The sequence below is a fragment of the Pseudomonas sp. PA15(2017) genome, assembly GCF_001945395.1.
Lineage (GTDB): Bacteria > Pseudomonadota > Gammaproteobacteria > Pseudomonadales > Pseudomonadaceae > Aquipseudomonas.
Genome location: NZ_MSXV01000044.1, coordinates 23,720 through 76,302, shown reverse-complemented (window position 1 = coordinate 76,302; position 52,583 = coordinate 23,720). Strand labels below are relative to the sequence as shown.

The window sequence follows — 52,583 nt, the reverse complement described above, 5'->3', positions numbered from 1 at the left end:
GCTCACCTGAAAGGTTGGTCGCGACCTTTCGAATCGTACAAAAGCAAACGCCCCGAACAATGTCGGGGCGTCTGATGGGATCACTACCTGCATCAGCGACTTTTCACACGCTCTGCGAGGCGTCCCTTTTGGTCTGGCGCTAACCGCTGCGCCTTACAGCTGCACCACGTCGAACTGCACACCGGTGGCCACGTCGGCATCGTAGTCCACGTCGCTGCGCTCGAAGCCGAACAGGTTGAGGAACTGCTTCTTGTAACCGGCATAGTCGGTCATTTCGAACAGGTTCTCGGAGGTCACCTGTGGCCACATGGCCTTGCAGGCGTCCTGTACGTCGTCGCGCAGTTCCCAGTCGTCCAGGCGCAGGCGGGCCTTTTCGTCGACTTCCGCCGGGGCACCGTCGGTGCGGTACAGGCGGTCGCGGAACATGCGGTCGAGCTGGTCCTGGGTGCCTTCGTGAACGCCCTTTTCCTGCATGATCTTGAAGACCATCGACAGGTACAGCGGCATCACCGGGATAGCCGAGCTTGCCTGAGTGACCACTGACTTGAGCACCGCCACGTTGGCACCGCCTTTGACTTCACAGGCCAGTTTCCGGTCCAGGCGCAGGGCGGTCTCGTCCAGATCCTGCTTGGCCTTGCCCAGCGCGCCGTGCCAGTAGATCGGCCAGGTGATTTCCGTGCCGATGTAGCTGAACGCCACGGTACGCACGCCTTCGGCCAGTACGTCGGCGCCGGCCAGGGCGTCGATCCACAGCTGCCAGTCCTGGCCGCCCATGACGGTCACGGTGTCGGCAATTTCCTGCTCGCTGGCCGGCTCGATGGACGCTTCGATGATCACGTCCTTGTTGGTATCGATGGCGGTCGACTTGTAGGGCTGGCCGATGGGCTTGAGCGCCGAGCGGATCACTTCACCGGTCTGCGGCAGCTTGCGCACCGGCGAGGCCAGGGAGTAGACGATCAGGTCGACCTTGCCGCCCATTTCGTTCTTGATCAGCTCGATGACCTTGGCACGGGCCTCATCGGAGAAGGCGTCGCCGTTGATCGACTTGCTGTACAGGCCATCGGCCTTGGCGAACTTGTCGAACGCTGCCGAGTTGTACCAGCCCGCGGTGCCGGCCTTGGTTTCGGTGCCCGGCTTCTCGAAGAACACGCCCAGGGTATCGGCACCAAAGCCGAACGCAGCAGTGATGCGCGCCGCCAGGCCGTAGCCACTGGAAGCACCAATCACCAGCACCTTTTTCGGACCGTCATTACGCACGCCCAGTTTGCGCGTCGCCTCGATCTGCTCGGCCACGTTGCGCTCGCAACCCAGCGGGTGGGTGGTGGTACAGATGAAGCCACGAACTTTAGGGTGAATAATCAACGCGTTTACCTCGTCATCGTTTTTTGGGCAGGCGACAGTTTACTGCCGATTTTGCGCCTGAGAAAAAGGCTAATTAGACCTATTGGTCGCTCCAAAAGCCAGCCAGGCCACATTTGCCAGGCAGTTGTTTTGTCGCAGGGGCTCGGCGACATCGCTATCTACACCTGCAAGAACCCTGGGTATCGCTTCGCTCAACCCAGGCTACAGGGGGCATGGCTTTGTTCCGTAGCCCGGCGTAGAGCGCAGCGAAACCCGGGAAAGTCGCCACTATCCAGATCCCCGGCACTGGCCTTCGCGGCGGCGATTCCTTACCATCGCAAGCCTTCCAACGCCAAGGCCGCACAGGCCGTATCGCGCCCGCCTCCTGCCGGGCGTCCGTCTTGCTCGATTCAGGTAACCCATGAAAATCGCCCGTCTGCGTGCCGATGTCCTGGCCGGTATCACGTCCTCGTTCGCGCTGGTGCCCGAGTGTATCGCCTTCGCCCTGGTGGCCCAGGTCAACCCGCTGATGGGCCTGTACGGTGCCTTCTTCATCTGCCTGATCACCGCGTTGTTCGGCGGCCGCCCGGGCATGATCTCCGGCGCGGCCGGCTCCATGGCGGTGGTGATCGTCGCGCTGGTGGTGCAGCACGGCGTCGAATACCTGTTGGCCACCGTACTGCTCGGCGGCCTGATCATGATGGCCTTCGGCTTGCTGAAGCTCGGCAAGCTGGTGCGCATGGTGCCGTATCCGGTAATGCTTGGTTTCGTCAACGGTCTGGCCATCGTCATCGCCACGGCGCAGTTGGAGCACTTCCAGCGCGATGGTCGCTGGATCGAAGGCAACGAGCTGTACCTGATGCTCGGTCTGGTGGCCCTGACCATGGCCATCGTCTACATCCTGCCGCGTCTGACCAAGGTCATCCCGCCGGCTCTCGCCGCGATCCTCACCGTTGGCCTGCTCACCTACTTCCTGCACCTGCCCACTCACACCCTGGGCGACATGGCGAAGATCGCCGGCAATCTGCCGGTGCCGGCGCTGCCGCAGATTCCCTGGACCCTGGAGACCCTGAAGATCATCCTGCCCTACGCGGTGCTGATGGCCATGGTCGGCCTGCTGGAAACCCTGCTGACCCTCAACCTCACCGACGAGATCACCGAGAGCCGCGGCCACCCGGACCGCGAATGCGTAGCCCTGGGCGCGGCCAACATCGCCTCGGGCATGTGCGGCGGCATGGGCGGTTGCGCGATGATCGGCCAGACCATGATCAACCTCAGCTCCGGCGGCCGCGGCCGGCTGTCCGGCATCGTCGCCGGGGTGATGATCCTGCTCTACGTCCTGTTCCTGTCACCGCTGATCGAGCTGATCCCGCTCGCCGCCCTGGTCGGCGTGATGTTCGTGGTCGCCCAGCAGACCTTCGCCTGGGCGTCGCTGCGGGTACTTGGCAAGGTGCCGCTCAACGACGTGCTGGTGATCATCGCGGTGACCATCATCACCGTGCTCACCGACCTCGCCGTGGCGGTGTCCTGCGGTATCGTCATCGCCGCGCTCAACTTCGCCTGGCAGCACGCCCGCGAACTGCACGCCGAAAGCCGCCAGGAGGCCGACGGCAGCAAGCTCTACCTGCCCCGCGGCACGCTGTTCTTCGCCTCCACCACGCAGTTTCTCAACCAGTTCGACACCGCCAACGACCCCGAGCAGGTTACCGTGGACTGCCGCTACCTGAGCTTCGTCGACTACTCGGCCATCGCCGCCCTGATGACCCTGCGCGAGCGCTACACCAAGGCCGGCAAGCACCTGCGCGTGGTGCACTTGTCCGAACGCTGCAAGCAGTTGCTCAAGCGCGCGGGGATGCAGCCGGTTTGACGATGCGTAGTTCGCCCGACGGAAGCCTGTAAGGCGCCGCTGAGAGACCGAAATCATTCGCTCGCTGCAGCACCTGAGCGAGCGGCCTCGCCGATCAACCAGTCGTGAAAGATCTCGCTGGCGCCGGACAGCGGGCGTGTTCGGTCATGCACCAGGTATTCGGCCAGGCCGGTATCGGCCCGCCAGTCGGTTACCGTCACCAACTCGCCTTTCTGCAGCGCTTCGGCCGCCATGAAATCCCAGGCCAGGCCAACCCCGGCGCCACGCTGGATGGCCGCAAAGGTCAGCGTCAACTGGTTGAAGGTGGGATCGGACTTCGGTGGCTGATAGGGCACACCGAAGTGAGCGAACCAATCCTGCCAATCCATGCAGTTCCACGACGAGTCGAGCTGGATCAACGGCATGGCGGCCAGATCCTCCAGGCCTTGCAGCGTTCGATCCACCACGCCGGGCCGTGCTACCGGGTAGATGATCTCGGGTATCAGCGGCTGCGCGGTGAGTGCCGGCCAACGGCCGTCTCCATAGAGAATCGCCATGTCGTGGTCGGCCACCATGAACGGCTGCATGTCGTTGCTGGCATGAATGTGCACGGTGATCTGCGGGTGCAGGGCATTGAAGCTCAACAGCCGCGGAAACAGCCAGAACTGGGAGACCGCGTGGGTAGCCAGCACGGTGACGGTATTGGGATGGCGAATCGCACTGAGGCGCTGGCCGACTGCCTGGATACGCTGCAAGACCGGCACCACCTCTTGCCGATACAACGCACCGGCAGCCGATAACTCCACACCACGGGCCAGACGACGGAACAACTCGACACCCAGTGCTCGCTCCAGCGCACGTACCTGTTTGCTGACCGCGCTCTGGGTCACGTGCAGTTCATCGGCTGCGCGAGTGAAGCTGCCGAGGCGAGCGACCGCTTCGAAAGCGATCAGGGTATCCAGGGGAGGCAGATCGCGAAACGGCGAAGACACGTGAACACTCGACAGGCATGCCAGAAAGAAATGGCAGTATGCGCCAATGTCGCGGCACAGCTCCAGGCGATACGATAGATTTAGCGCCCTATTCAGGAGGCTGGCCAGTGAGAACAGCAATAGTCCAGGCCGGCATGGCTGGCGCGATCTGGGGTGCGGTGATCGCCGTGCCGTCGTTGATTCCGGACGTACACCCGGTGGTGATCAGCTGCGTGCGCTTCATGCTTTATGGCGCCTTCGCCACGCTGCTCGCGCTGCCTTACGCCCGAGCGCTCCATGCCCGTGTGACCCGGCGCGATTGCCTGTTGTTGCTCGAGTTGGCCTTCACCGGCAACCTGGCCTACTTCATTCTGCTCAGCACCGCCGTTCAGTACGCGGGTGTGCCCATCGCCTCGTTGATCAACGGGCTGATTCCCGTGGCCATCATGCTGATGGGCCGGCGTCATAGCCAGGCCGGCCTGGCGACGATGCTCTGCGCGCTGGCGCTGATCCTGGCCGGGATACTGTGGATCAACCTGCCCGCGGTGCTGGAGGTCATCAACGGCGAGGCCAGCCCGGACAAACTGCTCGGCGCCCTTTGTGCGGCGCTGGGCGTGCTGTCCTGGTCATGGTTCGCCCTGCGCAACGCGCAGTTGCTCAAGAGCGGGCGCTACAGGCCGCGCGAGTGGTCCACCCTGCTCGGTATCTCAACCGGCCTGGTCGCGGTGTTGGCCAGCCTCGTGCTGGCGCTGCTGCAGCCGCAACTCCTGCCGCTGGACCTACCCGCCGAGCGCCTCTGGGCGTTCATCGCCGCGTCGCTGTTCCTGGCGATAGCCGGCTCGTGGATCGCCAACGCCCTGTGGAACGCGTCGGCCCAATACCTGCCGGTCGCTCTCAGCGGCCAGATGATCGTGTTTGAAACGCTCTGCGCCCTGTTCTACGGTTATCTGCTGGCTTGGGCCCTGCCCAGCGGCGCGCAAGCGCTGGGCATCGCGCTGATCCTGGGAGGCGTGTTCTGGATCATTCGGGCTGAGGGCCGTGGTGGCCCGCCAACACGCCAGGCAAGCGCAAGGACATGCGATAAGGGCTGAGCCTGCGACGGATAGTCAGCGCCTGCGCGAGGTCTGCCGCGGCTGCAACGCATCGAGCGCCGGGGCGTTGTCGCGGGCCCAGCCATAGATCATCTCGATAGGCTCGACCAACCGTTGGCCAAGCTCGGTCAGCGAGTAGTCGACCGTGGGCGGTACGCTGTCGTGCACCTGGCGGTCGATCAGACCGCTAGCTTCCAGTTCGCGCAGGGTTTGCACCAGCATTTTCTTGGAGATACCGGGCAGGCTGCGGTGCAGTACGCCGGTGCGCGCGGTGCCGCCGTGGCGGGCATGCAGGGTGTGCAGGATCATACTCGTCCACTTGGTGGCAAACAGTTCGAGTACGCGTCGCGGCGCGCAGTCTTCGCGCCATTGTTCATCGGGAGTGCCGGGTTGCATCGGGGTGGTTACCTTTTGGTGCCGTCTTGGTTTGAGTCTGCAGCGTCGCTATGGTGCCAATACTCGTTCTCGTGGAGGAATAGATTCATGGCACATCACGCACTGGTCGTTGGCGCCAGCGGTATCGTCGGCAGCGCCACATCGCGCCTGTTGGCCGAACAGGGCTGGCAGGTCAGCGGCCTGGCTCGCAACCCGAACACCGCCGAAAACGTCACCCCGCTCGCCGCCGACCTGCTCGACCCGGCCTCGCTGGCGAGCGCGCTCGAAGGACTCGAGCCGACTCATGTATTTCTGACCACCTGGGCACGACAGGCCACCGAGGCGGAAAACATCCGCGTCAATTCGGCGATGGTCCACAACCTGCTCGACGCCCTGAGCCCAGCCGGCAGCGTCAAGCATGTCGCCCTGGTCACCGGCCTCAAGCACTACCTCGGTCCGTTCGAGGCCTATGGCAAGGGCGTGCTGCCACAAACGCCGTTCCGTGAGGAGCAGGGCCGCCTGGACGTGGAGAATTTCTATTACGCCCAGGAAGACGAAGTGTTCGCTGCTGCCAAACGCGACGGCTTCACCTGGAGCGTGCATCGCCCGCACACCGTCACCGGCGTGGCGGTCGGCAATGCCATGAACATGGCGACCACCCTCGCCGTCTACGCCTCGATCTGCCGGGAAACCGGCCGCCCGTTCCGCTTCCCCGGCTCGGCCGTGCAATGGAACAGCCTCACCGACATGACCGATGCCCGCCAACTGGCCAAACAGTTGCACTGGGCCGCGACCACCCCGGCAGCGGCCAACCAGGCATTCAACATCGTCAATGGCGACGTGTTTCGCTGGCAGTGGATGTGGCAGCGCATCGCCGAGTGGTTCGGCCTCCAAGCCGCCCCCTTCGAGGGCGAGCCCGCACCGCTGGAAGAACAGATGGCCGGTGACGCCGCAGTCTGGCTGGAATTGGTTGCCAAGCACGAGCTGGCCGAAGCCGACATCACCCGCCTGATTTCTCCCTGGCACACCGACGCCGACCTGGGTCGGCCCATTGAAGTGGTCACCGACATGTCGAAAAGCCGCAAGCTGGGCTTTCTCGACTACCAGGCCACCGACGATGCCTTCTTCGCGGTCTTCGAGCAGTTGCGCGCGGCCAGGCTGATTCCCTGAGCGACAGGTCAGTACCATCCGGAAGCCCGCAACGGGCTTCCGGGCACCCAGGCGGCGCCCAGCCCAACCGCTCCCAGCAAGCCCCTCGCGCCGCTTCGGTAACCTGAACCAACCCGCCCCTTTCCGCCCTAAGCAGTACCGCTGCAGGGAAAGGGAACCGGGCTGGCGTGGCCAGCTGGCAGCGTAATCGGGTTTGGGAATTTGGGCGTATTGCCCTATCCTCGCGCCCCTTCGAATAAAGACGACCAAAGGAAGACGCCCGTGTCTGCGTTGCTCGATGCCTTCTCCGGCCTGCTCTGGACCTACCTTGCCATTCCCATGCTGCTGCTCAGCGGCATCTACCTGACCTACAAATGCCGCGGTGTACAGCTGCGGATGATTCCGGAAATGTTCCGGGTGATCCTCGAGCGCAACCATGGTGACAAGGAGGCGATTTCCTCCTTCAAGGCCTTCACCATTTCCGCGGCGTCGCGGGTCGGTACCGGCAACATCGCCGGGGTGGCCACGGCCATTGCCCTGGGCGGCCCGGGTGCGGTGTTCTGGATGTGGATGGTGGCGCTGGTCGGCGGCGCCACGTCGTTCGTGGAATCGACCCTGGGCCAGCTGTACAAGTCGGACAAGCAATATCGCTATCACGGCGGCCCGGCCTACTACATACAGCGCGCCCTGGGCTGGCGCTGGCTGGCGGTGGTGTTCGCGGTGATGATCAGCATCACCTATGGGTTGGTATTCAACTCGGTGCAGGCCAACTCCATCGTCGACGCCATGCAGACCTCCTTCGGCGGTGAAGGCGGCAGCCGCGCCCTGGCTTGGGGCGTAGGTATCGCGCTGACCGTACTGACCGGCCTGATCATCTTCGGCGGCGTACAGACCATCTCCAAAGTGTCAGTGACCGTGGTTCCGGTGATGGCAGTTATGTACCTGGGCATCGGCCTGGTGGTGATCATTCTCAATATCGGCGATGTGCCGGCGGTGTTCGCCGACATCTTCGCCCACGCCTTCGGCCTGCGTGAGATCGCCGGTGGCGGCATCGGTGCGGCGATCATGATGGGCGTGCGCCGCGGCCTGTTCTCCAACGAGGCCGGCATGGGCTCGGTGCCCAACGCCAGTGCCACGGCGTCGGTGTCGCACCCGGTCAAGCAGGGCCTGGTTCAGACCCTGGGTGTGTATTTCGACACCCTGGTCATCTGCACCATGACCGCGCTGATCATCCTGCTCGCCGACCCGGGCCATGCCTACGGCGACGCCGCCCTGGGTGCCAGCCTGACCCAATGGGCGCTGGCACAGCAGCTCGGCAGCTGGGCCATCCATTACCTGACCTTCGCCATCCTGCTGTTCGCCTTCACCTCGGTGATCGGCAACTACTATTACGGCGAGTCCAATATCCAGTACATCTTCGACAGCAAGCTGCTGCTCAACCTGTTCCGTTTGCTGGTGATGGCCTTCGTGCTGATCGGTTCGGTGGTCAAGGTGTCGGTGGTCTGGGCCATGGCCGACGTGTTCATGCCGCTGCTGGCACTGACCAACCTGGTCGCTATCCTGCCGCTGGCGGCGATTGCCGCGCGCCTGCTCAGCCACTACAACGCCCAACGACGCAAGGGCGTGGAGCCGGTGTTCCACCGTGACGACATGCCGGATCTGAAAAACATCGAGTGCTGGGATGGCAGCGACCACATCACCTGCGCAGAAACCTACGCCGAATCGTCCAGCAAGGCGCTGAAGAACTAGAGGCGAAGCACCCGCTTCAACGAACGCCGACCCAACCCAGGTCGGCGTTCTGCTACGCGGCGCCGCAAAAGAAGGCCACCTAGGCGGCCCGCACCGCCAACAGCCGCACACCCAGGCCGATGAACAACGCGCCAGTCAGGCGCTTGATCAGTGAAACCCAGGAGGCGCCACTGAGGCGCTTGCCGAAGCGAAAGGCGCTGTAGCCATACAGCACGTGCACGCTGACGACCACCATGGCGATGGTCAGGTACATGATGATGAACTGCCCCGTCACCGAACGATCCGCCTGCAGGAACTGCGGCAGGAAGGCGCACAGGAAGATCATCGACTTGGGATTGCTGATCGACACCAGAAATGCCTCGCCAGCGATCCGCCAACTCGCGACCGGGCTGGCCGCAGGCGCCACCCCGCCTGTGCTGGCGCCTGGCTGACGACCGAGCAACTGGCGAATCCCCAGGTAGATCAGGTAGCCGGCGCCGATGATTTTCAGGGCCAGAAACGCCGTGGGCATGGCAACCAGCAGCACGCCGACGCCCAGTGCAACTCCGGTGACGACCAGGAGTTGAGCACTCAGGTTGCCCAGCAAGGTAGCGCCCATGGCGGCCGGCCCGTGACGCAACGCGTTGCGCACCACCAACAGCACGTTCGGCCCCGGTGTCAGCGTGGTAGCCAGGTAAGCCAGGAAGAAGGTGAACCAGAGGTGCAGGGCCATGGTGGCGGCTCGGTGGGGAACGACGAGCCTGATGCTAGGGTCTGTTCCCGTTTCAGCGCAAGCCGCGTTGCCGCGAGAAATGGCCTGCGGTCAGGCGCAGGACGCAGGAATGGCTGTCCCCTTGCCAAGTCCTGCAACGACAGCGGCGGTCATTTTCCGCGCAACCCGGAGAGCCAGGCCGGTTTTTGCGCAATGCAGCGTTACGCGATGGCGCATTTGGCCCGGCAAACCTCGCATCTGTGTGCCCCATATGGATGTGGGAAATTGCCGCACGCCCGCCTGGCGCGAGCGCGGCCCTTGCCTCGCGCAAAAACTGGCTCTGGCGCGGCCTTGCGTGAAACGGGAACAGACCTTGGCCGTAACCGAATATTCCGGGCAGCGCCGAATTCAACCGAGGCGCCCTACGCCAGTTCCGAGCTGCTGGTGGCGAACGAGCAGCGGCTCAGCCACGGCAGCAGGTCACCGGCCTCTAGCGGCTGCGAAATGTAGAAGCCCTGGGCTTCCTGGCAACCCCAGTCGCGAATCACCCTAAGGGTGTGTTCGGCTTCGACGCCTTCGGCGACCACACGCTGGCCCAGTTCCCTGGCCAGGCTGATCAACGCACGCACGATGTTCCAGTCTCTCTTGCCCGGCTGCAGGTCATCCATGAACGAGCGGTCGAGCTTGACCGTATCGGCGGGGATGTCGCGCAGGTACGACCAGTTGCTGTAGCCGCTGCCGAAGTCGTCGATGGCGATCTCCACGCCCATGGCCTTGAGCCGCTCGATCTGGGTGATCACTACCGAGAAATCGCCAACCAGCGCACTTTCAGTGAACTCCACTTCCAGGCATGAGCCGTTCAGCTCGTTGCGTGCCAGCAGGCGGACGATCTCGTCGGTCAGGTGGTCGTTGTTCAGGTCTTCGGCCGAGACGTTGATCGCCACCTTGAGATCCACACCCTCACGGCGCCAAGCCTTGATCTGGCTGATCGCGCTGTTGACCACCCAGAAGCTCACGGCGTGGATCAGCGGCGTTCTCTCGGCCAGGGGAATGAATTCGGTGGGGCTGATCTCGCCCAGAGTCGGGTGCGTCCAGCGCAGCAGCGCCTCGACGGACAGGCAGACACCAGTGTGCAGGTCGACGCGCGGCTGATACACCAGGCGTAGCTGGTCGTCGGCGCGCACCGCATCGGCCAGGTCGTTGAGCAGGCGGTTGCTACGTTGCTGCGCCGCATCCATCTGTTCGTCGTAGTAAGCCCAGCCCTGGCCCGATAAGCGCGCCTCGTCGGCGGCGCAGACGATCAGGCGCATCCAGTCCTCGGGCACCGCACCGGGCTCCAGACGCAGCACGCCGATTCCGATCTGAGGCAACACGGGCAGTTCCTGGCAATGGATGGGCTTGCCGAACGCTTCGATCAGGGTGGCGAATACCGCCTTGGCCTGGTCCAGCTGATCGCCGGGCACGGCACAGGCGAAGCGCAGCGCACTGATCTTGTAAAGCTCCCAACTGGCCGGCAGCAGGCTGCGCAGGGTGTTCTTCACCGACAGCGTGAAGTCGGTCAGGAACTGGAAGCCCAGCGATTTGAGCATGTCATTGAGTTGCGCCGGCGATACCATCTCGATGGCCACCGCCAGTGGGCTGTCGCCCTTCTCGATGGCCTCGCTGATGTCTTCGTCCAGCTTGGCGTGGTTGTACAACCCGGTGGTACCGTCGATGAAGGCCGCGGTACGCATCTCCTCCAGGCGAGTGACGGCCAGGCGTCCGATCTGCTGCAGCATCGCCATGTCGGCGGCGGACATCGGCGGGCGCGGCTGGGTATCGATCACGCACAGGTTGCCGAGTACCAGCCCGCCTTCGAGCACCAGCGGCACGCCGGCGTAGTAACGAATGCCCGGCTCGCCGGTAACCAGCGGGTTGCAGCGAAAGCGTTCGTCCTGTTGGGCATCGCAGACCTCGACGCTTGCACCGATGGCCACGCTGTAGGCGCAGAAGGAGTCGGCACGCGGGGTTTCCTGCAGGTCGGTGCCTACCCGTGCGCGGAACCACTGGCGTTTGCGGTCGAGAACGGTGATCAGGCAGATGGGGGTGTTGAAGTACAGAGCAGCGATCTTCACCACCTCGTCGAGGAACGAGTCGCTATTGCCTTCAATGAGGCAAGGGTGGGTATCGATCAGGCGCTGGCGGTTGAGCTCATTCAACGGCAAGGGTGGGTAAGGAGCCTGCATCGTCTTTCTCTCGGTTCTAGCGTACGGAAGCGGGTGCCGGAATCCGACTCGCAGACCTTCCAGTGAATGATAACCAAATGACATCACCGCCCGTAGACGGTTGCGCAAATCTTCGCAACCTTCTGGCGGCGAGAAACCGACACGATGGCCGGCTTACGGATATCAGACATCAGTCAAGGTCTGGAGTGCAGTGAATGCGAAAACTGGCCACTCGATATGGATGTCCACGAGGTTCACGTGGCACGTTGCCGCTTGCGGTACGGCTGCGTAGTGGTGGCCGCTCTGTGGCACCACCGGCCAGGCTTATAGTCTGTCGGAAGTTGCCGCGCCTCGATGTAGCGCTGCAGGCGCTGGTCCGCAGCGGCGAGGTCGAGCGTATCCACCGTAGTTATTTGCGAGTGGCGCCCATCCAGCCTGGCAGGGCCACTGCCGAGCGCTGAAAATGCCGCGACAGGCGAAGCGACGCAGCGCGCAGGTCGTCGAGAACGCCGAATTATGGCGGAACACGATGCCGTTTCGGCCGCTCTTAGCTAGCAGACAAGATCGTCCTGCCTCGACTAGCGCGCCCGCCTTGATGATATGGATCAGTTGACCAAGTCAGTCCCCCACAAATCCGCTATCGAACCCCTGGCGTTTACCGCCAGTGGCGGGAAGATCGGTGAACTGCTGCATCGGCTCGACGAAAGCACCTCGCCGCTGGGTGCCCCTGCGCAATGGTCGACGGTGCTAAAAACCCTGATGAGCACGGTGCTGCCAGTAAAAGCGCAGATCGTGCTGTTCTGGGGGCCGCAATACGTCGCGCTGTATAACGACGCCTACGCCCCGAGCATTGGCAACAAGCATCCTCGCGCCCTGGGCCGCCCGGCGGTAGAAAACTGGTTCGAACTGTGGGACGACCTCGAACCACTCCTGAGCGGCGTGCGCGAAACTGGCGAAACCTTTGCCGCCAACGACCGGCCCTTCTACATCGAACGCCATGGCCACGGCGAAGCGGTGTACTTCGATGTGTCCTACTCGGCGGTACGCGAAGCGGACGGGTCGGTTGGTGGCGTGCTGTGCGTGGTCAACGAAACCACCCAGCGTGTGCAGTTCGAGCGCCGCCAGGCGTTTTTGCTGGAATTGGGCCAGGCGCTGCCGTCGATCAGCGAGCCGGATCAGGTCGAGGCCCTGGTGCTGCGCAGGCTGACCGAAGAACTGAATGCCTCGCAGGTATTCTTCGCCGAGAACCTCGATGGCGAGGCGGCGCTCAGCATCCACCAGAGCGTGGTGCCGCAGGCATCATGTGGGCAGCCGCTGCAGCCTTACAATGCCGCGCAGAACGACGTACTGCTGGCCGGCAGGCCGCTGATTCAGGAGGGCTCGGGCGCCATGCCTGCCGCTCTGCACATGCCGGTGGTGCGCCATGGTGTGCTGGATGCCGTGCTGGTGATCGAGCATGACAGCGGCCACGTATTCTCCGACTTCGAAGCCCACCTGGCCGAAGAAACCGCAAAACTGGCCTGGGCGTGGATCACCCACGCCCGCGCCGAAGTGGCCCTGCGCCTCAGCTCCACGCAATTGTCGGCGATGTTCGATCAGGCCGGTGCCGGTATTGCCGTATGCGATGCCGGCATGACCCTGGTGCGCGTCAACGATCACTACTGCGAAATTGTCGGCCGCAGCCGCGAGCAATTGCTCGGTCAGAGCCTGTACGAGCTGGCCGAGTCGGGTGAGAGCGCATCGGTCACCTCGCCTTGCGAATACAACCTGCGCCACGGTCGTCCGTTCGAGAACACCCGCTGCCACAGCCGCGCCGATGGCAGCGTGGTGTGGGTGCAGAATCACGTCTCACCGCTGCTCGACGAACAACAGCGTGTTGCCGGCACCATCTGCGTATGCGTCGACATCAGCGAACGGGTACGCGCCGAAGCCGAACTGCGCGAGCTGAACGAGTCCCTCGAAGATCGCGTCGCTACCATGGTGGCGCAGCGCGAAGCGGCCGTGGCGCAACTGCACGAAGCGCACAAGATGGAGATGGTCGGCCAACTCACCGGCGGCATCGCCCATGACTTCAACAACCTGCTGACGCCGATCATGGCTTCGCTGGAACTGATTCGCCGGCGCCTGCCGGACGAACGTTGCACCAAGCTGGCCGACGGCGCGCTGCAGGCCGCCGACCGCGCAAGAATCCTGGTGGGCAGGCTGCTGACCTTCGCCCGCCGGCAAACCCTCAAGCCGCAGCCCGTGGCCCTGTGTACGCTGATTCGCAATATGCGTGACCTGATCCAGCGCTCTCTCGGGCCGATGATCGAATTGCGCATCGATATTCCCGAGCGCATGCCCACGGTATTCATCGACCCTCACCAGTTGGAGCTTGCGGTGCTCAACCTGGCCGTCAACGCCCGTGATGCCATGGGCGAAAGTGGCCGACTGAGCATCGCTGCCGAACTTGACGAAATGCCTGGTGAGAACGCCGCCGGATTGAGCGGCGGTCAATACGCCCGCCTGGTGCTCGTCGATTCGGGCTGCGGCATGGATGAGCAAACCCTGCGGCGCTGCGCCGAACCCTTCTACTCGACCAAAGGCGTCGGCAAGGGCACTGGGCTGGGTCTGTCCATGGTGCAGGGGTTGCTGGTGCAATCAGGCGGTAGTTTCGCCATCGATTCGTCGCCTGGGAACGGCACACGGGTCAGCCTGTGGCTGCCAACCACCGATGCGCCGGTCGCCTGCGAACGGCCCGAACGCGATGAAGAAGTACCGCGTGCGTCACGGCCTACCCACATCCTGCTGGTCGATGACGAAACGCTGGTGCGTGATACCACCAGCCTGCAACTGCATGACCTGGGTTACCAAGTGACTGAAGTGGATTCGGCTGCCGCAGCCCTCACGCTGATCGACGAGGGCCTGCGCCCGGATGCGCTGGTCACCGATCACATCATGGAAAACAAGACCGGCGCCCAGCTCGCCCAGGAGCTGCGCCAGCGCATTCCCAAGCTGCCGGTGCTGATCATCACTGGTTATGCCAACCTGACGCCGACCCAGATCAGCAGTTTCGACGTACTGGCCAAACCTTTCCGCCGCCGGGATCTGGCTGATCGACTGGCGCAGCTACTGGAAACGGCCGGCTCAAACTAGGGTCCGTTCCCGTTTCACGCACGGCCGCGCCGGAGCCAGTTTTTGTGCGAGGCGAGGGCCGCGCCCGCTCCAGGCGGGCTTGCGGCATTTCCCACATCCATGTGGGGCACACAGATGCGAAGTTTGGCGGGCCAAATGAGCCATCGAGTAACGCCGCATCGCACAAAAACTGGCCCGGCCCTCCGGGTGGGGCCGCCTAGGTTGCGTGGGAAATGGCCTCCGCTGTCGTTGCAGGACTTGGCAAGGGAAAACGCGGACGGCTAGTCCATTCCCTGCGTCCTGCGCCTAACCGGAGGCCATTTCTCGCGGCAACGCGACTCGCGCTGAAACGGGAACAGACCCTAAGCCAGTGCACCTTTTTCAGGCGTGAATGGCGCTTCGCAGGGCACGGTCCTCACGGTTCGTCAAGTGCGTGGACTCTTGCAAGGTCACCTGCTGGCGCAGGCGCAGCACGAGCTGCGATATGGAACGAGAGCTGGACAGTTCGTTACGTTGAATGCCCTTGACGCCCAGCAATACCCGCTCGCCGCCAACGGCACGGATTTGCACGGTCAGTGTGTCATCGGCCTCGACAAGGCAACGGCAGTTGAGCGGCAGAAAGGCGGATTCAATGATCTGCCGTTGTTCGAGAATAGACATCATCACAGCTCACCTTCGGAGATTGAGTGGCAGATTGTTTGGGAAGCGTGCAATTGCACGGTTCAGATCGACAACAATCATGCATGGGTGATGCCAAAAAGTTTTCTCAATGAAAACAGCGGTGTTCAAAATAATCGTCATGCACGATGCACTAGACGCCGTTAAATACCCGGCATTTTGCACGACCCGCCACTACCAGCTGCGCTCCACGGTGCCGGCACTTCAATAGCAAATTGCGCCATTCGTCCTTTATTCGATTATTAACTTCGAACAAAAGCTACGCCGCTAATTCGTATTTCTTGTGGTTTGCTTCATTACCGAACAACAAGGAGACGACAATGGCTCATCGCAATCCTGGCAACTTTGCAAACGATCCAACCAAAGCGGCGGAGGCCGGCCGCAAGGGCGGCAAGAAAAGCGGTGGTAATTTCGCCAACGACCGCGAGAAAGCTGCAGAGGCAGGCCGCAAGGGCGGTCAGAACAGCCACGGCGGTGGCGGAAAAAAATCGTCTTGAGTGGTGTATGCCAGGCTTGCTAGCGGGCCTGGCATTTAGCAACCAGTTGATTAGCAGTGGATAGCAAGCCATCGCGCCTACGATTTATACAGAAGAGAACACTGCATAATCATCACCGTGGCGCATTTATTGTTCGCGAATATCCCCAACGCAGCTATCAGCCACTGTATACCGCCCACTATCGATTAGCCTGTACAGTCATCAAAGATGTACAGTTTTTAATAATAGACCGCATATCCAATCCTGTTAGAACCCGCTCATAATCTTCAAGCCCAGGTTCGTCAACTTTGACGGCTAAGTGGGGCAGGAGCGGCCGATCGTTCCCTTGGGGTCGACGGGTGATTATCTGTGGGAGCGGGTGAAGCAACGCTGTCCGCTTCTGCCTTGTCGTTGCCGCCCCTATCAACGACTGGGCGCTGCTGTTCCTGCGCACGACCGGCCGTCTCTCGCTGCTGCTCGTGCATGGCGTGCAACCTCCAGGCCGGGCTTGGATCGAGGATCCGCTCGGCCGACTGACCACGCTACGGGTACTGGCGGTGCTGCTGGTGTTCCTCGCCAGGAGTGGAGCCTGGGTGAAGGGCAATTCGCCCGGCTGCTGGCGGTCATCTTTACTGCGCCAATGATCGAAGGGCCCGGCAGGATCGCCCTACGCAAGCGGCTGCCGTGGCAACGAAGTGCTTCGCGCCAATCTCGACGGCCGAAGAGCGACTTTTGCGAACGGCCCCGGCACACCAAACAGCAAATTGACGAGCCAACGCCGCGATCGATTCGACACACGGCCGGCGCAGTGACTGAAATTCTTGGTGCAGCGTCTACAGTGCGATTATCAGGGTAGGAAAGTGACGGCTGAATCAGAAAAAACAGTCCGAACTTTTTGCCGTGCCAGCACCCTGTATGAACACTGCAAACGAGGCCTGGGAACACCATGATCAAGTCCGCCAAACACCGCGCCACCGTCATCTGCCACCAGCAGGGCAAAGTCCTGCTGGTGCGCAAGGCCGACGCGAAATGGACACTGCCCGGCGGCAAGATCGAAGCCCATGAGGGGCCGGCCGAGGCGGCGCTGCGCGAGCTGTGCGAAGAAACCGGGCTGGACAGCCAGGCGCTGGAGTTTCTGGCCCTGCACGAGTTCGACAGCCGTCCCCATCACGTCTTCCGCGTCACGGTGCCGGAAACCCTGGCCGCGCGCCCGCTGAACGAAATTGCCGATTGCCGCTGGTTCTCGACCGTCGATCTGAACAAGGCGATCAAGAAATCTGCGCGCAAGCTGCTCGAACTCTACTTTCCAGGTAACTCCGGCGAACCGGCCTGACCGCTTGCAACGCTGGGCTCAAGCCTGGCGGTCGCCCTCGATCATCTCGTGAATACGGTTGGCGATCGCCTGCATGGTGAAGGGCTTGGTCAACAGGCGCATACCCGGCTCCAGATGGCCGTTGCCGATCACCGAATTCTCCGCATAGCCGGTAATGAACAGCACCTTCAGCTCCGGGCGCTCCAGACGAGCCAGGTCGGCGAGCTGTCGGCCGTTCATTCCGCCGGGCAGGCCGACGTCGGTGACCAGTAGATCGATGCGCACATCCGACTGCAGAATCCGCAAGCCTGACGCTCCGTCACCGGCCTCCAGGGTGGTGTAACCCAAGCCCTCGAGCACCTCCATGACCAGCATGCGAATGGCCGGCTCGTCGTCGACGACCATCACCGTTTCGCGGCCGGCATTCTGCTCCTCGGCTTCCGGCTCGAGCGGTTCGGCGTCCGCCTCGTCACTGCCGTAGAGGCGCGGCAGGTACAGGCACATGGTGGTGCCCTGGCCCACCTCGGAATAGATACACACCTGGCCGCCGGACTGGCGTACGAAGCCGTAGACCATCGACAGCCCCAGGCCGGTACCCTCGCCTATCGGCTTGGTGGTGAAGAACGGCTCGAAGGCGTGCTCGATCACCTCCTCGCTCATACCGGTGCCCGTGTCCGTCACGCACAGCGACACGTACTGGCCCGGGGGCACGTTGCGACCGCGCGCCGCGTAGTCGTCGATCCACTTGTTGGCTGTCTCGATGGTCAACCGGCCGCCCTGGGGCATGGCATCGCGGGCGTTGAGGCACAGGTTGAGCAAGGCGTTTTCCAGCTGCGGGCCGTCGATGAAGCTCGACCACAGCCCCGCAGCCAGTACTACTTCGGTGGTGATATGCGGGCCGACGCTGCGGCGCACCAATTCTTCCATGCCGGTGACCAGGCGATTGACGTTGGTTGGCTTGGGGTCCAGGGTTTGCCGGCGCGAGAACGCCAACAGCCGGTGGGTCAATGATGCAGCACGCCGCGCTGCACTCTGCGCCGCACTGACATAACGGTCGAGATCGCCCAGGCGGCCTTGGCCGAGGCGCATCTGCAGCAGCTCCAGCGAACCGCTGATGCTGGTCAACAGGTTGTTGAAATCGTGGGCGATGCCGCCGGTCAGCTGGCCCACCGCCTCCATCTTCTGCGACTGGCGCAAGGCATCCTCGACCACTCGCAGGCGCTCCTGCTCCTGCAGGCGCTCGGTGATGTCGTAGACGAACTGGTAGGCGCCGATCTGCCGGCCTTCGGTATCGCTCAGGCGGCTGAAATGCATCTCGAAGTGGCGAATTCCCTGCTCGGTGTCGAGCGGCACCACCACCTCGAACTCTTCACCAGCCAGCGCCCGCTGCCACGGGCCGAGAACGGCTTCGAGGTGTTCTGGCTGATCCTTGAGGGCTTCCTGGAGGTTCTCGCCGATCTCCGGGCGGGCACCGAACACTCGTTCGTATTCGCGCATGCCCGAGCCATTGATGGCGATCCAGCGATAGTCGAAGCCCATGATGAAGATCAGTGCGTCGGCGCCGTCCACCACCCCGGCCAGTACGCGACGCGCCTCGTTGGCATCACGCACCCGGGCTTCCAGGGTTTCGTTGAGCTGGCGCAGCGACTCCTCGGCCTGCTTGCGCTGGGTGATGTCCTGGAACAGCACTGCCACCTGCTTGCGGCTGGCGGGGCCGACGCGAAAAGCGCTGATCTCCAGGTGCCGGCCGGTGGCGATCAGCTCCTGCTCGAAGCGAATCGGCTCACCGCTGTGCAGCACGTGGGCATAGCGTTCGACCCAGCTGTCGGCCTCCTCGCCCACCATCTCGCGCAGCTTCTGGCCGACCACGTTGCGGATACCGGCGTGTTCGGCATAGGCCGGGTTGGCTTCGATATGTACATAATCGCTGAGCGGCCCGTGGGGGCCGTCGAAGAACTCGATGACGCAGAAGCCTTCGTCCATGGTGTTGAACAGGAACTCGTAGCGCTCGCGTTCCTGGGCAAAGGCATGCTCGACGCGGCGCTGCTCGGCGATGTCGATTTCCTGAATGAACAGGCCTTCGACCCGCCCTTGGGCATCGAACTGCGGCTGGTAGCTGAAATCCAGTTGCTGCCCCGGCCGGCCCGGCACCTCGAAATTGCGCGCGCGTACCGCACGGCCGCGTCGGTAGGCCTCTTCGAGCAGGTCGATGAAGCGCCGCGCCATGCGTCCGCTAAGCACCTCACGGGCCGGGTGGCCGACCACGTCACCCAGGCCCAGCAAACGCTGGTAGGCCGGGTTGACGGATTCGAAGCGCAACTCGTCGCCGCGCAACACGGCCATCGCCGCTGGCGCCTGATCGAAGATCTGCTGGAAATGTTCTTCGCCAGCCGAGGCCGGGCTCGCGCCGCTGGCTGCCGCCAGACGAGCCTTGAGACCGGCATTCTCTGCCTCGAGCGCGTGCAACCGCTGCCGAAGCGCTTCGGCGTCATCAGATATCACGATAGAACCCAAGCCGGCAGAGATAAGGAGGCGGAGCGAGGCGCCATTGAAGCCTGTCCGGCGGTTTTTTTCTACCGCCCCGACCATTTATATTCACAGCCGGGCGCAGCGCTGCGTAGCTGGCAACGCGCGGGAGCCCGCGCGCCACTGTGCGACTCAGCGACGGCGTGTCACGCCAACTTGAAGCGGTTGACCTGAGCTTGCAGGTCGGCCCCAGGCGCGCCAGATCGACGCTGGCGGCCGAGGTCTCCTCGGTTGACTGCTGGGTTCGCCGTGCCAGGGCGCGAACCTCATCGGCCACCACGGCGAATCCGCGACCCGACTCACCAGCCCGCGCTGCCTCGATGGCCGCGTTGAGGGCCAGCAGGTCGGTCTGCTCGGCGGTGCCCTTGATCACGTCGAGCACGGTGCCGATATTGCCGCTGTCATGCTTGAGTGACTCGATGGCGTGGGCCGAATCCTCGATGGACACGGCCAGCTTCTCGATACGCGCCACCACCTGCTGAACCGTTTGCCGGCCTTCCTGGGTCTGCTCGTCGGCGTTGCGCGCATACTCGGCGGCCGATTCGGCTCAGCGGACAGGTCGCCATTGGCCACCTGCCTGGCCACAAGGCGACCGGCGCGTCGATCAGCGTGTGGAAAGCGAGACCCGCACCTTTTCCAGTAGCTCGTTCATCTTGAACGGCTTGGCAAGCAGCTCCATGCCGCTGCTCAGGAACACTTCGCGGTTGATGGCCTTTTCGGCGTAGCCGGTCATGAACAGGATCGACAGGTTTTGGCGCAGCGCGCGCGCTCGTTCGGCCAGTTCGCGGCCATTCATGCGCGGCAGGCCCACATCGGTGAGCAACAGGTCGATCTGCGCAGCGCTCTGCAGATGCACCAGTGCGGTTTCCACATCACCGGCCTGCGTGCAGCGATAGCCTGCCTCTTCCAGCACTTCGGCGACGAAGACGCGCACCGAGGGCACGTCCTCGACGATCAGCACATGCTCGCCGGCACCGCGGTAATTCGACTGCTCGGCGCTGCCCTGCTCCAGCAGCGGCTCGCTGCTGACCGGCAGCATGACGGTCACTTCCGTGCCGCGTCCTGGCGCGCTGCGGATGCCCGCATGCCCCCCGGACTGACGGGCGAACCCGTAGATGGTCGACAACCCCAGGCCGGTGCCCTGGCCCACCGGTTTGGTGGTGAAGAACGGGTCGAACACCTTGTCGATCAGCGCATGCTCGATGCCGGTGCCGTCGTCGCGCACCGACAGCGCGATATAGGCGCCATCGGCCAGGTTCGGATCACCGCAGGAATGGGCAGTGTAGGTCGTCACCCAGATGTGGCCGCCCTGGGGCAGCGCATCGCGGGCGTTGATCACCAGGTTGAGCACCGCGCTCTCCAGCTGGCTGGGGTCGACCAGAGCGATCGACGGCTTGCCGTTGAGCTCCAGGGTCAGGGAAACCTGCTCGCCGATGGTACGCACCAGCATTTCTTCCAGCGAGCGGATGCGTTCGTTGACGTCCACCGCACGGTTATCCAGGGGCTGCTTGCGGGCGAAGGCCAGCAGGCGATGGGTCAGCGCCGCGGCGCTCATCGCCGAGTTGAGGGCCGCGTCGGTGTACAGCTGCACGCGGTCCAGGCGATGCTCGGCCACTCGCTTCTGGATCAGCTCCAGGCTGGTGATGATGCCGGTGAGCATGTTGTTGAAATCATGGGCGATGCCGCCAGTGAGATTGCCCAGCGCCTCCATCTTCTGCATCTGCAGCAGCTGCGCTTCGGTGCGCGCACGCTCGGCCACCTCGTGGGCCAGTTGGCTGGTGGCATCGTCGAGCTGGGCCTTGTGCAGGCGCTCGCGGCGGCGGTGCTCGGTAACGTCCTCGACGAACACCAGGCTCAGGGCCGAATCCTTGTAGGGCGACACCTGCCACTCCGTCTCCCGCGGCTCGCCGCGCACCTGCATGGTCAGCGAACCGCGCCAGCGCTCACCTGCTGCCAGCCGCGCACGCAGTTCGTCGAGCATGCTCGCCTGGTCTTCGGCGAAGCACCGGGGCAGGCCCTCGTCGCCATCGATCAGTTGGGCGAAGGCGTGGTTGCATTCGTGCACTGCCAGGTCGGCATCCAGCACGGCGATGGGCGCGCTGACGTTGACGAATATCTCCCGAAAGCGCGCCTCGCTGGCGCGCAGGGCATCTTCGGTGACCCGCACGCGCAGCAGCGTACGCAGCGTGGCCAGCAGCACGTCCGGGTCGACCGGGTGCACCAGGTAGGCGTCGGCCCCCGCTTCGAGGCCAGTGACGATATCACCGGTCTGAATCGATGCGGCGGATACGTGAATTACCGGCAGCAGCGCGGTACGTGGCTCGGCACGCAACGTACGAACGATGTCGAAGCCGCTCATGTCCGGCAGATTGACGTCCAGAATCAGCGCATCGATCGGCTCGCTGCGAATCAGCGACAGGCCATCGTCACCGGTGCCGGCTTCGAGCACCTGGTACCCATGGCGCTCCAGGCGTCGGCGCAGGGCGTAGCGGGTGGCCGCGTTGTCGTCGACGATCAGCACGCGGCTATCAGTGTTCATCGGCTACCTCGGTGGTGATGGCCAGCGGGATGATCACCGAGAACACCGAACCGACACCCGGCTCGCTCTGCACGCCCACTTCGCCACCGAGCAGCGCCGCGAAGCGCTTGCACAGCGACAAGCCCAGGCCGGTGCCGCGCAGGCGTTTCTGCAGCGGCGAGTCGATCTGCGAGAAGTCCTCGAACAGAGCGTCGTGCAGTTCGGGGGCGATGCCGATACCGGTGTCGCTGACCGCGAAATGTATCCGATCACTGCCTTCCAGGCGCGCCGACACCCTTACTTCACCGCGGGCGGTGAACTTCAACGAGTTGGAGATGAAATTGCGCAGGATCTGCGCGAGTTTCTTGTCGTCGGTGTACAGCCTCGGCAGGCCGACCGGTTCTTCGAAGATCAGGTCCACCGCGCGGGCATCGACTATGGGTCGAAACATGCCGCGCAGCGCCGAGAACAGGTCGAGCATGTCGAACCAGGCCGGCGAGATGCTGATGCGCCCCGCCTCGATCTTGGCGAGGTCGAGCAGGTCGTCGACCATGTCGCTGAGTTCGCGCGCCGCCGTGCTGACGAAAGCGACCTGGCGATGCTGCTCGGGGCTCAGCGGGCCATCGAGCTCGTCGCTGAGCAAGCTGGTGATGCTCAGGATCGAGCCCAGCGGGGCGCGGAACTCATGGCTCATGTAGGACAGGAAACGGCTCTTGAGGTCCGATGCCTGGCGCAGCTCATCGGCCTGGTTGTCGAGCTCGGCGTACAGGGCCAGTACGCCCTGATTGGTTTCCTCGAGTTCTTCGCGCAGCGCGGCACTTTCGCTGCGCAACTGGGCGATCAGCGCGGCCTGCTCGGCGTGGCTGAGGTCTTCGGGTTCAGCCATGGACGGCCTCCAACGCGATGACCACGACCGTGACATCGTCACGGCCGCGGCAGAAATCCCGGTGCAGCACGGCGGCGATCACCGCCGGATGACGATAGGCCAGGCCCGGGTAATCGTTCAGGTTCCAGCGCGACTGCAGGCCATCGCTGTGCAGGATCAGCAGTTGCCCGGTCACTTGCTCGAAATCGAACGGCTGCGCCTTGCGGTACTGGCCGCCGACGACGCCGGGATGCGAGGCCAGGCCGCGGGACTTGCCGGCGCCGATCAGGCTGGCGGCGATGTTGCCGATGCCGACGAAGCGCAAATGGCCGCTGTCGGGCTGGGCCTGGGCGATGGCCACGGCGCCGCCGCGGGTGCCATGCATGACGCGGTGCAGGCCGTCGATCAACAGCAGCGGATCATTGAACGGTCCCTGGCAGAAGGCTTGCGTACAGACCTCGGCAGCCTGCTGCGCTTCTTCACCGTGGCCCAGCCCGTCGACCACCAGCGCGCTGATGCCCTGCTCGTTGATCGCCACATGCCAGCCGTCGCCACAGGCCGGGTCACCGTTGAGCGCATGCTGGCTGACACCGAACGGCAGGTCGGGCTTCTTGGCCGAACGTGGATAGACGCGCGCCAGCAACACGGCGCCACGAGCATCGGCGTAAGCGTCGAAGACCTCAGCCTGACGGCTGATCGCGCCGAGACCAATGCCCTGTGTGCCACCGGTGGAATAGCCGTCGGTCAGGCAGGCATCGAGGTCGAAGCCGGCGGCGCGATCCACGGCGACGATTTCCACCCCGGCGCCGTTGCCGCGCGGCAAAACGCGCAGGTGCAGCTCGCCACGACCGGCATGCTTGAGCAGGTTGCTGGCCAGCTCCGTGGCCACGAGCGCCACCCGCCCGGCATCGGAGGCGTCGAAGCCCTGCCCTTCGGCCAGCTTCTGCGCGGTGCGTCGGGCGTGGCCGACCTGGCTGTCGTCGTCGATGGGCAGCACCTGGGTGACGCTGCCGTTGATGCTCATGTCCATCGGGTGATCGTGATCCTGGTGCCTTTGCCTGGCTCGGTGTCCAGTTCGAATTCGTCGACCAGGCGCTTGGCGCCGGTCAGGCCGAGGCCCAGGCCGTTGCCCGAGGTCCAGCCATCGGTCATCGCCAGCTTGAGGTCAGGGATGCCCGGCCCCTCGTCGCGAAAGGTCAGGCGCAGGCCGACCCGCGTACTGTCATCGAGCACCTGCCAGTCCATGTCACCGCCGCCGCCATAGACCATGGTGTTGCGCGCCAACTCACTGACTGCGGTGACCAGCTTGGTCAGGTCGATCAGCCGCATGCCGCATTCGGTGGCCAGCTTGCGGGTGGTCTGGCGGGCCAGCACCACGTCCTGCTCGATGATGATCGGCTGGGTACCACTGCTGCGTACGATCATCGCCGCGCCACTCGCTCACGCAGTCGCTGCATGCCGCGCTCGACATCCAGCGCGGTGCTGACGCCCGGCAAGGTCATGCCCAGCTCCACCAGGGTGATGGCCACCGCCGGCTGCATGCCGACCAGCATGGTCTCGGCATCCATGATGCGCGACAGGCCGGAGATGGTGCCGATCATCCGGCCAATGAACGAGTCGACCATGTCCAGCGCGGAGATGTCGATCAACACGCCGCGGGCCGAGGTCTTGCTGATCAGTTCGGCGAGGTCGTCCTGCAGGGTCAGGGCCAGCTGGTCGTGCATGTCGACCTGGATGGTCACCAGCAGGAACTCACCCATTCGCAAAATCGGAATGCGCTCCATGGGCTCACACCGCTCTGTCGAGGCTGACGCCCTGGCGGCTCAGCGCCAGCTTCAGGGCATCGGCCAGGTTGGCCTTGGTCACCACGCCCTGCAGCTCGAGGCCCAAGTGCACGATGGTCTGGGCGATCTGTGGGCGGATGCCGCTGATGATGCAGTCGGCGCCCATCAAGCGAATGGCGGTCACGGTCTTGAGCAGGTGCTGGGCGACCAGGGTGTCGACGGTCGGCACGCCGGTGATGTCGATGATGGCGATTTCCGAACCGGTGTCGACGATGCGCTGCAACAGCGATTCCATCACCACCTGGGTGCGCTGAGAATCCAGGGTTCCGATCATCGGCAGTGCCAGGATGCCATCCCACAGTTTGACCACCGGGGTGGACAGCTCCAGCAGTTCTTCCTGTTGACGCTTGATCACCGCCTCGCGGGATTTCTGGAAGGTGCGGATGGTGTGCATGCCCAGATTGTCGAACAGCTCGGACACCTCCAGCAGTTGCTGGGCCTGCTCTTGCGGCTGGCCCTGGTAGTGGCGCTGCAGCAGGGCGAACAACGGGCCCTTGAGGGCGAAGATGAAATTGGCGGTCTGGTGCGAGTCGTGCCCTAGCAGCGCGCGGCTGGCCGATAGGCGCTCGAGGAACTGGCGAACCTTTTCCCAGGCCGGCGAGGCGATATTGGAGCCACTCTCGCCTTCCAGGGCAGCCAGGGTTAGTTGCAGAAACTCGGCGGTCTGCTGCTGCAGCTCCTGCTCCTTGAGATTGCGGGTCGAGCCGCTGGCCTCCAGGCCCTGGCTCCACTCAACCAGCAGTTGCGCCTGGTTGTTCTTGATTGCCTGGACGGTGCCGGTCTGCAGTGCTGCCATGAGCCAAAACTCCTAAACGGATACAGGCCGATTTTTTTGATCGGCGTGAGAAAGTGACAGTGAGGGGTGGCAATAGTTTGGAGCAGGTTTTGGGCGCGGATAGTACGGGTAAACAGGTGGCGTACAGAAGCGAAAAACGCGGTTAAAGTGACATCATCCGCAACGCCGCAGACCAGCGGTCTGAAGGTTCCTGCAAGCCCAGCCGAAAAACGCGCTCCGGGCCGCTCTACAGCGCAGTTTTCCTGGCTTACGTGCAACTTCGCGGACGGTCGGAAATGATGGCGCAGTAATCTGGAAGTGACCGTATACTGGCGCCACTCCAATGACATGGAACTAGACCCATGCGCCTCGACACGCTGACACTCAAGACCCGACTGATCATCGCAGTGGCCATCCCCTGCATCGCCCTAGTTCTGGTCGCGGTGACCAGCCTCAACAGCATGTCGAACATGCAGAAAGAGGCCAGCGCGCTCTACCTCAATACTTCCGCCCCGATGCGGGCGATGGCCGAAGCCGCCTCGCGCATCCCACGCATGCGCGTGGGCATCGACATGATGCTGCTGCAGGAAACCGCCCTGCGCGACGAACGCGGCGTCAAGACCCGGGTGCAGGAAGCACTCAACGAGGACATTCCCGGCATGCGCGAGGCCATGCGCAACGCCGTCGAGGCCCAGGTCAACCCCGAGCGCCGCGCCCAGGCGCAGCGTCTGCTCGACCAGTTCGAGAGCATGGTCAGCGGCGAACTGACGCCGATGCTGCAGGCCCTCGACGGCGGCGACATGGCCCGTGCCCAGCAGATTTACCGCGATCAGTACGCCAAGAGCTACGGCGTGATGCGTGGTGGCGCCAACGAGCTGCTCGACGCCCTGCTGAAGCAAGCCGAACAGCAGAACCAACGCAGCACCGACAACTATGAGCAGGGCCGTGTGCGTCAACTGGCGATCATCGTCCTGGGCCTGTTGGTATCGTTCGTCGCCTCCTGGCTGATCGTCACCAACCTGCGCCGCCGGGTGTCTACCCTGCAGAGCAGCCTGGGCCATGCTGCCGACAACCTGGCGCTCAACTCGCCCATCGCGCTCAGCGGCAGCGACGAGCTGAGCGACATCGCCCAGAGCTTCAATCGCTTTCTGGAACGGGTGCACGGCATCATGCAGCAACTGGCTGGCAACTCCCGCCAGCTCTCAGCCATGGCCCGCGACGTGGCCGAGCGTGCACGTCTGACCCAGAGCAACTGCGTGGCGCAGAGCGACCGCACCGTGCAGGTGGCCACCGCCATCCACGAGCTGGGCTCGACGGTCAACGAAATTGCCGGCAACGCCGAAAACGCCGCCCAGGTAGCCCGCGAGGCGACCGGCTACGCCAACAGCGGGCGCGAAGTGGTGGGCCAGGCAAACCGGCAGATCGACGCGCTCAGCGGCGAGCTGGAGCAGACCGCCAAGGTGGTCGGCGAGCTGGCTGGGCAGATCGAGGCGATCAGCGCGACCCTGGGTACCATCCGCAGCATTTCCGAGCAGACCAATCTGCTCGCCCTCAATGCCGCCATCGAAGCGGCCCGCGCTGGCGAGCAGGGCCGCGGCTTTGCCGTGGTAGCCGATGAGGTACGCACCCTGGCCAGCCGCTCGGGCGCCTCCACCGAAGAAATTCAGAAGGTCATCGATCGCCTGCAGACCGAGTCGCGCTCGGCGGTCGAAGCCATGGCCAAGGGTCGCCAGCAGAGTGAGCGAGTGGTCGAATACGCTGGCAAGGCCTCCGAAGCGCTGGAGCAGATCAACGGCCATATCGGCCAAATCAGCGACCAGAACATCCAGGTTGCCACCGCAACCGAGGAACAGTCCGCCGTTGTCGAGGAGATCAACCGCAACGTCGAGCAGATCAACCAGTTCACCCAGGAAACCACGCAGATCGCCGACCAGCTGAACGACGCCAGCAGCAACCTGCAAGACCTGTCGCGCCAGCTCGACGAGCTGGTCGGCAACTTCAAGCTCTAAGGGTCTGTTCAAAGTCTTTTGTGTGCATGAAGAGGCAACTACAAGGCAGAGGCTGCCGTTCGCCAATCCACTGTGGGAGCGGGCGGGGACGCCTAGTTCATGCGCGCGAAAAATCGCGGGCGTGGCCCGCTCCCATGGATAGTCACCAGTCCATCCTTCGGGAACGAAAGGCCGCCACCGCCGGCGCGATGCCCGCGGTGGCGCGTTTCTACCCCTTCGCTTCGTGCTCCGGCGCCAGCAGCCGCGCGCCCAGCACCACTGCCCCGCCCAGATAAGCCACGGCGCTCCACGCCGCCATCAGAATGCCGCCGAAGCGCTGGTCGTCGAGCTGTTCGAAGCCGAACGCTCCCAGGCATAACTCCGCGGGGTAGATCAGTTTCGGCGCCATGATCAGCACCACGCCGAGCATGGTCATGTGCACGAACGTCAGGAAAAAGCCGAACATGGCCGCAGCCAGGCCACGGCGCGAATCGCTGGCGAACCCAAACAGCCAGACGCCGAGCCCTACGGCCAGAAAGCTGACCTGCTGGGCGACGAAGGCCCCGACGTTGAGCGCCGCCGCCTCGTGCAGGGACGGTGCATGCCAGCCCCACACCACCGCCATTTCGGCGGCGAATACCAGAGAAATCGCCGCGCTGCTGTGGCGCAGCCGATCCACTCGCAGCCCGGCACGGGCCAAGCCGATGGCCAGCAGCGGCGCAGCCAGCGCGATCACCCCCAAGTGCAGCAGCATATGGGCGGAAAACGCCGTGCGACTCATCGCTGGCAACGGGCCCAACCAGCAGGCAGCCAGTACCACGAAGCCAAGAATGAGCGGCCAGTTGCGCCCCGCAGCGACCTCCCCGCGTCGCTCAACCATCGCCTGAGCGCCCCATGGCGTTGGCGATTTCCCGAACCGCATCGGCTGGCGCCATTTGCAGCGGAATCAGGCTGGCCAGCTCCCCGTTCGGGCTCATCAGGTAGACCGAGCCAGTGTGATCGAGCATGTAGGTGTCGCCCATCGGCACTTTGCGAAAATACACGCCATAGGCGTCCGCGACCTTGCGGACCTGCTCCGGGCTGCCGGTCAGGCCGACGATGCGGGGATCGAAAAAACGCGTGTAGGCGGCCAGCACTTCGGGCGTGTCGCGCTCAGGATCGAGGCTGATGAACAGCGGCTGGATGGCCGCGCTCCGCTCGCCAAGGCCATCGAGCACCCTGGCGACCTGCACCAGGGTGGTCGGGCAGATATCGGCGCAGCGCGTAAAGCCGAAGAACACCAATAGCCAGCGGCCTTCGAAGCGCTGCTGGGTAACGGCACGCCCCTGATGATCATGCAGCTCGAATGGTCCGCCGATGCGCTGACCGGCATCGATGGCGGCCGCCAGCGGGGTGCGCGCTGGCCACAGCTGATACGACAGCGGCAACGCGGCGAGCAGCAGCAACGCCAGCCCTGCGCTGGTGGCCAGGGTGCGGTTCACGTGGGCGGCCTCCTCGTTACGGTCGGCAGCGCCACATGGCTGCCTGCAGGTAGTGACCGCGTCCGCTCAGGCAGAGTGCGACCTGTTAAAGGTAACCGCACGTCTCTGTCTGGCGCGTCATACCTTGGCCGATGACGACAGTTGCAGCCAAACCGAGAACGCACCCAGCCCGGCCCAGAAGATGGTGAACATCCAGGGTGAGCGCAGGGAAAAGCGCAGGGACTTCAAATAGCGCTCCTTGCTGGACTCATGCTCGCTGAACAGCGGCGACTCGTCATAGGCGTGGCCGAACTTCGGCTCGCTGTGCAGCAGTTGCTCCTGCTTGAAATGCCAGTGCGAGATGATCGCCGCCGAGGCGCGAATGCCCGGCCAGGCATTGAGCGAGCTGACGATGCCCAGCAGCGCCAGCAAGGTCGGAACCACCAGGGTGAACAGATCGCCCCAATCGGGGTTGGCATTGGCCATTGAAGAGGCGTACGCGATGACCAAGAAAGACTGCGCCGCTAGATAGGCGTTGGTGCGGTCGGCCATCAAGTTGGTTTCGTACTGGATTTCCCGGCGATAGAAATCCAGGCGCTCCTTGGGGGTGCCGAACATCAGCGAGTCGGACACTTCGCTGCTTTCAGCAGGAATTTCAGGGTCGGCAGAGATAATGATTCGGGACAATTCGAGATTACTCGTACGGCGGTGATCAGGGTCGAGAACGGCACTTGCAGCAGGCTGCAGGCGCCGTCACGCATTAACGCTTGGCGTGGGTATCCGGCGCTTCCGAGCGGGTCAGGAAGGCGTCGGTAAGTTCCGGCAGGTGATCCCTGATCCACTCGGCCATCGCCTCTTCCTGGGGCAGGATGATTTCGCAGACCCGCTGGGTCTCCCGATCTCCCGCTGCCTTGGCCGCAGCGATCAGCACGGTGTAGGAAGCGATTTCGAGATTTTCGAACACGTAGCCGCTCATTGCCCCTTTGATCACTTCATCGCTCATTACCGAGCCGCCGGCCGCCTGGCCGAAGGCAGTCAGCTTGCCGGCGATGTCCTTGAGCATTGACGGCTTCTCACCGAGACGCTCCAGGCAACCTTCCAGCGATTCGCGCTGACCCTGGGTTTCCTCGATGTGTTGTTCGATACGGGTCTTGAGCTTTGGATAATGCTCGAGCCGCTCGGCCTGCGCCTTCAACATCTGTTCAGCCTGCTGCTCCATCGCATGGGCATCACGTAGCCAGCTCAACAGGTTTTCGGCCTTGGTCGCCATGATCGTTCGCTCCTGGCTATTCGAAGATTCATTATTGGGAACGAGCCCGCGAGCAATACGTTCGCAATTAAGGACGAGTGGTTATTGTACGAATCAATAATTAAGAAAGCCTGATCATTCGCGCAATATAAAAAGCCGTACAACTCTCAGATAATCTGTACAGCTGAGCCCTACATATAATTATCCGTATGGAAAACTGAGGACTGTCCATTTGATTCTGCAAATAAAAAGCCCCGCAAGGTGCGGGGCTCGGCATGGGCATCGCTCAGGCGGTTGGGCGCTGGCGACGATCCAGGTTGCGGCGCGACCACATCAGTTTGGCGGCGGTCGGGCTCACTGGAGCACCCGTGAAGGTAGGCAGCTGGCGGCGCACCCAGCGGGCGCCAGCGCCCTTCCACGAAATCTCGCCACTGACCAGTTTCTGGTCGCGCTCAAGCTCGTGCGCCAGGGCACGCAGTTCGTTGTGGTCGACCACGGTACGGCGATCTATGGCACGGCAAAGTTGGGTAGTCCCACCCTTGGCGACTGTCAGTAGAAATTTTCCATCCGGGCGCGGCGTCAAAGTGATTTCGTGATCAGGCAACGCAGACGCAAGCACTTCAATGGCAACAGCAGTCATCGGAAAACTCCCTTGGTGAATGACGATTTAACGTCACTCGCTATTGCACAGCGCATGCCAATACGAAAATGTCAGCGAACACTTGTAAACAGGGCACTTTCCCGGACTTTCACCTGAACCACTAGTGCAAAGTGCAAGATGCAAGTTCAGGCCCACTGCATTTTGCATGCCATCAAAATACAACTATGCGAAATCGATTTGCCGCCATACACAACCAGCTAGCTCCAGTTAATTTACAAAGCTTACGAAATTAACGAAGTGCTCCCTTATACAGGCAGCAGAAACTGTTGCCGAGTGGCAGAGACCGCCCGCAGGCGGTCCATCTCACTACCGGTCAAGGCCGCAGGATGACCTTGCGGCAATCGTCTTCCTGCTTGTCGAACAGGCGATAGCCTTCGGCGGCATCGGACAGGTTCATGCGGTGGCTGATGATGACCTCCGGCTGCAGCGCGCCGTTCTGGATGCGCTCCAGCAGATCCGGCAGCAGGCCGTGCACGTGGGTCTGGCCCATCTTGAAGGTCAGGCCCTTGTCGAAGGCGTCACCGAACAGGAAGCCATGGATGAAGCCCGCATATACCCCGGGCACGCTCACCGTACCGCCGCGCCGGACCGCGGCGATGCACTGGCGCAGTGCCTTGCCACTGCTGCCCTCGAGCTTGAGTTGGGTGAGCAGGGTTTCCGTGGCACTGCCCTTGGCCTCGAAGCCGACCGCATCGATGGCCGCATCCACCCCGCGGTAACCTTCGGTCTGCTCGATGATCGCTTCGGCCGGGTCATCGACCTTGTCGAAGTTGATCGGCACCACGCCATAGGTGGCCCGTGCGTATTCGAGGCGGTACGGCTGGTTGTCGACCATGAAGATCTGCCTGGCACCCAGCATCCGCGCGCAGGCGGCGGCCATCAGCCCCACCGGGCCGGCACCGTAGATGGCCACGCTGCTGCCCTCCTTCACGCCGCCGTTGATCACCGCCTGGTAGCCGGTCGGCAGGATGTCGGTGAGAAACAGTACACGCTCGTCATCGAGCTCATCGGGAATCTTGAACGGACCGGCGTTGGCCTTCGGCACCCGCACCAGTTCCGCCTGACCGCCGGGCATGCCGCCATACAGGTGGCTGTAGCCGAACAGCGCGGCACCGGAAGGAATCTGCTTCTTGTTGAGGATGGCGCCGCGACCGTCATTGGTCGTTTCACAGGCGGCGTGCAGGTTCATGTCGCAGAAGAAGCAGCTGCCGCAGGCGATCACGAACGGCACGATCACCCGGTCGCCCTTGCTGACCGCCGTCACGGCGCTGCCGACCTCCTCGACGATGCCCATGAACTCGTGGCCGAACACGTCGCCATGCTTCACCTGGGGAATCTTGCCGCGGTACAGGTGCAGGTCCGAGCCACAGATCGCGGTGGCGGTCACCCGCAAGATGATGTCGTCCGCTTCCTGGATGACGGGATCGGGTACGTTGTCGACGCGAACGTCGTGGCTGCCGTGGTAGGTCAATGCGCGCATGCTGCTCTCCGGAACGAGGTTTTTTGGGGGCCTGTTCTAGAGTCCGAGGAAGCGCCGAATCCTTTAGTTCAGCCGCCAGGATGAGTGGCCTGCAACCGCCGCTTACGCTTGTGGGGCGGGGCTTTGCGGCATTTTGAAGAATCCGGTATCGCGCTTGCCGGGCACTGCAGCGAAGGCGCTGGAAAGGTCGGGCCTGCACGCCGTTGCGCGCCGCCAACGCCCAGCTTGCTACTATCGCCCGCTGCATCCATCGCACGAGGCCACCCATGAGTGATGACCGACCACCCCGCAAGCGCGCGAACCTGCCCGCGGGCAAGGCGCCGACCCTGGCAGACGTCGCCAAGGTGGCCGGGGTATCGCCGATCACCGTGTCGCGCACCCTCAACCAGCCGGAGATCGTGCGCACGGCGCTGCGCGAGAAGGTCTTTCGCGCCGTGCAGCAGACGGGCTACGTACCGGCCATGCTCACCAACGCTGCCGAGCAGCGCAGCCGCTTGATCTCCCTGCTGGTGCCGACGGTAGCCAACTCGATCTTTGCGGACACCGTGCAGGCGCTGATCGACACCCTTACCGAAGCCGGCCACGAAACCCTGATCGGCCTGACCAACTACAGCGCCGAGCGCGAAGAGCAGTTGCTCGACACCATCCTGCGCCGCCGCCCCGATGGCATCGTGCTCACCGGCACCCTGCACACCGAGGCCAGCCGCATGCGCCTGTCGCGCTCGGGCATCCCCATCGTCGAGTCCTGGGACCTGGCGCCGCGGCCGCTGGACATGCTGGTGGGCTTTTCCCACGAAGCGGTCGGCGCGGCCATCGCCCGCTACCTGACCGGCAAAGGCTATCGGCGTTTCGCCGTGGTGACCCTGGATGACCCGCGTGGCCTGCGGCGCTGCGACAGCCTGGTCGAGGAACTGGCCAGCCTGGGCATCGATGCAGTGCCCCGTGTCGTGCTGCCGCCACCGGCAACGGCCGACCTCGGCCGCGAGGGCCTGCAACGCCTGCTGTCCGCCGGCGAGCGCCCGGAAGTGCTGGTGTGCAGCTCCGATACCCTGGCCCACGGCGTGCTGGTCGAGGCGGCCGAACGGGGCATCCGCGTGCCGGATGATCTGGCGGTGATGGGCTTCGGCGACCTGAACATCGCCGCGCACCTGCAGCCTTCGCTGTCCACGGTACGCATCAACGGCGCCGAAATCGGCCTGCAGGCCGCCCGCGCCCTGCTCCAACGCCTCGACCATCCCCATGAGGAACCGGTGAAGGTGCGCATCGATACGGGCTTCAGCATCGTCGAGCGGCAGAGCGCCTGAGGGCTGACCCATCCCCGACTTTGCTGTTTGGCCGGTTGGCGTTAGCGGCCTGTCGTTCTCGTGGGATGGACTGGTGATTATCTGTGGGAGCGGGCCATGCCCGCGAAAAAAATCATGGGCATGGACTAAGCGCCCCCGCCCGTTCCAACAGGCGAAGCATCAATGGCCGCTCCTGCCTTGAAGCAGCCCTGAAGCCCTGTTCAATCCCTTGAATGATTACCTAATCAGCTTAACGTCCGGATTCACGCCAGTGATTTCAACCACCTGGCCGCCCCAACAACAACGTCAAGCGAGGTAATCCGCGTGAGTGAACACACCCTCCCCCATGGCTGCGCAGACCAGGATCAGATCGCCTGGGTGCGCATCGCCTCGGTCTTTCTGCCCCTGGCCAACCCGATCAGTGATGCCAAGGTACTGACCGGCCGGCAAAAGCCGATGACCGAGATCGCCATGCTGTTCGTGGAAATCGAAAGCAAGGATGGCCACCGCGGCCTGGGCTTCAGTTACTCGAAACGTGCCGGCGGCCCCGGCCAGTTCGCCCATGCCCAGGAGATCGCCCCGGCGCTGCTCGGCGAGAACCCCAGCGATATCCAGAAGCTGTGGACCAAGCTCTGCTGGGCCGGCGCCTCGGTGGGCCGCAGCGGCCTGTCGACCCAGGCCATCGGCGCCTTCGACGTAGCCCTGTGGGACATGAAAGCCAAGCGCGCCAACCTGTCCCTGGCCCGCCTGCTTGGCGCCCAGCGCGACTCGGTGCGCTGCTACAACACGTCCGGTGGTTTTCTGCACACGCCCCTGGAGCAGTTGATGACCAATACCGATCTGTCTCGGGAAAAGGGCATCGGCGGCATCAAGCTGAAAGTCGGCCAGCCCGACTCGGCCCTCGACCTGCACCGCGTCGCCACCATTCGCAAACACCTGGGCGACGACTTCCCGCTGATGGTCGACGCCAACCAGCAGTGGGATCGCCCCACCGCCCAGCGCATGTGCCGACGTTTCGAGGACGTCAATCTGGTGTGGATCGAGGAGCCGCTGGACTGCTACGACGCCGAAGGCCACGCCGCCCTGGCCGCTGCGTTCGACACGCCGATCGCCACTGGTGAAATGCTCACCAGCGTGGCCGAGCATGCCGAGTTCATCAAAACCCGCGGCGCCGACTACCTGATGCCCGATGCGCCGCGGGTCGGCGGCATCACCCCGTTCCTGAAGATCGCCGCCATGGCCGAACAGGCCGGCTTGATGCTCGCGCCACACTTCGCCATGGAACTGCACGTGCACCTGGCCGCCACCTACCCGACCGAGCCCTGGGTGGAACATTTCGAATGGCTGGAGCCACTGTTCAACGAACGCCTGGAAACCCTTGACGGGCGCATGCTGGTGCCGAACCGACCGGGCCTGGGCCTGTCACTCAGTGAGCGGGTGGCCGGCTGGACCGCCCAACAAGTGGAATTCGGCAAGCGCGGCTAAACGCTGCGCACTGTGAACACGCTACCGGCTCTGTGCCGGTAGCGCCGTTTTATACGCACCGATTGACGCCAATTTTTTATGTAACCATCTTTAACCGCAACAGCCGAAGCACTACACTTCGCGCCCCTCGCTGTGGAACATCCTGTAAATCGCGTGGAACGTCGGCGAACAGAGCGCCCGGTATTAAAGGTTCCGTGGCTCTGGTCGAAGTAATGGAAACCCAAGGATCTTTTCTCTGTCAGGAGCTGCGGCATGCAGTCGTTAAAGTCGCTGTACGATTCCATCGAGATGCACTTTTTCGATACCTTGACCAAGAAATTATCCAGCCTGTTCCTGCTGGTGCTGGTCAGCGGCCTGCTGGTCTGGGTAGCCCTCAGCCTGCGCGCCGACATCGTCCAGTTGCTGCATGGCGCGCAGATCGACCCGGCCCTGCTCAAACAGGTGGAAGGCAAACTCGACACCCTCGGCACCGCCCTGGCGCTCAGCGCGCTGTTCACCCTGGGCATGGTCAGCTTCATGGTCTGGTATTTCCGCCACCTGATCGTGCGCCCGGTCGACAACATGACCCGCGCCCTGGAAGAGATAGCCAGCGGTGAGGGCGACCTGTCCCGTGACCTGCCCCTGCTCACCCACGATGAAATCCGCACCCTGGCCAGCACCTGCAACCGCTTTCTGGCCAAGCAGCGCGAGATCATCAGCAACGTGCAGGCGCTGACCGTGCAGATCGCCGTCGAATCGGCCCGCTCGCTGAAGAACATCAGCGACTCCAGCGACAGCGCCACCCACCAGGCACGTTTCGCCAACGAGGTGATGAGCGAGAGCAACAGCGCGGTCGGCCGCATCGAAGAGGTGTCGCAGCAGACCCAGGCCATCTCCACCACCACCGCGCACAACCTGAGCATGGCCCAGGACTCCTACGCCGAACTGCTGGAAGTGACCGGTAACATCAGCGCCATTTCCAACAGCCTCAACGAATTCAGCACCCTGGTCTCGGCGCTCAACGAGCGCTCGTCGAACATCAAGTCGGTGGTCGGCCTGATCCAGCAGATCTCCTCGCAGACCAACCTGCTGGCCCTCAACGCGGCCATCGAGGCGGCCCGCGCTGGCGAAAGCGGCCGTGGTTTCGCGGTGGTTGCCGATGAGGTGCGCACCCTGGCGCAGAACGTCAGCCAGGCCACCGGCGACATCTCGCAGAACATCGACGCCATGCTCAAGGAAGTCAGCACCACCCACGAGCAGACCGCGCGTATCAGCCAGAGCGCTCGGGAAACCCAGGTGGTGGTCGAACGCGCCACCGGCCACTTCGAGATCATGATCAGCGATTTCGAATCCACCAATGGCAAGCTGGCGGAGATCGCCGAGCACATCCAACAGGTGGCCGATGCCAATACCGGTATCAATGATCGTGTGACCCAGATCCATGCCGACAGTCAGGCCATTGACCAGCGCATGCAGCGTTCGGCCACTGCCACCCGGGACCTTTCTTCCGTTGCCGAGCGGGTGCAGGAACTGCTCGGCCGCTTCGTGCTCGGCCAGGGCGAACTCGATGCCGCCATCACCCGCGCCACCGGGTGCCGTGATGCGCTGCAGGCTCGCCTGGCAACCCTGCAGCGCGAAGGCGTGAACCTGTTCGACCAGAACTACAAGCTGATCGCCAATACCGATCCCAAGCAGTACATGACCGGCTACACCGAGCGCTTCGCGCAGATCTGCCAGGAAGAGATCGACCGCCTGACCAAGGGCACGCCTGGCGGCATCGTCACCTTCATCGTCGACACCAAAGGCTATTGCCCGGTGAACAACAGCTGGGTATCGAAAGCGCCAACCGGCAACCGCGCGGTCGACCTGCCGGTATGCCGCAACAAGCGCATGTTCTCCGACCCGGTGGGCCTGCGCGCAGCGAGCAACACCCAGCGTTTCTTGCTGCAGACCTACCTGCGCGATACCGGCGAGATCATGACCGAGATCGACGTGCCGTTCTTCTTCGAAGGCCGCCACTGGGGCAACATGCGCATGGGCTTCGATGCCTCACGCCTGCTGGGCAAATCCTGATGTCCGCGAGTTGATCGGCCTTCAGCCAAGCTAAACAAAGCCCCGAATCATCGGGGCTTTTTCATGGGCGCGTGGTGCGCTCAATGCAGGGAGTCCAGGTTACGCCGCGACCACATCAGCTTGGCTGCGGTCGGATTGACCGGCGCACCGGTGAACGTCGGCAATTTGCGCGATACCCATTGAGCTCCGGCGCCTTTCCAGTTCACCTCGCCGCTGACCAGCTTGCGGTCACGCAGAATCTCGCGCTCGAGTGCACGGGCGCCGTCCTCGCTGTCCACGGCCAGCTTGTCGACGGCCTTGAGGAACACGGCCTCGCCCTCTTTGCTGATGCTCAGCAGGTACATGCCATCCGGGCGTGGTTTGATGGAAATATCGTGATCGGGCAATGCAGTGCAAAGTTGTTCGATAACGGCAGTATTCATTTGGATGACCCTTTAGTGTTGGCAGGCAATTGTTTACAAGTGCCCACCGACCGGTGCATCACGTATGCCAACTTTATCGCTCCAGGAATTTGCCGTTTTATTGATCATCGAGCCGCTTACGCTTGCAGCGCGCTCTTGCACTTTGCATGAATCGGTTTAATTGCACGGGCATCATGCATGTCGCTGCCAATAAGCAGCTTTCAAAAGGCCATCATGGCCGACTATCTTTTTAACCGAACTTAATCAACTAACGGCATTTCGTAATTGAACGGGCTATTGCCTCGTAACATGCCGCAACGTTCGTTCAAGCAATGGCAAACATGTCAGCAAGACGCTTGCTGACGCTCCGTCCCAACCCCGCGAACGCCCGACTTCACGGGCCCTCGCCGTAACGAAAGGAGATCCGCCATGGGCGATCCTTCCCTGCTTTTCTGGCTCGGCGCATTCGTCGTCATCGCTTTCGTTGATCTGGTCACCATCATGAATCTGTGGCGCAGCGACAAGAGCCTCAATACGCGACTGATGTGGGCACTCATTATTGTATTGCTGCCGATAATCGGCTTGGTTATCTGGGGTTATGCAGGCCCGCGCGGCATGCCAAAGCCCCCCACTTCGCCAGAGCAAAGTAAGTAATCTCGATTGACAATAACGAGCCACCCTGCACTATTGCCTTAATAAAAGGAGCACAACCGAGAGCAATAATTGTGGCAAAGATGAAATTCCTAGACGCCGCTACATTGCTGTATAACTATTTCCAACCACTTGTTGTACACGTGTCATTGGAGTCGCCGACGAGCATGGTCGTGCGGCTTTCGGAAATGGATTCGACGACCTCCCTCGAAGTGCGCGATATCCCCTGCAGGACATCGCTCACTCCAACGGAGGTTTTCGCCATCATCGAGCAGATCGAAGAACGCATCCGCCGTGAAAAGCCCGAGCTGTTCAAACGCCATTGCGTTAACAAGATGCGCCTGCCCTGAGGCTCAAGCCTGGGGCTCGCGCTGGCGATCCTGATAAATGGCATCGAGCAGCACCACCAACTCGGCGGCCGTAGGGACAGTACGCCCACCCAGCTCATCCTGCACCGACGCGCGCACACTTCTGGTAGCGAGCCCGAAGCGGTTCAGCGCGTCGCTCATCGCCTGATCATCCAGCCCTTGTTGTTCGAGCAGGCGCATCAAGCTGTCCCACACATCACGCAGGTCAGGCTGGTGGTCACGGCCATCGGGCCACGGGTGGCCTACTCGCGGCTCTGGGTGCATTTCAGCCACGGTCACTTCGCCTTCGTAAGCGCGCACCGAACCGCCCTTTTCGGCCACGCGCGCATCCCGTGAGGCACGGTTCCAGGCAGCCTGGGCCAGTGCCGGCGAGGTGGTCGCGCATTGCAGTTCATCGTCGAGATAAATCCTGAATTCGCCCATGTCGTTCTCCCATCGCGTGATTGTCGACTGTCTCTGAATTCGATTCGGCCGACGCCAAGGGATTCAGGTTTTCTGCCGCCCGGAGGCCGCGAAATCCGCATATTTGAAGCATCCGGATACAGACGTCGATTGTCCGAACTCAACGGGTAATCGGGGCCTCGTAACTATCAGAGGCTGCCTGACCAGCCCTTCGATTACCAATGAGGAGGAAGCACCCATGAGCCAGAAACCAATCGACCCAACACCGCCGAACAGCCCCGCCAAGGACGTGGAAGGCGACAACGTCGACGTGGTGAAAAAGGAGAATCAGCGTCCTGGTGAAAAGACCGAGGCCGTGGACCGGGCCATCACCCCGACCACCATCAAGACCAAGGAGCAGGAAGCGGAAAAGATCAGACAGGCTTCTGAAGAAGCGCGTCGCAAGCTGGAGGAATAAGTCGCGGGGTAGCCTGCAATCATTTTGAGAGCTGCGACCTGCGGCGAATGGTGGTTACGACGCCGGTCCTGCTGCAAGGCCGCTATCGCCTTCGCGCCGGGGGGGGGGCGCTCCTACACGGACGGTGAGCTGCTTGCGATAACTGTGGGAGACGCGGCCGCGGCGAATGGCCCAGGCAACGATATTATGGAAACGGGCCCGCAGCGGGCGTACTGCGGGCCCCGGGCCTTACGGCAGCGGATTGCCGCCGGTCACCCCAAAGGTTTCACCGGTGATGTAGCTCGATTCCTGGGAAGCCAGCAGCACATACAGCGGCGCGCATTCGGCCGGCTGGCCCGGGCGCTTCATCGGCACCTGGGAGCCGAAGGTGGGGATCTTCTCCTGGGGCTGGCCGTCGCTGGGTTGCAGCACGGTCCAGATCGGCCCCGGTGCGACCGCGTTGACACGGATGCCCTGCCCGATCACCTGGCTCGACAGGGCCTTGGTGAACGCGACGATGGCCGCCTTGGTGGACGCATAGTCGAGCAACGTGGCGGATGGGTCGTAGGATTGGATCGACGCCGTGTTGATGATCGCCGCACCCGGCGGCATGTGCGCCACCGCCACCTTGCAGAGCCAGAACATGGCGTAGACGTTGGTCTTGAAGGTGTGGTCGAACTGCTCGGTGGTGATCTCGGAAATATGCTTCTGGGTGATCTGCTTGCCGGCCACATTGACCAGGATGTCCAGGCCGCCAAGGGCGCCGACCGCATCGCGCACCAGCGACACGCAGAAGGCCTCATCCTTGAGGTCACCGGGAATGGCCACCGCACGCCGGCCCTCGGCCTCGATCAGTTTGATGACTTCCTGGGCGTCCGGCTCTTCCTCGGGTAGGTAGTTGAGTACGATGTCCGCGCCTTCACGAGCGTAGGCGATGGCCGCCGCGCGACCAATGCCGGAGTCGGCGCCGGTGATCAGCGCCTTGCGCCCGGCCAGGCGGCCGAAACCGATATAGCTTTCTTCGCCGTGATCGGGCTCGGGGGTCATCTCCAGATCCAGGCCCGGCTCGGGCTGATGCTGCGCCGGAAATTCCGGCTGCGGGTACTGGGTCAGCGGGTTCTGCATGGCGAATTGGTTGGAAGTGTTGCGGGTCATCGGACTCTCCTGCCGTCTGGGTGAATGCACGGTTGCCGCCACGTCTGAAGCGCAATCGCTGCAGGTAGAATCACCTGCGTTCCAAATAGGGAGGAAAGTCCGCCGCTTGAAGTTCCACACTTCCGAGCAGCGGGCATGAGTCGCTCTAACCCAACCGTTTCGCTTGTCCACACAGTAAAACGGCGTGCTGATCAGCGCTGCGTGGCGATCAGCGTCGGTCGTGTATCGCCGGGCGCCACTGCGGTACTCGGGCTAAGCGTCACGGGAATCGATTTGGCGGCGGGCACCTTGCTGCGTTCGGCGTGATGCCAGAGCGGCACCAACGGATTGCACTCGGGGTAGTACGCCGCGCAGCAGCCCTGGGGAATATCGTAGGCGAGAATCTGCAGCGGTCCGACCTGGCGCTCGACCGCCGGCTCCACGGCGGTGGTCACGTCTACCCAATCGCCGCCAGCCAGGCCGAGGCGCACGATATCGTCGGTGTTCATGAAGATCACCGAACGGGTGCCATGCACACCGCGAAAGCGGTCATCGTAGCCATAGATGGTGGTGTTGAACTGATCGTTACTGCGGATCGTCATCAGCTGCAGCACATCGCGCCGGCCATAGGCGGCGCTCACATCATTATCGGCAACGAGCTGCTGTGGTACCACGAACTGCGCCTTGCCGCTTTCGGTCGCCCACTCACGCTGCGCCGCGCTCAGTGGCCGGTGAAAGCCGCCGGGCTCCCACATGCGCTGTTCGAAGTCATGGAAGATGTCCGGATACACCGCCGCGATGGCCTGGCGAATCAGCCCGTAGTCGCGGCGCCACGCATCCCAGTCGATAGCGATCTGGGACGGCAGCGTGGCACGCGCTAGCCCGGCGATGATCGCCGGCTCCGAACGCAGGTGTTCGCTGGCTGGCTCGCTCTTGCCGCGCCAGCCGTGGATGCAACCGGTGCTGTCCTCGGTGCTGTGACTCTGTTCGATGCCGTCTTGGAGGTCGATCTCGATGCGTCCCAGGCAAGGCAACAGCCAGGCCTGTTCACCCGGCAGCAGGTGCGAATGGTTGAGCTTGGTGGCCACCTGCACGTTGAGCGCGAGGCGCTGCCAGGCCGGCTCGATCTGCCCGGTGTCCGGCACCGCACGCAGAAAGTTGCCACCCAGACTGACGAAGCCCCGCACCCGGCCGTCGAGCATGGCGGTGCAGGCATCGACGGTGTTCAGGCCCATGCGCTCGGGCACCTTGAATTTGAAGTGCTGCTCGATCAGGTCGACCGGCACCTTGGCCGGGTCCTCAGAGATACCCACGGTGCGCTGGCCTTGCACGTTAGAATGCCCACGCACCGGACAGATACCAGCGCCAGGCTTGCCGATGTTGCCGCGCAGCAACAGCAGGTTGACCAGCATCTGCACGTTCTGCACGCCCTGGCGATGCTGGGTCAAGCCCATGCCATAGACGATCATCACCCGCTGCGACTGCGCATAGACCAGCGCCGTCGCCTCCATGGCCGCGCGCTTGAGGCCGGTGATGGCTTCGATCTGCGCCCACTCCTGGTCGCGTACATAGGCGATGAAATCGTCCGCGCCGCTGGTGTGCTCGGCGATGAAGGCCATGTCCAGCACGCCGGGCTCGCCACGTTGCCGGGCGGCATCGTGCAGATCGAGCAGTGCCTTGCTGACGCCGACGATGGCCGCGGTATCGCCACCGATGGCGAGCTGGTGATACTGGGTGCTGATCTGCGTGGAATTAGGCCCGAGCATCTCGATTGGCGACTGCGGGTTGACGAATTCCTGCAGGCCCCGCTCCTTGAGCGGATTGAAGGTGATGATCGGCACGTCACGCTGCCGCGCTTCCTGCAATTGGTGAAGCATGCGCGGGGCGTTGCTGCCGACGTTCTGGCCGAAGAACAGCAGGCAGTCGGTGTGCTCGAAATCGTTCAGCGTCACGGTGCCGACCGGCACGCCGATGCTCTCCTGCAGGCCCACCGAGGTGCTCTCGTGGCACATGTTGGAGCTGTCGGGCAGGTTGTTGGTGCCATAGGCGCGGGCCAGCAACTGGTACATGAACGAGGCCTCCAGCGAGGCGCGACCGGAGGCATAGAACACCACCTCGTCCGGCTGCAACGCGCGCAGGCTTGTGCCGATTTCCTGGTAGGCGGCTTCCCAACTGGTTTCCTCATAGCGGTCGGTGCCCAGGTTGTAGCGCATCGGGTGGGTCAGCCGGCCGTGCTGCTCCAGGGCGTGGGCTGACCAGCCGCGTAACTCGCTGACGCTATGTGCGGTGAAGAACTGCGGGCTGCTGCGCTTGGCCGTCAGCTCCCAGGCCGTGGCCTTGGCGCCGTTCTCACAGAACTCCATCGGGTGGGCGTCATCGGGCTTGGCCCAGGCGCAGCTCACGCAGGCAAAACCTTCGGGCTTATTCTGTTTGAGCAGCGCGGCGCCGATCTTCATCACCGCCTGTTCGCGCAACAGGATGCCCGCCACCGATTTGGCCGATCCCCAGCCCCCGGACGCATCGGTATAGGGTCGATAACGGGTCTTCGGATCAGTCAGCATGTCCCTCTCCTGCGCGTGGCTCGTTCAGATACGACGAAGCCGTCTCACGAAAGGTTCGGGTTAATGGCCCTGCGGTCTGGCGGATCATTGATGAGCAGGCGTGTCAGGCGGGGCTGCGCAAAATGGCACGTTGATCGTGGAGGGATACAGGAGCGAATACGTTCGCGAGGGGCTCCTGTAGAAATCGGTGACTCCCGGGCAAAGGATTGATATCTTCTGCGCTACAGTCGTCGGTAGAAAACCTTCGTACCGATATCGCCTATCAACTGGTACGAGAACCCGGGCAGGCGGCGTGATGCGTCAATGCTCAAGCGATCTTACCTAGGCCAAGGAGTTTGCCGGCTGCAGCTCAGCTGCAGCCCCGTTCAAGCATCAGGCTGGCAGCCTGACGCTTGAACGCGACGGTGAAGGCAGGCCTTGATCCACTCATCGAACAGCTCAGCGCGGTAACCACCTTCGCCTGAAAAGAGATCCAAGAGTGAGCAGCCCTTCCTGAGGTTCTGCCACGAAAGATAAGTTTTCAGGCGGATAACCGGCGCTGCGCAGCCAGGCTCGAGTGAGGCAATACAAACGACTCGAACCTATTCTTCCGACAACGACCAGGCGATAACTGAATCACCGACTTTGGTACCGAAAGAACCGTGCCCGCCGGCCATTTGCACCACATACTGCCTACCAGTTTTCTTGGACACGTAGGTCATTGGCGTTGCCTGCCCCCCAGCCGGCAGGCGGTCTTTCCACAGTTCCTTACCTGTTTGCAGATCGTAAGCACGCAGATAATAGTCCAACGTTCCACTCATGAAGGCCAGGCCGCCCGCAGTGACGATGGGCCCGCCCAGTGCCGGGGTGCCAACCGGAAGTGGTAGCCCCAGCGGGGCGCTGTCGCGGCTGGTGCCGTTCTTGTGCATCCACACCTTCTTCATGGTACGCAGGTCGACGGCGGTCACATAGCCGAAGGGTGGCGGCTGGCAAGGTAGCCCAAGCACCGACAGGAAAGGCTCCAAACGCACCATGTAGGGCGCGCCGAGATTGGGCTGCAATCCGGTTTCACCGCCCCCACCACGCACCTCCGAGCTTACGTCGCTGCGTTTGACCATCTGAGAAACGAACGCAAGGTAGTTCGGCGCTCCGAACAGTAACTGCCGGTTGGGATCCACCGCCACCGACGGCCAATTGAATACGCCGACATTGCCAGGATAGATCAGCGACCCCTGCTGGGAAGGCGGCGTGAAATCCCCCTCGTAACGCAGCTTGCGAAATTGGATGCGACACATCATCTGATCCAATGGGGTGGCGCCCCACATATTTCGTTCGAGCAGTGGCCCCTCAGGCGCGTAGCTGAGCTGCGACACTGGCTGAGTGGCAGCTGGAGAAACACCGTAGTCGGTGCCCTGTGGAACGGGTACTTCTTCGACAGGCACAATGGGCTCCCCAGTGCGGCGGTCAAGTACGTAAATATCGCCACGCTTGGTAGCCTGAATGATCGCCGGCACCTTACCCAGCGGGCCATCTATATCAACCAGCGAGGGCTGAGACGGCAGATCTCGGTCCCAAAGATCATGGTGCACGGTTCTGAACTCCCAGCGGACTTTGCCAGTCGCCAGATCCAGAGCAACCAAGCTGGCGGTGAAGCGCTCGGACAACTCCGTACGGGGAATCGACCACTGATCGGGAGTCTGGTTACCAGTGGGGATGTAGACCAACCCCAGCGTTTCGTCGGCAGTAGCAATGGTCCAGGAGTTGGGCGTGCTGCGGACGTAAGTTTCACCAGATGCCAACGGCTCGGTCGCGTCTGGATTACCCGGGTCGAAATTCCATACCAGCTCACCCGTTTTAACGTCGTAGGCGCGAATCACGCCGCCTGGCGAATCAACCGAGCCGTTGTCGGTAATAGACCCGCCCTGAATCACCAACTTTTCAGTGACGACAGGAGGTGAGGTCGGCAGATACACACCCAGCGCATCGTTGCCGAGGCCTATCTTGAGGTCTACGGTACCAGCGTTACCAAAGTCACTACAGGGGCGGCCATCTTCAGCATCGAGCGCGACCAAAGTGCCGTCGTTGGTGGGGAGGAATAAACGGCGCTCGCAGCGTTCAGCGGGCTGATCAATCTGACGAGGGGCAACATTGGTTTCGATGCCGCCATGGTATGCAAGCCCTCGGCAGGTCATATGCTGGTAATACTCAGCATCGCGGTTGATGCTAGGGTCATAGCGCCATCGCTCCTCCCCTGTATCGGCGTCCAGAGCAATGGCGATACTATGAGGAGTGCATATATAGAGCGTGTCACCGACCTTTAACGGCGTGACCTGATTGGTGAACTCAGTGGGGTCACCAGGCCCTGGGAGATCCCCCGTACGATACTCCCAAACCTTTTCCAATCGCCCCACGTTTTGCGGCGTGATCAACGCAGCGCTCGAGTAGCGATCCCCCTTCTTCGAGCCGCCATAAGCCAGCCACTCATTTTGTGAGCGCGCTACCTGACCTTGCGTAATCGGGCTTTCCATGTGGGCGTCGCTGAAAGCCCCCTCCATTGAATGGTAGTCCTGCGTCAACGAGTAGATCGCCACCAACGCACCGACGATAACACCGCCCCCGAGCAGGCTTGTTGCTCCATCGAGCCATACACGACGAGTGCCGACATGGCGGTTCAAAAAAGGCAAAACCAGCCAAAGCCCCAGGATGCACCATAAATAAATTCGTGGTGCGAGCTGCCACCAGTCAAAGCGCACCTCGTAGATGCTCCAAGCGATAACGCCCAGAAGCAATGCACCATAAAGCGCAATTGCCGCTCTGCGCCTGGCGAATAACAGGCCTGCAACCAGTAGCAAAACGGCCCCTGCTACCAAATAATACCAAGAGCCGCCCAATGCGATGAGGTAGCAACCACCGACCGTCATTAAGAAGCCAAATGGCAGCATCGCCAGTGTTGTTAACGTGATGCGAACAGGGCGTCGTACGTAGTCCACAGTCATCCAGTACTCTCCAATTAATAGCGGCTCAAATGCAGGGGCAGCGCCGACAGGACAGCTCAAACGAACTCAACACGATCGATATAACTCCATATATTCTGACAACTGACGTTTCGGTCTCAGGGTTGCCCCAAAAAAACGCAGCCTGACCAGATATAATCTCTTAGAAATCGACAGCATAAAGAGAGTGGCTCGAGCAACTACTCCAGTCGCGACCATGCAGTTCGAAAAACCATCCTTGCGATCATCCCTTCTAATCAAGCAGCAGCCGATGAACTTAAGTGAGTTAGGCGCGAACTGAACAGGCGTCATGCGCACGCCAAGCTTGATCAGAACGCTCGTATCTCGGCTGTATCTCTCAACAACTTAATGCTTGGGTTTCGAACCTGTTAAACAGCTAGTTGATAAAAATACTGAAGGGCAGGCTCATCTGCGCCTTGACTGTTTTAGGACCTTAAACTGCACAAACCAATAAGAGGAAAAGGCCTGATCCATAAATTCTATTTATCATCATTTTCCACCACACGCTCAGAAATCATGGCCATTTCGATTTGATCAGGAAGTCAATTTCCCCGCCCTGGACATAAAAATCCAACCGATGCCCACTGATAAAGGACAGGTAATTTCAAACCATTATTTTTTTGCAGCCGCCTCCAAATCCGCCCGGGCTGCTAGTGTGTAGTCGTAGGTGGGATAAAACTCGGTTCGGTAAGCGCCCCAAGCGGATTGTTCAATAGCGAGATTCACTTCACGCAGACGCTCTGCCGGAACCTTCAATGTCACTACTTGGCCTATTCCCATCATAACGTACCAAGAAGCGACCTCAATGCCCTGCGGAGGGAATCGCTTGAAGTAATCCTGCTCACTGAGCTCACGCTTGATCTCCGCCAGAGGCTTAGATTGATCATGCCTGAGAAATATGGTGAGCAAGAAACTCCCATCTTGAAGTGCGATAGGCTCTGGCAGCATATTCACTGAGGCCGCTTGGGCAGAGGCGGTCAGGGGAGCAAAAATCGCAGCGGCTGCAAGCACAGCACTAACGGTGAGACGGTTAAACATGTCCAACTCCTTAAGAAAAATTGCAAATCGGATAATGCATATCAACTGATAGCACCATTGGTATTTCAAGGATTCGAAATACCAATAACAGCACATCATGCTTTAAGCGGCCGCCCACTAAAAAGGTAACAGCGAGTTCGTCCCGGCCTAGGCTCTGTACGACAAGTACCTGCGCTCAGTGATGCCTCGTTAAGAATCGGTTCGGAATGCTCATTTACAATTCGTAAACTCGAATGCGAACCCAGTCCGCTCCCTCACCAACTTTTGCCTCGTCTGACCTTCGCTTCGATAAATTTCTTACAGACCCTAGGTGATAAAGCCTCAACAAACAGGTACTACGGAACACTTGAGACTCGATTTAATACGCAGCATTCTTGTATTTAGATATCACAGCGAGTGCATTCAGAGTTTTATGGAGGATCGCACACGAACTTCATGAGGCCCCTTGTTAGCAACCTGTTCGAACACTTTTTCGGCGACATCTACCGCAGTAACTCTTTCACTCAAGAAGAATCCCTCAGGAACGTCATCCCTGCGAGCCTCTTCAGCTTCATCGGCATACATGGGTGGATTGTCCAGAGGGGTGTAGCCAACAAAAATCCCACTTTCCTGCAGTTCGTGGAACAAGTGCTCTGCCATAAGCTTCAATCCAGCCTGGGGCACACCAAGCATCGCAGTATTAGGATAGGCAAATCTGTCGGACTGGCCGCTGGTATAAATCAGGGAGCCAGAGCTTTCCAGAAGATAGGGGTAGCTCAACTTAGCTGCTTCCAAGGCGCCGATAAGCCTGACCTGCAGAAACTCAGTAAGCTCGACACTCTCGATTTCTAGCGCTTTTTTATAAGCACTGCGTAACGAACCAGGAGGATTGTATAAAACAACATCAATACGACCAAAGTGCGAGCTAAACTCTGCCATGGCCCTCCTCAAGTCACCAGTATTCTTTGCGTCAGCCACACTGACAGCACTTTCAACGCCCTCCAGATGGAGCACTTCCTGGAGAGCAGCCAACTTATCGGCATTTCGTCCAACCAGCCCTACTCTGAAGCCATTCTGCCCAAACTTCCGGGCGATCTCCAAACCAACACCTTTACCGGCGCCGATGACCACTATAACTTTATTCACGCCGCACTTCTCACCAAACACACAGGAACATTGGAACAACACATCACTTTAAAAGCGACGAAAGTTACACGCTATCAAATCAATAACTCAAAAAGCGCTGATTGCTTCATATTGCCTCACCATGAAATATTCCACGACATCCCTAATTTCCATATTGAATAGCTTTTTCCTCCAGGCAAAATACAAACTTTGCCTGATTTGCCCATGCAAATCACGAACGTGGATCTTAGAAAGGTCGTATATATTGGATTCTATTATGCTACGGGGCAAAAAAGAGAAACCTTCTCCGCCCCTGACGGAGTTCACCCGTGTGGCATAATTGTCGGTTTGCAGCGTATAGGACGGCGTAATACCATTATTCTCCATCCAACTTAACGTTAACGCCGAAATCGAACAACTCCCATTAAAAGAGTAGTAGTCCAGCTCGCTCAGCGCATGCAACTCAGACCCGGCAAAGCATTCGGGCGTTATCAGAAAAAAATCCTGATCGCAAAAGAACTTGGCATCTAGAAGTGGGTGTACAACGGGCCCCTCCATCAGGATCAAGTCCAGGTCACCTGACATCAGCATCTGCTCTAGGCAGTAAGAATCTTGCGACTGTATCTCTATTTTAATACCCGTTATATCGCGCCTTATCGACTCGACCTGACTTGATATGATACTCATCAATGCAAAGTCAGGAACGCCCAGTCTCAGGTGTGAGAAAACCGATCCAGCCTTGTAACTATTCTCTAGCTCAGAGAGCTCGCTAAGCAACGGCTTTACTTTTTTATAAAAGAGTCGCCCCTGAGGCGTAAGCAGAAGCTTCTTATTCTCTCTATAAAAAAGATCAACTCCAAGGTCCCGCTCCAGGTCCTGTATTCTCAATGAAAGGTTTGAGGGAACGGTATGAAATATCTTTGCAGCTGCAGCAATGGTTTCATTCTCAACTACACCGCAAAAGAACTTGATTTTGTTCAAACTCAGCATGGCAATCCTAACTACGACAGAAAAAATTCTCCGCGACGAGCTTCATCGCCTGTATTTGATTCGACAATCAAACACACCCACCAATCTGCAAAGTTCACTTCCAGAGAACTTTACTACTACTGAAATCAGTGCACTGTCGCTTCTAATCAATCAGCCTTGCTCACACCCGAAGCGCTTTGGAGAATCCAGACCTGCATCGGTCACATCCTCCTACCTGCGAAAACCATCAATTCATCTTTAATCCTCGATAGATAAGCGCGCATTCACACTGCAGGCCCAAGAGCCGAACTTATCGAAACCCGGCAGCTCTCACTATCGAGAATACACAGTGATGTTATTAACTGAAAATAACAAATAATAATATTCATGATTACAAAAAATAATCAAAATAACACTTGCACTGTAGCCATATACGTACAACCCAGAATACTGTTTCGAAATATAACCCCAACCACATTTCACTTGAATAGCCAATGAGCCTGCACGATATTCCGGGTATTTATCCAAGCCTTAAGAGGCTGTGAATCGTGATTCATCATTCGACACGCTATTTTTCAATTACATGCCGCTCCTATCACCTGCGAGCTAGCATTCATGAAACCCTCACAGCTATACGACAGGACGATGTAAAGGCAACGAAATTTAAGCCTCGCGAGGGGCACTATACGCTCAGGGATGCACCTTCCTCGCAGGCCTTGGTAGCTGACAGGCTGGATCAACATCGCTCTCGATAGCATGGTACATTAACAAACTGACCTATCCGGATGTAACTTTCATCCAGGCAGCGGCAACATCATCATTCTTCATACCCATACCGTCGCTGATACTGTTCGTAGCGTTTCGATAACGTGCATGCCGCCTGATCACAAGATATAGCTACTTCTAGTGTAGAAAATACTGAATCAAACTAACTACCTGCTATCTTCGAGATAATAGCTAGCTGCAGCGCAAACATGCCGAACCGCCCGTACAGCAATGGCCTGCATGACTTGCATTGCGTTGCAAATTTCGCATTCGGATATAGCGGCGTCATAAAAGCTTTTAACCACAATAAATATAGGGTCAACTCCCCTCGAGACACGCGGAGACACCTCACCAATTGAAACCTTATAACATAACAAATCATGCAGGATAAGATGCACATCGAGTTAGCGTCGTGCCAGCTAGAGAGGGGGCCGGCGGGTTCGGAGGTAGGAGTACTGATTGACCAAGGCGCCACTGATGCTGGATCCAGTGTCGACGATAACTAAGCCCTCGGAATCGCACGTCCTACCGGGCCTTGTTGATAAACGGTTCAGCGTGCGGCGTCACTTACTGACCCATGCGTCATGCGGAAAATGCAGTACGAGTGCCTAAGACGCCTCGGGCTGGATCAAATGATCGCCTTGCGAATTTGTACCAGCCCAACCTCGCCCACCACTAAAGATAATTATTAATAATTGATTAATGCAATAATTACTTATTTAAAATGGAATAAACTCTCAACACACGGCTATTATCATACTCAACTCCAAGGCAGCTCGGAGAGCTATCTAGACAATCGAAAACGAAATAATTTTTTACGAAAAAATACACTTGATTTTAATTTGATCAATTATATATTCACATACAAGGCATCTTTGTTCAGACGACTCAGCCGCATCACGTCATCGTACAATGCCGCAGCAGCCGGATAGATCAAAGTTCGAATTCCCGGAAACTCTGATGCCAGATGGCAACCTGGATAGTGCAGCATGGACAACACACGAAAGTTTCGAGTAACAAGCAACGTATTTTATTGCAACACTTAGATTGTCACCAGTGAAGCGCTGTTACCGTGATCGGACATGACCCAACACAGTGCTTTGCAACTGACAACGTGTCCGCCGGACGAGATACTTGCAATGACAGCAGCACAGCTGACAATGACTTTAACGACCAACTTCTCGGCTCATACTTTCACGCCACGGGTAGCAGAAAATATCATTTCTAACAGCCACTCTGCGAAAGGTTTCCCTCGCATAATATCTACAGGGCATATCGATGAGACTACTAGCATCAGCCACAGTACTTTTCTTCCTATCAACAGTCGCCAAAGCGGAAACCTTCGCTCTTAGCTCAGCCGACTTTCAGGACAATGAGCGGCTTCAGCAGCGGTTTGCTGGCAATGCCTCTTCCAACCCCAATTGCACCGGAGAAAATATCTCCCCCACACTCCAGTGGAAAAATCCACCATCAAATACCAAAAGCTTTGCGCTGACCATGGTAGATCCAACGGGTAAGAATGGCCTCGGTGTTGATCATTTAGTCATTTACAATATACCAGTTGAACGTACAGGCTTTGCTCAAGGCGAGCTGACAACGGATATTGACTACACGAGCGGAGTGACAACACCAGCGACCAAGGGTTACTTCGGCCCCTGCCCACCTTACGGAACCGGTGAACATCACTACATCTTCACCGTGATTGCGACTGACTTGCAGGTAGATGCCCTGCCCGCTGGTTTGACTCACCGCGAACTCTTAACAAAACTAGAAGAGCATGCGCTGGCGGCCTCAAGTCTTGTAGGACGCTTCGGCAACGATTGAAATGTATTCGAAGCTGTGTCGGGAAAAGTGCGTTTTAGTCATCGGCAATTAAAGGTGGGGTGCCATTTTCAGAGTCAGCCTCTTTTGTAATGAGCGGTTGACCTCTGGACTGCTGCAGATCGAAGCAGTAGGATTCTGTTTCTTTTCCGGGCTGGACTACTTTATCCCATATTCGGCATGGGGCATGCCTATTCAGAACATGGCTCGACGGTATTTTTCAACATCTATTCAAGCTTCACGAACTTGTAATACACAGCGACCATTTGACGATATAACATCAAAAAGCAAGGGAAGCAACTAACAGCGAACATGGATGTTTGTAGTACTCAATTAGCCTATGCCTTCATTTATACACTTTAGGATGTTATCTCATGCAAGAGCTAAATCTGATTTAAATTGAGCTTGTTTCCGGGGCAGGCCTGACCGCTACAACAACTGCTGCTGGCGCAGTGGGTGGCGCCATAGTGGGTACCGGAGCTGGTGCCGCTATTGGCGGCGTAGCAGCCGGCATGCTCGGTACAGCACTTGGGACACCGATGGTTGGAGCCGTCAGTGCGACAGTGGGCGCTGCTGGTGGCGGGCTTCTAGGTGGAGGCATTGGGTTTGCAGGCGGTGCGGTCGCAGGTTTTGCCGTGGGCGCAGCCGCTGAGGTAAGCATTCGTGGGATCTCCCATATCACAGGAGTAGGCGTACCACAAATCCCTGATTTCTCCGGTGCTATTTTTAGCCGCGCACCCGCGGTATTTGCTGCGTA

The 52,583-nt window shown here is 60.9% G+C and carries 41 protein-coding genes and 3 pseudogenes; 16 read left to right on the top strand and 28 right to left on the bottom strand.

Annotated features, from left to right (window positions below):
- Nucleotides 1-153: 153 nt before the first annotated feature.
- Nucleotides 154-1,362 carry an enoyl-ACP reductase FabV gene (gene fabV / locus BVH03_RS14125; protein ID WP_075961758.1) on the bottom strand — a complete coding sequence of 403 codons (1,209 nt, stop codon included), beginning with the start codon at nucleotides 1,360-1,362 and terminating at the stop codon, nucleotides 154-156.
- 400 nt (nucleotides 1,363-1,762) lie between these two features.
- Here fabV and BVH03_RS14120 point away from each other — a divergent pair, with 400 nt between their 5' ends.
- Nucleotides 1,763-3,208 (top strand): SulP family inorganic anion transporter, encoded by a 1,446-nt coding sequence (locus tag BVH03_RS14120; RefSeq protein WP_075961757.1) that lies wholly within the window; start codon nucleotides 1,763-1,765, stop codon nucleotides 3,206-3,208.
- A gap of 53 nt (nucleotides 3,209-3,261) precedes the next feature.
- Here the strand turns inward: BVH03_RS14120 and BVH03_RS14115 are convergent, their stop codons facing one another.
- A complete protein-coding gene (locus tag BVH03_RS14115; protein ID WP_075961756.1) occupies nucleotides 3,262-4,179 on the bottom strand; it encodes a LysR substrate-binding domain-containing protein in 918 nt (305 codons plus the stop codon).
- Nucleotides 4,180-4,286: 107 nt separating this feature from the next.
- On the opposite strand from BVH03_RS14115, the gene BVH03_RS14110 reads away from it, so the two are divergent.
- Nucleotides 4,287-5,249 (top strand): DMT family transporter, encoded by a 963-nt coding sequence (locus BVH03_RS14110; protein ID WP_075961755.1) that lies wholly within the window; start codon nucleotides 4,287-4,289, stop codon nucleotides 5,247-5,249.
- Nucleotides 5,250-5,264: 15 nt separating this feature from the next.
- On the opposite strand, the gene BVH03_RS14105 is transcribed toward BVH03_RS14110, so the two are convergent.
- Nucleotides 5,265-5,645 carry a helix-turn-helix domain-containing protein gene (locus BVH03_RS14105; protein WP_075961754.1) on the bottom strand — a complete coding sequence of 127 codons (381 nt, stop codon included), beginning with the start codon at nucleotides 5,643-5,645 and terminating at the stop codon, nucleotides 5,265-5,267.
- Between the two features lie 87 nt (nucleotides 5,646-5,732).
- Here BVH03_RS14105 and BVH03_RS14100 point away from each other — a divergent pair, with 87 nt between their 5' ends.
- Both BVH03_RS14100 and BVH03_RS14095 read left to right on the top strand, forming a co-directional pair.
- Nucleotides 5,733-6,794 carry an SDR family oxidoreductase gene (locus BVH03_RS14100; protein ID WP_075961753.1) on the top strand — a complete coding sequence of 354 codons (1,062 nt, stop codon included), beginning with the start codon at nucleotides 5,733-5,735 and terminating at the stop codon, nucleotides 6,792-6,794.
- Between the two features lie 261 nt (nucleotides 6,795-7,055).
- Nucleotides 7,056-8,522 carry a sodium:alanine symporter family protein gene (locus BVH03_RS14095; RefSeq protein ID WP_075961752.1) on the top strand — a complete coding sequence of 489 codons (1,467 nt, stop codon included), beginning with the start codon at nucleotides 7,056-7,058 and terminating at the stop codon, nucleotides 8,520-8,522.
- Nucleotides 8,523-8,601: 79 nt separating this feature from the next.
- On the opposite strand, the gene BVH03_RS14090 is transcribed toward BVH03_RS14095, so the two are convergent.
- Nucleotides 8,602-9,234 (bottom strand): LysE family translocator, encoded by a 633-nt coding sequence (locus tag BVH03_RS14090; RefSeq protein ID WP_075961751.1) that lies wholly within the window; start codon nucleotides 9,232-9,234, stop codon nucleotides 8,602-8,604.
- Between the two features lie 401 nt (nucleotides 9,235-9,635).
- On the bottom strand, nucleotides 9,636-11,438 hold the full coding sequence (locus BVH03_RS14085; RefSeq protein ID WP_075961750.1) for a sensor domain-containing phosphodiesterase: 1,803 nt from the start codon (nucleotides 11,436-11,438) through the stop codon (nucleotides 9,636-9,638).
- 579 nt (nucleotides 11,439-12,017) lie between these two features.
- On the opposite strand from BVH03_RS14085, the gene BVH03_RS14080 reads away from it, so the two are divergent.
- Complete coding sequence (locus tag BVH03_RS14080; RefSeq protein ID WP_075961749.1) at nucleotides 12,018-14,552, top strand: PAS domain-containing protein; 2,535 nt, start codon at nucleotides 12,018-12,020, stop codon at nucleotides 14,550-14,552.
- Between the two features lie 360 nt (nucleotides 14,553-14,912).
- On the opposite strand, the gene BVH03_RS14075 is transcribed toward BVH03_RS14080, so the two are convergent.
- A complete protein-coding gene (locus tag BVH03_RS14075; RefSeq protein WP_075961748.1) occupies nucleotides 14,913-15,194 on the bottom strand; it encodes a DUF1652 domain-containing protein in 282 nt (93 codons plus the stop codon).
- A gap of 353 nt (nucleotides 15,195-15,547) precedes the next feature.
- On the opposite strand from BVH03_RS14075, the pseudogene BVH03_RS14070 reads away from it, so the two are divergent.
- Nucleotides 15,548-15,706 (top strand): annotated as a pseudogene (locus BVH03_RS14070) (general stress protein); the annotation flags it as partial.
- A gap of 925 nt (nucleotides 15,707-16,631) precedes the next feature.
- Nucleotides 16,632-17,018, top strand: coding sequence for an NUDIX hydrolase (locus BVH03_RS14065; protein ID WP_075961747.1), 387 nt, complete (start codon nucleotides 16,632-16,634; stop codon nucleotides 17,016-17,018).
- An 18-nt stretch (nucleotides 17,019-17,036) separates the two neighbouring features.
- Here BVH03_RS14065 and BVH03_RS14060 read toward each other — a convergent pair whose 3' ends face one another.
- From BVH03_RS14060 to BVH03_RS14025, 8 genes and pseudogenes are all read right to left on the bottom strand, one after another.
- Nucleotides 17,037-19,499, bottom strand: coding sequence for a PAS domain-containing protein (locus BVH03_RS14060; RefSeq protein ID WP_075961746.1), 2,463 nt, complete (start codon nucleotides 19,497-19,499; stop codon nucleotides 17,037-17,039).
- A 247-nt stretch (nucleotides 19,500-19,746) separates the two neighbouring features.
- Nucleotides 19,747-19,998 (bottom strand): annotated as a pseudogene (locus BVH03_RS26890) (methyl-accepting chemotaxis protein); the annotation flags it as partial.
- A gap of 129 nt (nucleotides 19,999-20,127) precedes the next feature.
- The gene (locus BVH03_RS14050) at nucleotides 20,128-22,062 is read right to left on the bottom strand and encodes a hybrid sensor histidine kinase/response regulator (protein ID WP_075961744.1); all 1,935 of its coding nucleotides are present in this window, start codon (nucleotides 22,060-22,062) and stop codon (nucleotides 20,128-20,130) included.
- Nucleotides 22,052-22,927: a sensor histidine kinase KdpD gene (locus BVH03_RS14045; protein ID WP_075961743.1), complete on the bottom strand. Its 876-nt coding sequence runs from the start codon at nucleotides 22,925-22,927 to the stop codon at nucleotides 22,052-22,054. Before BVH03_RS14045 ends, BVH03_RS14050 begins: the two co-directional genes overlap by 11 nt.
- Entirely contained in the window at nucleotides 22,920-23,930 is a 1,011-nt protein-coding gene (locus tag BVH03_RS14040) for an ATP-binding protein (RefSeq protein WP_075961906.1), read from the bottom strand. Before BVH03_RS14040 ends, BVH03_RS14045 begins: the two co-directional genes overlap by 8 nt.
- Nucleotides 23,927-24,331: an anti-sigma regulatory factor gene (locus BVH03_RS14035; protein ID WP_075961742.1), complete on the bottom strand. Its 405-nt coding sequence runs from the start codon at nucleotides 24,329-24,331 to the stop codon at nucleotides 23,927-23,929. Before BVH03_RS14035 ends, BVH03_RS14040 begins: the two co-directional genes overlap by 4 nt.
- Nucleotides 24,328-24,690, bottom strand: coding sequence for an STAS domain-containing protein (locus BVH03_RS14030; RefSeq protein ID WP_070885344.1), 363 nt, complete (start codon nucleotides 24,688-24,690; stop codon nucleotides 24,328-24,330). The genes BVH03_RS14035 and BVH03_RS14030 overlap by 4 nt, the downstream gene beginning before the upstream one ends.
- 4 nt (nucleotides 24,691-24,694) lie before the next feature.
- On the bottom strand, nucleotides 24,695-25,546 hold the full coding sequence (locus BVH03_RS14025) for an STAS domain-containing protein (RefSeq protein WP_075961741.1): 852 nt from the start codon (nucleotides 25,544-25,546) through the stop codon (nucleotides 24,695-24,697).
- A gap of 341 nt (nucleotides 25,547-25,887) precedes the next feature.
- On the opposite strand from BVH03_RS14025, the pseudogene BVH03_RS27235 reads away from it, so the two are divergent.
- Both BVH03_RS27235 and BVH03_RS27230 read left to right on the top strand, forming a co-directional pair.
- Nucleotides 25,888-26,676: pseudogene (locus BVH03_RS27235) on the top strand (MCP four helix bundle domain-containing protein); the annotation flags it as partial.
- An 18-nt stretch (nucleotides 26,677-26,694) separates the two neighbouring features.
- Complete coding sequence (locus BVH03_RS27230) at nucleotides 26,695-27,534, top strand: methyl-accepting chemotaxis protein (RefSeq protein WP_371915360.1); 840 nt, start codon at nucleotides 26,695-26,697, stop codon at nucleotides 27,532-27,534.
- A 208-nt stretch (nucleotides 27,535-27,742) separates the two neighbouring features.
- On the opposite strand, the gene BVH03_RS14015 is transcribed toward BVH03_RS27230, so the two are convergent.
- From BVH03_RS14015 to BVH03_RS13990, 6 genes are all read right to left on the bottom strand, one after another.
- Nucleotides 27,743-28,393, bottom strand: coding sequence for a cytochrome c oxidase assembly protein (locus tag BVH03_RS14015; RefSeq protein ID WP_075961739.1), 651 nt, complete (start codon nucleotides 28,391-28,393; stop codon nucleotides 27,743-27,745).
- Nucleotides 28,386-28,994: an SCO family protein gene (locus BVH03_RS14010; RefSeq protein WP_075961738.1), complete on the bottom strand. Its 609-nt coding sequence runs from the start codon at nucleotides 28,992-28,994 to the stop codon at nucleotides 28,386-28,388. Before BVH03_RS14010 ends, BVH03_RS14015 begins: the two co-directional genes overlap by 8 nt.
- Before the next feature lie 117 nt (nucleotides 28,995-29,111).
- Nucleotides 29,112-29,660 carry a hypothetical protein gene (locus BVH03_RS14005; RefSeq protein WP_075961737.1) on the bottom strand — a complete coding sequence of 183 codons (549 nt, stop codon included), beginning with the start codon at nucleotides 29,658-29,660 and terminating at the stop codon, nucleotides 29,112-29,114.
- A gap of 73 nt (nucleotides 29,661-29,733) precedes the next feature.
- Nucleotides 29,734-30,243, bottom strand: a complete 510-nt coding sequence (locus BVH03_RS14000; protein WP_075961736.1) for a ferritin-like domain-containing protein — start codon at nucleotides 30,241-30,243, stop codon at nucleotides 29,734-29,736.
- A 265-nt stretch (nucleotides 30,244-30,508) separates the two neighbouring features.
- The gene (locus BVH03_RS13995) at nucleotides 30,509-30,862 is read right to left on the bottom strand and encodes a DUF3509 domain-containing protein (protein WP_075961735.1); all 354 of its coding nucleotides are present in this window, start codon (nucleotides 30,860-30,862) and stop codon (nucleotides 30,509-30,511) included.
- 334 nt (nucleotides 30,863-31,196) lie between these two features.
- Entirely contained in the window at nucleotides 31,197-32,363 is a 1,167-nt protein-coding gene (locus tag BVH03_RS13990; protein WP_075935067.1) for a zinc-dependent alcohol dehydrogenase, read from the bottom strand.
- A 266-nt stretch (nucleotides 32,364-32,629) separates the two neighbouring features.
- Here BVH03_RS13990 and BVH03_RS13985 point away from each other — a divergent pair, with 266 nt between their 5' ends.
- From BVH03_RS13985 to BVH03_RS13975, 3 genes are all read left to right on the top strand, one after another.
- On the top strand, nucleotides 32,630-33,667 hold the full coding sequence (locus BVH03_RS13985) for a LacI family DNA-binding transcriptional regulator (protein WP_075961734.1): 1,038 nt from the start codon (nucleotides 32,630-32,632) through the stop codon (nucleotides 33,665-33,667).
- 303 nt (nucleotides 33,668-33,970) lie between these two features.
- Nucleotides 33,971-35,131: a mandelate racemase/muconate lactonizing enzyme family protein gene (locus BVH03_RS13980; protein ID WP_075961733.1), complete on the top strand. Its 1,161-nt coding sequence runs from the start codon at nucleotides 33,971-33,973 to the stop codon at nucleotides 35,129-35,131.
- Nucleotides 35,132-35,383: 252 nt separating this feature from the next.
- Complete coding sequence (locus BVH03_RS13975; RefSeq protein ID WP_075961732.1) at nucleotides 35,384-37,183, top strand: methyl-accepting chemotaxis protein; 1,800 nt, start codon at nucleotides 35,384-35,386, stop codon at nucleotides 37,181-37,183.
- Nucleotides 37,184-37,263: 80 nt separating this feature from the next.
- Here BVH03_RS13975 and BVH03_RS13970 read toward each other — a convergent pair whose 3' ends face one another.
- Nucleotides 37,264-37,605, bottom strand: a complete 342-nt coding sequence (locus BVH03_RS13970) for a hypothetical protein (RefSeq protein ID WP_075961731.1) — start codon at nucleotides 37,603-37,605, stop codon at nucleotides 37,264-37,266.
- Between the two features lie 408 nt (nucleotides 37,606-38,013).
- On the opposite strand from BVH03_RS13970, the gene BVH03_RS13965 reads away from it, so the two are divergent.
- Both BVH03_RS13965 and BVH03_RS13960 read left to right on the top strand, forming a co-directional pair.
- Nucleotides 38,014-38,238, top strand: coding sequence for a PLD nuclease N-terminal domain-containing protein (locus BVH03_RS13965; RefSeq protein ID WP_075961730.1), 225 nt, complete (start codon nucleotides 38,014-38,016; stop codon nucleotides 38,236-38,238).
- 80 nt (nucleotides 38,239-38,318) lie between these two features.
- Nucleotides 38,319-38,585 carry a DUF1652 domain-containing protein gene (locus tag BVH03_RS13960; protein ID WP_075961729.1) on the top strand — a complete coding sequence of 89 codons (267 nt, stop codon included), beginning with the start codon at nucleotides 38,319-38,321 and terminating at the stop codon, nucleotides 38,583-38,585.
- 3 nt (nucleotides 38,586-38,588) lie between these two features.
- Here the strand turns inward: BVH03_RS13960 and BVH03_RS13955 are convergent, their stop codons facing one another.
- The gene (locus BVH03_RS13955; protein ID WP_075961728.1) at nucleotides 38,589-39,026 is read right to left on the bottom strand and encodes a hypothetical protein; all 438 of its coding nucleotides are present in this window, start codon (nucleotides 39,024-39,026) and stop codon (nucleotides 38,589-38,591) included.
- A gap of 217 nt (nucleotides 39,027-39,243) precedes the next feature.
- Between BVH03_RS13955 and BVH03_RS13950 the strand changes: the two genes are divergently transcribed.
- Nucleotides 39,244-39,462, top strand: a complete 219-nt coding sequence (locus BVH03_RS13950; RefSeq protein WP_075961727.1) for a hypothetical protein — start codon at nucleotides 39,244-39,246, stop codon at nucleotides 39,460-39,462.
- A 228-nt stretch (nucleotides 39,463-39,690) separates the two neighbouring features.
- Here the strand turns inward: BVH03_RS13950 and BVH03_RS13945 are convergent, their stop codons facing one another.
- The 6 genes from BVH03_RS13945 to BVH03_RS13920 all read right to left on the bottom strand — a co-directional run bounded on the left by BVH03_RS13945 (nucleotide 39,691) and on the right by BVH03_RS13920 (nucleotide 49,261).
- Nucleotides 39,691-40,596, bottom strand: a complete 906-nt coding sequence (locus BVH03_RS13945) for an SDR family oxidoreductase (protein WP_075961726.1) — start codon at nucleotides 40,594-40,596, stop codon at nucleotides 39,691-39,693.
- A gap of 191 nt (nucleotides 40,597-40,787) precedes the next feature.
- Complete coding sequence (locus BVH03_RS13940) at nucleotides 40,788-43,136, bottom strand: FdhF/YdeP family oxidoreductase (protein ID WP_075961725.1); 2,349 nt, start codon at nucleotides 43,134-43,136, stop codon at nucleotides 40,788-40,790.
- Between the two features lie 581 nt (nucleotides 43,137-43,717).
- On the bottom strand, nucleotides 43,718-46,111 hold the full coding sequence (locus tag BVH03_RS13935; RefSeq protein ID WP_075961724.1) for a membrane-bound PQQ-dependent dehydrogenase, glucose/quinate/shikimate family: 2,394 nt from the start codon (nucleotides 46,109-46,111) through the stop codon (nucleotides 43,718-43,720).
- 630 nt (nucleotides 46,112-46,741) lie between these two features.
- Nucleotides 46,742-47,167 (bottom strand): hypothetical protein, encoded by a 426-nt coding sequence (locus tag BVH03_RS13930; RefSeq protein WP_075961723.1) that lies wholly within the window; start codon nucleotides 47,165-47,167, stop codon nucleotides 46,742-46,744.
- A gap of 402 nt (nucleotides 47,168-47,569) precedes the next feature.
- Nucleotides 47,570-48,292, bottom strand: coding sequence for an SDR family oxidoreductase (locus BVH03_RS13925; RefSeq protein WP_075961722.1), 723 nt, complete (start codon nucleotides 48,290-48,292; stop codon nucleotides 47,570-47,572).
- Nucleotides 48,293-48,379: 87 nt separating this feature from the next.
- Complete coding sequence (locus tag BVH03_RS13920) at nucleotides 48,380-49,261, bottom strand: LysR family transcriptional regulator (protein ID WP_075961721.1); 882 nt, start codon at nucleotides 49,259-49,261, stop codon at nucleotides 48,380-48,382.
- A 2,022-nt stretch (nucleotides 49,262-51,283) separates the two neighbouring features.
- On the opposite strand from BVH03_RS13920, the gene BVH03_RS13915 reads away from it, so the two are divergent.
- On the top strand, nucleotides 51,284-51,829 hold the full coding sequence (locus BVH03_RS13915) for a YbhB/YbcL family Raf kinase inhibitor-like protein (protein WP_075961720.1): 546 nt from the start codon (nucleotides 51,284-51,286) through the stop codon (nucleotides 51,827-51,829).
- The last annotated feature ends 754 nt before the right edge of the window (nucleotides 51,830-52,583 follow it).

Bases quoted from the DNA above. Each gene is read 5' to 3' on its own strand.
- BVH03_RS14120 (WP_075961757.1), top strand. From the start codon at position 1,763: ATGAAAATCGCCCGTCTGCGTGCCGATGTCCTGGCCGGTATCACGTCC.
- BVH03_RS14045 (WP_075961743.1), bottom strand. From the start codon at position 22,927: ATGGCTGAACCCGAAGACCTCAGCCACGCCGAGCAGGCCGCGCTGATC.
- BVH03_RS14025 (WP_075961741.1), bottom strand. From the start codon at position 25,546: ATGGCAGCACTGCAGACCGGCACCGTCCAGGCAATCAAGAACAACCAG.
- BVH03_RS14075 (WP_075961748.1), bottom strand. From the start codon at position 15,194: ATGATGTCTATTCTCGAACAACGGCAGATCATTGAATCCGCCTTTCTG.
- BVH03_RS13990 (WP_075935067.1), bottom strand. From the start codon at position 32,363: ATGCGCGCATTGACCTACCACGGCAGCCACGACGTTCGCGTCGACAAC.
- BVH03_RS14000 (WP_075961736.1), bottom strand. From the start codon at position 30,243: ATGGCGACCAAGGCCGAAAACCTGTTGAGCTGGCTACGTGATGCCCAT.
- BVH03_RS14035 (WP_075961742.1), bottom strand. From the start codon at position 24,331: ATGATCGTACGCAGCAGTGGTACCCAGCCGATCATCATCGAGCAGGAC.
- BVH03_RS13955 (WP_075961728.1), bottom strand. From the start codon at position 39,026: ATGGGCGAATTCAGGATTTATCTCGACGATGAACTGCAATGCGCGACC.
- BVH03_RS14040 (WP_075961906.1), bottom strand. From the start codon at position 23,930: ATGAGCATCAACGGCAGCGTCACCCAGGTGCTGCCCATCGACGACGAC.
- BVH03_RS13935 (WP_075961724.1), bottom strand. From the start codon at position 46,111: ATGACTGTGGACTACGTACGACGCCCTGTTCGCATCACGTTAACAACA.
- BVH03_RS14050 (WP_075961744.1), bottom strand. From the start codon at position 22,062: ATGAACACTGATAGCCGCGTGCTGATCGTCGACGACAACGCGGCCACC.
- BVH03_RS14080 (WP_075961749.1), top strand. From the start codon at position 12,018: ATGGATCAGTTGACCAAGTCAGTCCCCCACAAATCCGCTATCGAACCC.
- BVH03_RS27230 (WP_371915360.1), top strand. From the start codon at position 26,695: ATGCAGCAACTGGCTGGCAACTCCCGCCAGCTCTCAGCCATGGCCCGC.
- BVH03_RS14090 (WP_075961751.1), bottom strand. From the start codon at position 9,234: ATGGCCCTGCACCTCTGGTTCACCTTCTTCCTGGCTTACCTGGCTACC.
- BVH03_RS13940 (WP_075961725.1), bottom strand. From the start codon at position 43,136: ATGCTGACTGATCCGAAGACCCGTTATCGACCCTATACCGATGCGTCC.
- BVH03_RS13995 (WP_075961735.1), bottom strand. From the start codon at position 30,862: ATGACTGCTGTTGCCATTGAAGTGCTTGCGTCTGCGTTGCCTGATCAC.
- BVH03_RS14085 (WP_075961750.1), bottom strand. From the start codon at position 11,438: ATGCAGGCTCCTTACCCACCCTTGCCGTTGAATGAGCTCAACCGCCAG.
- BVH03_RS13930 (WP_075961723.1), bottom strand. From the start codon at position 47,167: ATGTTTAACCGTCTCACCGTTAGTGCTGTGCTTGCAGCCGCTGCGATT.
- BVH03_RS14030 (WP_070885344.1), bottom strand. From the start codon at position 24,690: ATGGAGCGCATTCCGATTTTGCGAATGGGTGAGTTCCTGCTGGTGACC.
- BVH03_RS13965 (WP_075961730.1), top strand. From the start codon at position 38,014: ATGGGCGATCCTTCCCTGCTTTTCTGGCTCGGCGCATTCGTCGTCATC.
- BVH03_RS14015 (WP_075961739.1), bottom strand. From the start codon at position 28,393: ATGGTTGAGCGACGCGGGGAGGTCGCTGCGGGGCGCAACTGGCCGCTC.
- BVH03_RS14105 (WP_075961754.1), bottom strand. From the start codon at position 5,645: ATGCAACCCGGCACTCCCGATGAACAATGGCGCGAAGACTGCGCGCCG.
- BVH03_RS13960 (WP_075961729.1), top strand. From the start codon at position 38,319: ATGAAATTCCTAGACGCCGCTACATTGCTGTATAACTATTTCCAACCA.
- BVH03_RS13985 (WP_075961734.1), top strand. From the start codon at position 32,630: ATGAGTGATGACCGACCACCCCGCAAGCGCGCGAACCTGCCCGCGGGC.
- BVH03_RS13945 (WP_075961726.1), bottom strand. From the start codon at position 40,596: ATGACCCGCAACACTTCCAACCAATTCGCCATGCAGAACCCGCTGACC.
- BVH03_RS13975 (WP_075961732.1), top strand. From the start codon at position 35,384: ATGCAGTCGTTAAAGTCGCTGTACGATTCCATCGAGATGCACTTTTTC.
- BVH03_RS14100 (WP_075961753.1), top strand. From the start codon at position 5,733: ATGGCACATCACGCACTGGTCGTTGGCGCCAGCGGTATCGTCGGCAGC.
- BVH03_RS13970 (WP_075961731.1), bottom strand. From the start codon at position 37,605: ATGAATACTGCCGTTATCGAACAACTTTGCACTGCATTGCCCGATCAC.
- BVH03_RS14065 (WP_075961747.1), top strand. From the start codon at position 16,632: ATGATCAAGTCCGCCAAACACCGCGCCACCGTCATCTGCCACCAGCAG.
- BVH03_RS13950 (WP_075961727.1), top strand. From the start codon at position 39,244: ATGAGCCAGAAACCAATCGACCCAACACCGCCGAACAGCCCCGCCAAG.
- BVH03_RS13920 (WP_075961721.1), bottom strand. From the start codon at position 49,261: ATGCTGAGTTTGAACAAAATCAAGTTCTTTTGCGGTGTAGTTGAGAAT.
- BVH03_RS13915 (WP_075961720.1), top strand. From the start codon at position 51,284: ATGAGACTACTAGCATCAGCCACAGTACTTTTCTTCCTATCAACAGTC.